This window comes from Salinispora sp. CH2A1_6, assembly GCF_056820975.1.
Window position 1 is genome coordinate 401,581 of the sequence record NZ_JBXEDG010000012.1, and the last position, 55,205, is coordinate 456,785.

Sequence of the window (55,205 nt, forward strand, 5' to 3'; positions counted from 1 at the left end):
CTCGCCGTGGGTGACACCGTGACCGTGACGTCCCGCATGCTCGTCACCGCCCACTCGTAGCCGGGTTCGACACCGGTACGGCGTCGACACTCGCGAACCCGAGCGCCCTGCTCCGGTAACGGTCCAGCGGCGAGGTGAAGCTGGCGGACACCCGACGGCTGTTCGGCACCCCCGGAATGGTCTCCAGCCGCAGGTCGGACAGGTCGACGGTGCAGGATAGGCGAACGGTCACCGCGGCCTGCTGGCCGATCGGGCTCCGGAACGCGGCGGCGAAGCTGGTCGCCTGCCCATTGACGGTGCCACTGAGGTCGACCGTCGGCGTACTCGTGCAGTTCAGACCGCGCCAGTCGAGCTGTCGGACGGCCGCCTCCCGGGCCCGCTCGGCGGCGGTGCCCGCGTCGCGGGAGATGGAGGCGGCGCGGGCGGCGTCGTGCGCCGCCGCCTCGACGGCCTCGGCCGCGACCGCGGTCCGCCCGGCGACCCCGGCGAGGACCATCAGCCCGATGAAGGCCGGTGCGAGGATCGCCGCCTCGACGGAGACCGAACCAAGGTCGCGCTGCGGGCCACGGCGTCGACCACGGTCGCGCTGCCGGTCGCCGCGTCGGCCACGGTCGCGGATCACGGCTCCGTCCACCGTTCCACCGTCCCGTGTGCGCTCTCGCTGATCGGGAAGTCGACGCCGGGTACGACGGAGAGCGAACGGCCGCGGACGGTGCAGGTCACGTCGGCCGCGTCGGTCTGGCAGCTCGGCCCCGGGGAGTCCCAGTCGACCAGCCAGCCGCCGGCCGCGGCGAGGAAGCGTCGCGCCCGGTCCGCGCCCGCGTCCGGCGGGGCGTTGAGCACCCGCTGTGCGTTGACCCCGCTCTGCGCCGCGTGCATCGCCGTGGATCGGGCGATGAAGACGGCGGCCACCTGGATCGCTCCGAACAGCAGCACGAAGATCACCGGCATCACCACCGCCAGCTCCACCGGGTTGGCGCCCCGGTCCGTGCCGCCGAGCCGTCGGCGCAGGGCACGGCAGGACCGTCGCACACACATCGGATCAGGGCGCGGTCGGAATGGCGTTCATCCAGTCCTCCGCCCGGGTGGCGACGAGCGCCGTGACGGTGATCGCGGCGGCCACCAGACCAAAGATGATCACGGCGGTGGGGACGGGGCTGTCCCCTCGCTCGCGGTCGGAACGCAGCTCGGCCAGGCGCGCGGCCAGCGCGACCTGTAGGTGAACGAAGAGGGACATGGCGGGCTCCTTGTCGGACGGTCGTCAGAGACGGGCGAGGAACGGGTAGGTGGCGAAACCAAGCAGTACGAAGACGAGCAGGGCACCCGGGATGTCCAGTCGGCCGGTCACCCCCTCCGCCCGCGCCAGGTTGTCGGTGCGGATCTGGTCGCGCAGCGAGTCGGCCCGGCTGCGCAGGGTCTCGTGCACCTGCGCGCCCTCGCTGCCCGAGGAGCGCATGATCGCTCCCACGTCACCGAGCTCGGGAATGCCGATCCGATCGGCGAGGTCCCGCAGCTCGTCCCAGGGCGAGTGCATCTGGAGCTGGGCGAGGCGCAGCGACTCCCGGATCCGGTCGAAGACCCAGCCGTCGCAGACCTCCGCCGCCCGCTCCAGCGACTGCACCGGCCCGTGCGCGGCGGAGAGCTGCAACGCCACCAGGTCCAGGTAGGTGCAGACGGCGGCCCGGAACTCGCCGCGGGCCGCCTCCGCCTTGGTCAGCACCGCGCGGTGCGCGAGCCACGCGCAGATCAACGCCAGGCCGAGGCTGCCCAGCACCGGTACGGCCACCGGCAGCGCGACGCCCGTGGCGGCGAAGGTGACGCTGAGCAGGGTCGGTGAGGCGAGGCCGATCAACGCGGAGAGCAGCAACGACAGGGCGTACTGCTCGGGGCTGCGGCCGAGCAGGGCAAGCTGTTGGTGCGGCGGACGCAGCCACCGGGCGATCCCGGTCAGCCACTCCAGCCGCTGGCCGGCGGGCCCCGCCGGGTGGGACGCTCCCGGCGGCTGGTGCAGCCGCCGCAGCGCGGGGCCGAGCGCCGGGGTCGCCGGAAGGAGCTCCTGGACCACCAGGAAAACCCCGAGCCCGGCCAGCGCCCCGGCGGTCACCGCGATGGTCAACAGCCAGTCCGTCACGTCAGCACCTCCTGCGGCTCGGGCGCCGGCAGGAAGCGGGCCGGCCGCTGCGGCTGACTCATCGCCCGGACCCAGGCCAGCAGGACGATGAAGGACATCCCGAGCACCGCCATCACGAGCTGCCCGGTCGGGGTGCCGTACGGGCGGATGTAGTCGGTGTTCAACAGCCCGTACGCGAGCACCGCCAGGGTCATACCGGTGAGGAAGCGGACCGCGAACCGGGGCTGGGTACGTTTGGCCTCGATCTCCCGCCGGGTGGCGACCTCGGCGCTGGCGGCTGCGGCGATCGCGCCGAGTACGTCGCCGAGGCGCTCCCCCCGATCGGTCAGGTGCAGAATCAGCGCCGCCACCACCTGGTCGCAGACCGGGTCGGCGATCTCGTCGGCGAAGGCCAACAGGGCGGGCCGGGCCAGCCAGCCGGCCTGGAGGCGGGCGGCGAGCAGCCGCACCTCCTCCTGGATCTCCTCCGGCGCGGTGGCGACGGTGCCGGTGATCGCCGCCTGCAGGCCCTGCCCGGTGGCCGAGATGTCCTTGAGTCGTCGGGTCCACTCACCGACCGCCTCGATTCGGGCGATGGCCCGCTGCTCGGCCCGGCCCACCGCGAAGAGCCACGGCGTGCCGGGAACCGCGACGGCGACCAGCAGGCCGACCACCGGAAGCCCGGTCAGCAGGAAGCCCAGCGCGCCGGCGAACACCGCGCCGACGAGGAGCAGCTGGTGGAAGCGGCGCTCCCGCGCCGTGGTGCCGAGGCCAAGCCGGCTGAGCCCGCGCCGGGCTCCGGGGCCCGGCCCGGGTGGGCGGCGGGTGCCGACGATCGCGACGGCGGCCAGCAGCAGCCCGGCCACGCAGGCGGCACCGGAGAGCACCGCGACGAGTTCGATGTCGACGGCGGCGTTCATCGTTGGGCCAGCCGCGTCTGCCGGGGGCGCCGCCACGCGCCGCTGCCCGCCTCGATCCACCGGCTGAGCAGTCGGGTGTCGTAGCCGACCCGCAGGAGCTGCGCGCGGATCCGCTCCGGTAGGTGCCGGGGCACCGCCCGCCCGTCCGGGCCGGGCCCGAAGACCGTGGTGGTGGTGATCCGATCGCTGTCGCCGACGCCGATCACCTCCTCGATGTGGGAGACGAAGCGGTGTTTGCGACCGCCGATCGCGGTCTCGTCCTCGATGGTGACGTAGACGATCAGGTCGAGGGCGTTGCCGGCCATCCGGCGGGCCTGCTCCACGGTCATCTCCCGGCCGTGCGCCAGGGCCAGCTCGATGATCCGGTCGCCGACGCCGGCCGGGGTGCGGGCGTGGATCGTGCACATCGAGCCACGGCTGGTGGTCATCGCCTGGAGCATCGGCACGATCTCCCGGGAGCGAACCTCGCCGACGATGATCCGCAGGACGCCCATCCGCAGCGACACCGGGATGAGGTCGGCGATGCTGACCTCACCGGCCGGACGGCCGTCCGGCCCGCGTTCGCCGTGCCCCTCGCGGGCTTCGAAGCTCATCACCGCCCGGTGCCGGTCGCCGCGGCGGGCCGGTAGCAGCTCCCGACTCTCCTCCAGCAGCACGTACGGCTCATCTGCCGGGATCTCGTTCATCAGGGCCCGGATGACGGTTGTCTTACCCGCCCCGGCCAGGCCGGCGACCATGATGTTCAGGCCGGCGCGCAGGGCGGCGCGGAGGAAGTCGCGCAGCAACGGGTCGAGCATCTCGTCCAGGTCGTTCCGGCCGCCGGCGAGGTCGTCCAGCCCCACATCGAGCGTGTTGTGCTTACGGATCACCGCGTAGGGGCGGTGGCTGACCAGGAACACCGCGGCGAGCCGGCTGCCGTCGGGCAGTTGCAGGTCGAGGGTGGGCTTGGAGGTGGAGAGCGAGCGTTCGGTGGCGCCCGCCCGCCGGGCCGCCGCCTGCAGGATCTCCACCAACTCCTCGTCGCTGTCGGCAATCGGCTCGATCCAGTCGACCCCACCGCCGCGCCGGGTGACGCGCACCTGGTCGCAGCCGAGGATGTGCACCTCTTCGATGCTCTCGTCCACCAGCAGGGTCTGCAGCCGGCCGAGCCCGGCCAGCTCGGCGGTCACCTGGTCGAGCAGGATCCGTTCCTCGTCGGCGGTGAGCGGGGTGCCGGCCCGACGGACCGCGTCGGCGTACGCGGAGACGACCGCGACCGCCAGCCGGGCGCGCTCGGTGTCTTCGGCGTCGGGGTCGAACTCCCGGCCGCGCTGCCAGTGGGTGAGCCGTTCGCTGAGCTCTCGGCGCAGCTCCCGGACGACCTGGAAGTCGACCCGGGGGCGGGGCGGTGGCTCCGCCCGGGCCGCGGCGGGCCCGGGCTGCCGACCATTCGGCGGGGCCAGCGGGGGCGCGGTCGAGGTGACGGTCGGGGCGGTGGCCGGGGGGTGCCGCCGGGGGTCGGCGGAGACAGGTTCAAATCGCATTCGACGCCTCCTGCGTCACCGCGCCGGCGCCTTCGTGGCCCGCCACCGGCCAGGCCAGGCGGGCCCGCCGCCGGTCGAGCAGCGTCCCGATCGGCACCTCCAGCTCGCTCGCGGCGCGCAGCAGCGGCCGGCCCACCCGCACGGTCCCACCGAGGGTCAACACCTCGGCGGTACGCGGGTCGTGCGGCAGCCGCGCGACGACCGGCACCTGCAACGCCTTGCTGATCTCGCCGCGCCCGTGCCCGTCACCGACCAGCAGCAGCCGCAGCGTGCCCGGGGCGACCCGGTGTTCGGTGAAGTCCCGCTGGATCGTCCGGACCAGCGCGCGGGTGGCCGAGACCTCGGGCAGCCGCGCCCGGGTGACCACCAGCACCACCGAGGCGGCGCGCAGGAGCGGCCAGGGCGGGCCGGGTACGTGCAGGCGGCCACAGTCGACGAGGACGTCGTACGGGGGGTCGCCGCGGTCGAGTTCGGTGAAGAAGTCGGCGAACCGCTGCCAGAGCGGGGTGACGCTGCCGGCCTGGGCAGGGTCGACCACGCCGGGCAGCAGCAGCCGTTCCCGTTTCGGCGCATCCAGGTCGACCAGCTGCGACCAGAACGTCGCCTCCAGGTTGCCGTCCCGCAACTCCCCGACAGCCAGCTCGCCGATGCCCCGGGGCCCGTCGAGCGTGCCACCGAGGTAGCCGGCGAGCAGGGACCCTCCCGCCGGGTCGCACTCGGCGAGCACCAGCCGCCGGTGCCAGGTCAGGGCGCAGGCCAGCGCCGAGGTGGTGACCCCGGGCGAGCCCTTCGCGGCGACCAGCGCGATGATCGCCATACTCAGGCCGCCCCGGTGAGCACGATGGCGACCCGGTCCTGGGCCACCAGCGCCGCCACCGCCGGCACGTCCCGTACGGCGAGCGCCAGGTAGACCACCATCTCGTCGTCGTTTCCGACGATGTTGGCGTCGATCACGGTGGCCTCGAACCGGGTCGCCGTGGTGACGGACCGGTCGTCGTTGCCGGCCGGGGTGCTGACCAGGGACACCTTGTCCCCGGGGTGCAGTTGGCGGGCCGGCGCCTGGGCCAGGTCCAGGCCCACCGAGAGTTGCTGCTGGCCGGGGGCGAGTAGCGGTTTGTCGGTGAGTTGTTCCATGGTGAGCAGCGTTCCGGGGACGAGCGACACCTTCGCCCGTTTCCCGACCACCTCGCCCTGCTGCCCGGCCGGCACCGGGGATAGCCCCGCCCCACCGGCTACCTGCACGGTCACCAGGTCGTCGGCGCTAACCACGCGGCCGACCTCGACCGGTCGGGCCACCGCCAGGTAGCTGCCGGTAGCGCGGACCGCGTTGACGGCGAAGGCCGAACCGAGTCCGCCGAGGGCGATCAGGAGGACGGCGAGGCCGAGCAGGCCGGGGCGCATCCGGCGCTGCCGGAGCACCTTGGGCGGGGTGATCGGGGCGTCGGCCGTCGCCGCTGCGTTGCTGGTCGCGAGGCTCACTGGGTTACCACCTGAAGCTCATCGATCTCGATCGTCACGGTGCCGCTGGTCCGGGTGACCTCGAAGCTGCCGCTCTCGCCGCCGCCGCTCCAGCTCACCGTCCAGTGCGTGGTCGCCTGGATCTGGTAGTTGCCGGGCTCCGGGTAGCCGCTGTGGTAGCCGCAGTCCGGGGAACGCTTTCCGGCCAGCGCGCTATCGGACTCGTACGCTGTTCCGGGGCCCGAGCAGGTCACCTTGGTGCCGTTGCCCATGTCCCAGCTCACCCGGGTGACTTCCGCCGCGATCTGCACGGTCAACCCCCGGTCGCTGGCGGAGGCCTGCTGCGGGCCGAAGTAGTGGCGGGGCTGGCCGGACCCGGCCGTGCTGGCCCACATCCACACCGGCAGGCCGACCAGCCCGGCGCCGATGTGCCGGCGGGGGGCGACGGCCACCCGCGGCGGGAGCAGGTCGATCGAGGCGAGCGCTTCCCGGGCCAGTTCCGCCGGGTCGGGCGGGGTGCCGAAGCTGGGCGGCGGGGCGTCGAGCAGCTCCGTCCGCTGCGAGCCGAGGTCACCCCCGTTGCAGGTCAGCACATACCAGTCGAAGCCCTCCGGGGTGCCCTCGGGCCGCGGCTCGATCAGCTTGTAGTAGCAGCCGTCGCCGTTGTGGAACCAACCGAGCACCTCGTCGTAGCAGGGGATGACCTGGCCGTCCCACTGGCAGGTCGCACCGCCGCCGCCCCCGCCGTCACCGGGGCCACCATCTCCCGGGCCACCGCCATCACCGGGCTCGTCGTCCCAGACCTCGCAGGTGGTCTGCGAGGGCGGGCAGATCACATCCGGCGGATCGGCGGCCGACGCGGCGGCAACGGGCGGCATGGCGACAACGGCCGGCACGGCGGCTGGCATCGCGACAACGCGAGGTGCGACGACAAGGTGCGGTGCGACAGCTGGCAGTGCGACAGCGGGCGGCGCGGCGGCGGCCGGCGCGGCGGCGGCCGGCGCGGCGGCGGCCGGCGCGGCGGCGGCAGCGGCCAGGCCGGTGGTGATCAGCGCTGCCAGCCCGGTGGTGACCAGCGCCGGCAGCGGGGTGCGGCGCGGTCGGGCGGCCCGGGTCAGCATGGCTGGTCCTCATGGGCGGCACCGGTATTGATCAGCCAGCGGCCGTCCGGGTATCGGGCCGCGGTCACGGTGGCCAGATGCCGGGTGCTCTGGCTACCGGGCACGACCCGCTCATCTTCCGCGTAGACCAGCCGCCAGCCGGTCGCGTCGAGGCAATCCTGGATCTCGACGGTGGCCGGGACACTCGCGAGGTCCACGGCCGTCACGACGGGGTCCGAACGGAGGGTGCCGATACGGATGGCGCCGTGCTCTTTGGCGGTGCGGATGGTGAACCGAACCCGGGTCAACAACGGGTCGGCCAGGTAGGTGGTGAGTTCCGGGTGGTGTGGGTCGCTGTCGCCACTCGCTTCCTGCGTCACCGCGAGATATCCGGAATAGGCGGCGAGCGCGGCTTTCCGAGCATTTAGCTCGTCCACTTCCCCCGATGCCGGGGCAGATTGATCCACCATGCCCAGCGCCTCCACCGGCGCTTCCCGGTCGGTGCCGCAGCCGGCCACGGCCGCCAACACCACGCCCACCACCAGGTACGCCGACACGCCCCTGCGCTGCCTTCCTCGCACTGTCCCGACCCTCCTCGTCGACCTCCACCGGGCGGTCGCTACCCGGTGAATCCGGACATGCGGAAGCGCGGCCGGATGCCGCCATCTGGGCCCCATACAAGGCATCCGCATTTACCGTTACCGACTTGTAAGAAAGATGACTCCCACCCCGCCCGCAGTTTCTTGATCGAATGGTTGCAGGGGCACATTGCACTCAATGGGCGAGCATAGGCTGACGACAGCCGATGCAACAGGGGCAATTCAGGTGAACACGCTCAGTAATCGGAGGTGGTGGGGCGTGGAGCCCTCGGGTCAGGTCAGTCGAGACCGAAGCGCCGCCCAACAATTACTTTCCGTATTCAGCCGTTGGAGTTCGACATGACGGTGACCGGTTCCCGCCGTACCGCACCCCGCTCACTACTGGCCGCGCTCACGATCACCCCGGTGCTCCGACTCGCCGCCGTGCGGCACTCCGTACCAGTGGGGGTGCCGGCCCGGCTCGGCTGCGACGCCTGCGGCGCCCCGATCAGCCTGACCCGACCGGGGCCGGCGATCGGGCCGCGCGCCCGGTGCGGCGGGTGCGGCGCGCGGGTCGGCCCCCCACCCGGCACGGTGGAGGTCGCCGCGCTCGCCGCCGGCCTGACGCTGCTGCTGGCTGGCGGGCCCATCATCGAGCTGGTCGCGGCGGCCTGGTGGCTCGGCTGGGCGGTGCCGCTCGCCTTCGTCGATGCCGCGGTGCACCGGCTGCCGGACCGACTCACCGGCCCCGCCACCCTCGGCACCTGGCTGCTGCTCGGACTGGCCGCGACCGTCGAGACCGGGTACGCGCCCTGGCTGCGCGCCACCGCCGCCGGGCTCGGCCTGGGCCTGCTCTTCGCCACCAGCACCCTCCTGCTCGGCCGGCGGGGCTTCGGGCTCGGCGACGCGAAGCTGGCGGTCGGGGTGGGTCTGCTCCTGGGCTGGCACGGCTGGTCGTTCCTGGTGCTCGGGCTGCTGCTCGCCTTCACCCTCGCCGCCGTGACCGCCCTGACACTGCTCGCCACCGGGCGGGCCCGCTGGTCCAGCCACCTGCCCTTCGGCCCGTTCCTCCTGCTCGCCACCCCGGCCACGCTGCTGCTCACCGGGTGACGGCAGAGTGGACGATGAAGCGCCCGTCCCCTGGAAATCTGCCAGGTGGGAACGGGCGCAGGTCGGGTCGACACCCGGATCGGGATGGCGTCGCTGGTGCCGCGTGGGTCAGTCGCGGCCGGGCAGTTGGGCGACGAACGCCCGCCACGCCCCCGGCCCGAACACCAGCGCCGGCCCGGTCGGGTCCTTGGAATCCCGCACCCCGACGATGCCGGGAAGGTTGTCGGCGACCTCGACGCAGTCGCCGCCGCTCGTGCCGCTGCGAGTGGACTTCTTCCAGCGAGCATTACTGAGGTTCATGCAGGTACTCCGCTTCTTTGATCAGCGCGACCGATGAGGCTTGCGGGAGGGCGACGCCTCGCACACTCTCCCACCTGGTCTGAAGGGTAGCTACCCCTTCCTCTGATGTGACGACCTCGCCGGCAAGCTGATCTTCCAGGTGTACGACCCGGCTTCCGTCCGGGAGCATCGCCAGAGCGAGCGGCCCGGAGAGCCCCGCGTGCAGGCCCGCGGCCGTGGGAATCACGTGAATGTGGAGGTACGGCAGCTCCGCCATCCGCAGCAGATGCGCGAGCTGCTCGGCCATGATGGCGTCCCCGAGCCGCAGCGCCCCCTCGTTGATGACCGCCACGACCTGCGGCGGTCGGTCGCGGGTCAGGATCTTCTGCCGCTCCAGCCGAGCCGAGACCTGCTGCTCCACCTCGCACTCGGGCCGGGTGTCGTCAAACCGCAGGACCGTGCGGGCGTAGTTCTCGGTCTGCAGCAGGCCCGGAATCAGATTCGGGTGAAAGTAGCGGAGTTGCCGCGCGACCGCCTCGGCCTCCAGCCAGGGCTTGAACCAGGCGGGCTGCTCGTCCCGGTGCGCCAACCGCAGCAGCGACTCGAAGAGGCCGCCGGTCTCCAGGATCTCGTCCGCCCGACACGCGTACGGCAGGTCAGTCATCCGGGTGCCGGTTTCCACCGCCGACACGGTCGACGCCGAGTAGTTCGTTCGACGCCCGAACTCCTCCTGACTCATGCCGGCGAGCGCCCGCTGTCGACGGAGCTGCACCCGGATGAGATCAGCGGCACGTTCAGATTCCATCGGCCCTCCAGAGATTCTTCTAGATCGCCACACCACGCCAGCCCAACAAGCAAGATCGCCAAGCGCCGCCAGCCAAGCCACCAAGATCGCCAAACGTCGCCAGCCGATTTGCCAAGATCGCCAAGCGCCGCCAGAAAACGAGCAAGATCGCCAGACTTCGCCAGCCCTACCAGCAAGATCGCCAAGCTTCGCCAGGAAAAGAGCACGATCGCCAGACCCTCGCCAGGATCAGCATGAAGCCCTTCCGCCGCCAGGTGGTTAACACAGAGAGTGAATTGAGACGGCGTGAGCCGGTGGAGGACTTTCCCGCCGGAGGCGCCTGTCGGACCGCCCCCACCCCCGCGCTGTCAGTGGGGGCGGTCCTCCACCAACATCAAGGAGGTCCAGATGCGAATTCGCTGGTTTGGTTGGCGTCGGAGAAACACCGCGCCGCCCCGCCCGCACGACCCGAACGCGCCGTACCGCGCAGGCGGGGCGCACCGAGCGGGCGGAGCACACCGGGCAGGCAGATCACCCCGCAGCAACGCGCCGTACCGGGCAAGCGGACCACACCGGGGAAGTAGGCCGTACCGGGGAAGCGGGCCTGACCGCCCAGCGAACCTGCCGGTCAACCTGCCCGCCTGGATGACCCAACCCACCCTCGCCGAACCCCAACCCGGCCGCGTCGGCCGACTCACCCCCGCCCAACAATGGCGCGCCAACGGAGGCCACTGGTGAACCCCCACCACCTCCCCCCACCACGACTCGGCCCCCACCCCCAACACCCACGCCACCGCACCAGAAACCAACCACCCCACACACCCCTACGACCCACCTGGACCTGCCGCGCCTGCGGCCACCCCTGGCCCTGCGCCGAAGCCCGCCTCCTCCTCACCGCCGAATACGACACCCGACAGCCGAGCCTGTCGATCTACCTCGCCGGACTCTGCTACGAAGCCATGCACGACCTCTACCACCTCAACCCCCACGACGCACCACACCCCCGCGAACTATTCGAACGCTTCGTCGCCTGGGGGCCGTTCCGACGGTCGACGCGGAAGCTCCCCGATTGAGGTTTCGATGCCGAGGCGAGGCGAGGCGGGGACGGTGGTCGGCACCGCCAGCAGCAGCGATCAACCGGCCCGGACCAACTGGCGGTACTCCGCCGAGCCCAGGAAACGCCGCACGATCTCCGCGTTAGCCCGCCCGAACTCCAGGGTGAGCACGTCAGCCCGGTCAACGAATCGCATCGCCGCCCCCTCCCCACACACCACATCCGCATCGGTGGCGCTGGTCGACGCGTAGAAGATCGAAAACTCGCCGACCGTGCCGGGGAAGCTCCCCGCCGGAGCCAGGCCCCGCCAGAACAGGCGCAGCTCATCGACTCTGAGACCGGTCTCCTCATAGAGCTCTCGGTGGGCAGCCACCAGCGGCTCCTCGCCCGGATCCAGGTGGCCACCAGGTAGCGACCATCGATGCGGATCCACTTCGGTGTTGCCGTCTCGAAGCTGCAACAACAACCGACCCCCAGGATCGACCAAGATCACACCCGCGATCCATACATTCACTCGCGTCACCATGCGCGCAGCCTAATCCAGCTGGGCTACAGGTATGGATTGAAAGTTCGACTACTGTGATTGGCTCCGGAGGTTCGAAAGTGACATCCGCGTCCCGCACCACGCCTCCCCTTCCGTCCGCCGTGGATGCCGAGTGCCGCACCCTTACCCGCGACCTTCGTCGCCGAGGCGTACTGGTGCTCTCCGTCTTCGGTCTGGTCTGAGCCGTGGCAACGTGGGAATCGTGGGCCTGCACTTCTTCCCACTCGCCCGGCTGTATGACCAGTGGCAGTACCGGTGGACCGCGTCCCTGCTGACCGTCGTCGCGGTCGTCGGCATCTTGCTCGTCGTGGCCGGCTTCGCGAACGAGACCGTACGGATCGTGGTCGGCCTGGGCTGCGCCGTGGTGCTGTGGACCTCGTCGTACCATCTGGCCCTGCGCGGCTGACGGTGGTCGCCAGCGCACGCTGCCTCTATTTACCGATAGCAGTCTCGCCCACCCGACCCTCAGGTGGCATCGGCGCGAACCAAGGTGTCCGAACACGACACAAGCCTTGAGGAGACGCGAAAGACCGCCTACGTTTACACCCGCGCGCCGGCCACGACGGTGACTGTCTCGAATGCGCCCCCGCGCGGCAAGGCCGCCGTCGTCTCCGGGACAGATGGGGAGGCAGGGCACATGTGGAGGTCCATCTGGGCGGTGATGAGGTGAACCGCGTCCTGCCGTTCATCGCGGGCGGCGCTCTCCTCGGTGCCGTCGCCGGGCTCTCCTTCGGGCTGGGTAACTACACGGCCGCATGGATCGTCTGGCTCCTGTACTTCGGCGTGGTCGAAGTGACGGCGGTGCGGAACAGTCGCGACGGGGACACCCTGTCGGAGCACGTGTGGTTGTGGTTCGGCACGCAGCGCCGCAAGCCCGGCGAGCCGGCCCGGAACGTCACGGGCTGGGTGTGGCTGCGCCGGTTCGCGCTGCTGGCGTTCGTGACCTGGCTCGCCCTACACTTCCTCACCGGGGGCCTCGTCTGATCGTCTGCTTCCGCCTGGTCCAGGATCCCGACGGATACACCTTCGCCCCGGAAACAACGACTGGCGGCTAGTCCAAGATCCAAGTCCGAAGGTCCGAGAACACCTCGGTGCCGCCGAGCACAGCGATGACAGCAGACACGCAGAGCGCCACGAAGACACGTGAATGCCTCGTTGAATCCACTCGCACTCGCCGACTCACCGCATAGCCGAGCAGAACCAGGGAGCCAAGCACAACCCCGGTGAAGGGACTCATCACTGCCGCAGCCGTGCCGAGAGCGTGCAGAACCCTCGCAAGCAGGTTGCCGAGACCCACTCCCAAATCCTTCGGATCATTATCCCCGCCGGTTATGAAATCGTGGCTCCCCAGTGTGAGTCGAGCGAAGCCATAGAGAAGGAGCACGGAAAGGTAGCTAATCCCGAATGCCAATTGAAGCCAGGTCGCGCCCCGCACCACCAAAGACCACGGGCGGGGGAATTCGTCCGCGTCAGCGACATTGACCGAACTGCTCATCCCCTCAAACCTCCGGCCGATAGTTGGCTCGGAGCGACAGTACGTCCCGCCGTTCAGAACATCAAGCCTGCCTGACATTCGCGCCAGGAGCGGAAGAGGTCGGCGAACGGATCGCTGTCGTGCCAGGGGTAGTCGTGCCGCCGGAATGCGGCGGCGACCGGCGTCAGGGTGGCGGGGAGCTGCTGGCCGCCCGATCAGCGCGGCGTCTTGTCGATGGGGAACTGTACTTCGGTGAGCAGCTCAGCGGGACTGACCGTTTGGGGGTCGTTGAGGTAGACCTCGCGCGGTGGGCCCGCTGGATGAATACCCTCCTGCTCGATCCACCCGGTGACGACGTGATAAGCGGGGCTGATCTCCTGGTATGGCCCTCGGTGGACGGTGGTGGCGACCGGGCCGCCGGGGAGCTCACGGTAGCGGACCGGGTCGCCGGATAGGACGGTGCCGGCCGGGACCGGGATGCAGATCTCGATGTCGCCGTTGGTCTGTTCGTCGATGACGTCGTGGTAGATGACGAACGGCTTCCCGTTGGACTCGGTGCCGGCGTTGCCGATGGCGTCGACGACCGCGCCGAAGCCGCGGCCCATGTCGGCACCAATCGCATTCAGGCTGGTGTGCAGGGTGAGGCTGGCCACCGGAATGGTGGCGGCTTCCTTCACGATGACGTCGTAGGGCATGACTCGTCCTCCTCGATCGATGAGTGCTTGGAGGAAGCGCAGCATCTGCTCCTGCTCGGCGAGCCGGGCCCGCAACCGCTCCCGGTGCGCGACGAGGCGTTTGCCGGTCAGTTCCGGGTCGTCGTCGGCGAGTAGGTCACGGATGTCCGCGATCGGCATATCGATTGCACGTAGCATCCGGATCGCCTCGGCCCGCTCGGCCTGGGCCCGCCGGTAGTAGCGGTAGCCCGAGGACGGGTCGACCCAAGCGGGTGCGAGCAGGCCCTGCTCGTTGTAGAAGCGCAGGGCCTTGACTGACAGCCGGCTCATCCGGGAGAAACGCCCAATCGGGATCAGGTCGTCCATGCTCGGTTCCTCCGTTCCGCACCGATGCTCGAGTCTCCCCTGGCGGGAGAGTCAAGCCAGGACGGCGGTTCGGCGGGTCGCGGGCCAATTCCAGAACGGCCCGGCTGCACAGATGTCAACGGTCGGCCCGAACTGCTGCGACGGGACCTGGCGCAGGAATTGGTCGACGTTGGCCAGGAGCCGCCCGCACTGGGCGCGGACCGAACATCAGGCCGGCGCCGTTCTAGGCCCCGGCGGGGAGCCCTCTGCCGCGGGGGCCTCAACGTCCCCCGAGTGAACCGTTGATCTAGCTAGCCGAGCGCCTGCATCATCGGGCTGTACCAGCGGCTGCGATCGCCCGGAAGAAACGGCGACCCTGAGATCATTAACGTGGTGCTGCTCCGCAAGGTTGCTCCGGCGTCCTGCACCCATTCGCGTAGCCGGCAGTCGTGGTCGAGCAGGTCGACCCGCACTGACCCGTCGGCACCGCCTGCCAGGTCGCCTATCAACGTTGCGGCGGCGTGGCGATCCGTGGCCAGCACCGGCCCGATCATCAGTTGATCGAGGTTGCGCCACACCGCGCCGTACCCGACGATGTCGTTGTCGAGTTGCAGAACCTGCAGTTGGGTGGCGAACGAAAACAGCCGTTGCAGTAGCGCCTCACGCGGGGCGCCGACAATCGCGGCATCGAGTGCCCTGATTGCCGCGATGTCCTCGGGCAAGGCCGGGCGGGAGCGTGGCTCCGGGTGGCTGGAAATAGTTCCGATATAGGTGTGCAGCGCCTCGACAGCGGTGAAGCCGAGCTTTTCGTACAAGGGACGGCCCGATTCGGTGGCAAACAGCGCCACAGTCCTGGTCCGGGCGCCCGCGAGGGCGTGTGTCACGAGCCGCCGGCCCAGTCCCTGGCCGCCATGGCGCGCCGCGACCAGCACCATGCTGAGCACCGACAGCGAGTTGCCGTAACGGGTCAGAACCGCCGTTCCCACCAGTTCACCCCTCGCATTCCGGGCACCGAACACGGTGCCCAGCTCGAACAGCAGGCGCCACTTGCTGTCCTCGGCAGGCCATCCCCGGTCCTGCGCCAGAGCGAGACACCCGGGAAGGTCGTCCACGGTCAGCACACCGATTCCCCACGTCACGTGCTAACTATCGCAGCGCTGAACCTGGTTGGTCAGACGGCCCACGGACGCTGGCGGAGCGCCAGTTAGGCACGAGGTCCTTGCCGGCCGCGATGCCGTCAAGGCTTTCCGAGGGGCGGAGGGTGTGGGATTCGAACCCACGAAGACATCACTGCCTTACCGGTTTTCAAGACCACGAAGTCCACAGCTCTGACCTGCTCGCATGAGACGTAACCCGGGACAGCCGACACGAACACGACACGTACAGACCTCCGGGGTGCCGGTCCCTCCCGACGGCCATCGGTCTGTCGGCTCCGCCTGAAAACTGGCTCTGGCACACATTTTGTGAGTCGCGCTCATCGGTAGTTCGGGTTGGGTTGCCGGGATGGAGATCATTCCGGCGTTGCTGCCGCACCTGACGGGCTTGCGGTTGGAGGCGGTGGTGGTCCGGGGCGTCGGGGTCAGGATCACCGCGGCGACGCAGACGGTGCGGGCACGGTGTGGCGCCTGCGGCGTTGGTCGACCACTGTGCATGGTCGCTATGTGCGGAGGCTGGTCGATGTCAGGTTGGGTGGTCATGAGGTGCTGGTCGCGTTGACAGTCCGCCGATTCGCCTGCGCCAACGCCGAATGCGGGCGGCGGACGTTCGTCGAGCAGGTGCCCGGGCTGACGCGGCGGCATGCCCGTCACACCGTCGTGGTCGCGGGTGACCTGGAAGCCGTCGCGGTGGGCGGTCGACCGGGCAGCCGGCTGGCGCATCGGTTAGCGGCATCGGTGTCGCGCTCCACATTGATCCGGATGATCCGCCGGATGCCCGACCCGCCGCCGGTGACACCGACGGTGCTCGGCGTGGACGACTTCGCCCGCCGTCGGAGCCACCGATACGCGACCGTGCTGCTCGACATGCACACCCGCCGGCCGATCGACGTGCTGCCCGACCGCACCGCCGACACCCTCGCCGCCTGGCTGCGCGACCATCCCGGCCACCCGGCGTGAGGCCTCTACACCCCACCCCTCACACAGCCCTCACACATGTAGAGGCCTCACGCCCCCGTAGTACCCACTGACCTGCCCGTGAGGGCGTGAGGCCTCTACACCAACAAGGGGGGTCCAGCCCCCAAAACCAGCCTCACCCCCCACCCCCTCACCCCTGCCCTCACAGCCCTCTACACACACCCACGCCAGCCCGCACCCGGCGCGTCCCCGCACACCCACACGCCGTAACACTCCGTAGCCAAAGGAGCGCCATGACCGAAATGGCCGCCCATCGGCAACGAGAAACGCCACCCACCGACCGGTGGCTCGGCGCAAGCAAAATCCTCGGTCGCCCGGTTGCCAGCGACGACCCGTATCCGCACATCTGCGGCCGGCTACTTCCCGCCGAGCACGCAGTCAACGGGCGGCCCGCGCTGCTGCAACGCCGTGACTGTGCCGCATGCGCCCAGGGCCGGCACGAACGCCGCCATCCCCGCTCGACCCCCGACACCCTGCCCGCTCCATTGGAGAGGACCCGCACCATGTCGGACAACCCGCTGTTGACCGCCGCCCTTGGCCACGCCGCACGTGGCTGGCATGTCTTCCCGCTACGCCCCGATGACAAGCGGCCCGCTTTTCCCGACCATCCGGCCGACAACTGCACCGGACGTGACCCACGCTGCCGCAACGCCGGACGGCACCTCGGGTGGGAGCCGCGCGCCACCACCGACCCCGACCGCATCCGCCGGGCCTGGACCGCCCGCCCCTACGGCATCGGCCTGGCGTGCGGCCCGTCCCACCTCGTGGTGGTCGACCTCGACGTACCGAAAGACGACAGCACCGCCGACCCATCGGGGACGGACACGCTCGCTGCCTTGGCCGCCCAGCACGGGGCCAGCATCGACGCCACCTACACCGTGACCACCGGACGGGGCGGCACCCATCTCTACTACCGGCACCCCGACGGCGGGCCGGACCTGCGCAACACTGCCGGCACCATCGGCCCGCTGGTCGATACCCGCGCTCACGGCGGCTACGTCGTTGCCGCCGGCTCCACCGTCGCCGGCCGGCCCTACACCGTCGACCTGGACACCGGCCCCGCCCCGCTACCGGACTGGCTCGCAACGCTGCTCGCCCCGGCCCCGCTGCCGCCGCAGCGGCCGGTGGTCGTGGAACTGCCCGGCGGACGGGAACGCTCCTACGTCCGGACCGCCGTCGAGCGGGAGTGCGCGAGCGTGACCGGTGCCCCGGATCACCACAACGACGCCCTGTACTTCGCCTCGATAGCCCTCGGTCAGCTTGTCGCGGGCGGTTCCCTGTCCACCGACGAGGCGTCTACCGCGCTGGAACACGCGGGGCTCTCCGTCGGGCTGCGACACCGGGCGGTGCTGGCCACCATCGCCTCAGGGTTCCGGGCCGGTGCCCGCCGACCCCGAACGGTGGCCGCGTGACCCGACCTGACGACAACCGCAGTTGTCACCGCGCCCCGCAGCTCCACACGGCAACCGATCACGTCGGCGACTACGCCACCACCCTGGCCAACGCACGCACCCCATCGGAAGCGCTGACCGCGCTGGCCGAGCTGGAAACGGCGTGCCGGGAAGCGCGGGAGTGGCTTGCGGTTGATCTGGTGCTCATCGACGGATGGTCGTATGCCGACGTGGGCCGGGCGATCGGTACTACCCGGCAGGCCGCCTGCAAGGCATACGCCGACCCGGTCAACGCCCGGATGCGCCGCACCATCACCGGCCGCGACGACACGGTGGTGATCGTGCCCTGCGGCAGCGCGAAGCTCGACCAGCCCGCGCCCGCCGGACGCATGTACACCGGCAGCTACCACCGGGCGTGCCGCCGGGCCGCAGACCGGCTCGGCGGGCGGCTGTTCATCCTCTCCGCCCGCTACGGGCTCCTCACCCCGGACACCATGATCGAGCCGTACGAACTGCGCATGGGCCAACCCGACGCGGTCACCGTGCCGACGCTGCGGGCACAGTCCCGCCGGCTCGGCATCGACACGGCGGCACCGTGACCGTGCTCGCCGGCCGCGACTACGCCGACCCGCTGTCAGCGGTGTGGCCCCACGCGGTCCGGCCGCTGGACGGCACGAGCGGGATGCCCGAGCAAATGGCCGTGCTGGCCGAGCTGGCGCGCACACCGACAACCCCGGTTGACACCGGGACCGCCTCACCACACTCACGCAAGGACGCACCGCATGACACCCGCCCGACTCCAACTCGTGCCCACCGACGACCCGCACACCACCGACACGCCACCGCCCACCGGCCCCCTCTGGGATGTTCCAGTGCCCCTAACCGGGCCGAGCACCGCGCCGCCGCCGTTCCCGGCCGACGTGTTTCCCCGCTGGCTCGGCGACATGGTGACCGGCGTCGCCCGCTTTACCCAAACCGACCCGGCCATGGCCGGAACCCTCGCCATCGCCGTGCTCTCCGCCTGCGCTGGCGGCCGGTTGGAGGTCGAACCGGTACCCGGATGGCGGGAGCCGGTCAACATCTTCGCTGCCGTCATCGCCGGACCCGGTGAACGGAAGTCCCCGGTACACCGCACCATGACCGCACCCCTGTTCAGCGCCCAATCCGCGCTCGCAGAAGCGATACGCCCGAGGATCGCCGAAGCCACCGCGCTGCGCGACATCGCCGACCGGCAAGCCGAACAAGCCAAAGCCCAAGCGGCCAAGGCCAGCGACCCGGGCAAGCGCGATGAGGCCGCCGCCGAGGCCGTAGCCGCCGCTATCTCCGCCGAGGCCATCACCGTTCCCGGCCTGCCCCGGCTGATCGTGGACGACGCCACCCCCGAAGCGCTCATCGGACTCATGGCCGCCAACGGCGGACGCATGGCGATCATCTCCGATGAGGGCGGCATCTTCGACACCCTCGCCGGCCGCTACTCCGGTGCACCCAACCTGGACCCCTACCTCAAGGGCCATGCGGGACAACCGATGAGCAACGAACGGCAGACCCGCGAGGGAGCCTCGGTCGACAAACCCGCGCTCACCGTGTGCGTCATGGCGCAGCCCTCGGTGCTGCGCAAGTTCGGTGGTAACGCCGACCTCGCCGGACGCGGCCTACCGGCCCGGTTCCTGTTCGCCCTGCCCCGCTCACTGGCCGGGTATCGGTCGGTGGACACACCGCCGATCCCCGAGTCAATCACCGCCGGCTACCGGGACCGGATACACGACCTGGCCGCCACCCTCGCCGGCTGGGAAGACCCCGCCGTCATCACGCTCACCGAGGAAGCCGGCACGGTGCGGCGAACCGCCGCCGAGCAGGTCGAGGCCGAGCTGCGGCCCGGCGGCAGCCTCTACGACATGCGCGAATGGGGCAACAAACTCTCCGGTGCCACGCTGCGCCTAGCCGGGCTGCTGCACGTCGCCCACCACCCCGCCGACGCCTGGCAACAACCCATCAACGCCGACCGCATGACCGACGCCGTACGCCTCGCCGAATTCTTCGCCGCCCACTACCGGGCCGCCATCACCACCATCGGCACCGACACCGCAATCGAACACGCCCGCTACGTACTCGGCGTACTCACCACCAAGAGCATGACCACCTTCACCCGCCGCGAACTACACCGACGCGTCTCCCGCCGGCTCCCGAAATCCGACGAGGTGTCGGCGGTGCTCGCCGAGCTGGCCGCCCTCGGATGGGTCCGCAACGGCCCGGACGGCCGCTACGAGCTACACCCCCGCGCCATCGCGGAGGACCCAGAAAGCGTTGACACGCTGACACCCACCCCAACCCGCGATGTTTCCGCAGCTCACAACACACCTGAGGCTGTCAACACCCCCCGTTGACAGCCGTTGACAGGCGTTGACAACCCCACCGCCGACCCGACCGGTGTCAACGGGTGTCAACGCCTGTCAACGCCCCCCGTTGACAGCAACACACCCGCCCCTACCTGCGGAAACGCGCACCCGACGGCGGGTTGTCAACGTGTCAACGCCTCCCGGCCCATCCCCGGCGGCACCGCCACGCCGACCCTGCCGCCGACACCCGGAGACGGGCCCGCTGAGAGCCACTGAGAGCACCACGCCCTACGCCTTTACACCGGGAAGCCTCGGATCTTGGCTCTACGGCGCTCTCAGTGGGCCGCCCTACGCCCTTCTGCCGCACCGCCCAACTGACCCTCCACACGCGACCCGCATCGACCGAAAGGCGCTCACCGTGCGAATCAGGCTGCACGGCACACCCGCTGAAACAGCCGCAGCGCTCGCCGCTATCACTCAAGCGCTGCACGTTCAGCAGATCAGCCGGCCCTACCCCGACCCCCGACCCCCGATGTTCCAGCGCATCTACCTCCACGCGACCCCGAGGGAGGACATTCGCCGATGACCATCCGACCGCAGCGAGCCACCCCCGCCCGAAACCTACTCACTCTTACCGAAGTCCTCGACGAACTCGATGTAAAGCGCTCGACCTTCTTCCGCTGGAAGGCCACCGGCCGCGCACCTAAGACAATCAAATACCCCAACGGCAGCCTCCGCATCCGCCGCCGCGACCTGGACAACTGGCTCAACGACCACGAAGAGGCAGCATGAGCACATACGATGTACGAATCTGGACCATCCGCGAATACCAGGGACGCGACCGGAAGACCGGCAAGGATCGCAAGACCTACCGCGTCCGGTGGGAGGTAGCCGGCCGCGAGTTCGGCAAGACTTTCCAGACTCGGGCAATGGCAGAAAGCTTCCGATCTCGCCTTGTCGTGGCGCAACGCGAGGGAATCGCGTTCGACAAGCCGAGCGGCCTTCCCGAACCGATGGCTCGGGAGCTGAACAGCCGGACGTGGTACGAACTCGCCGTGGCGTTCGTGGACATGAAATGGGCGCGGGCCGCCGCGACCCAGCGAAAGAGCATCGCGGACGCACTTACCACCGTCACGCCGGCATTTCTCGGCAGCTCTCGCGGAGCACCTTCTGAGGAAGACATTCGGCGAGCCCTGTACTCGTGGGCCTTCAACAAGTCGCAGCGCGAGGCCGACCCGCCGGCCGATCTCGCGCCGGCCGTCAAATGGCTCAAGACCAACACGCTGCCACTGGCCGAGGTAGCGAACGCCGCCACAATCCGGAAAGCGCTCGACCTGCTGGCAACCCGCCTCGGCGGTAGCCCGGCAGCCGCCAACACAGTTGCTCGAAAGCGGGCCGTTCTGTACAGCGCACTCAAGTACGCCGTAGAGCTGCGATACCTCGACGCGCACCCAATGGACTTCGTCCAGTGGCGCGCCCCTAAGAATGGGGAGAAGGTGGACCGTAAGGTCGTACCTAATCCGCAGCAAGCGCGTTCACTCTTGGCCGCCGTGCGCGACAAGGACCCTGCCCTAGAAGGCTTCTACGCGTGCATGTACTTCGCGGCGCTGCGCCCCTCCGAGGTGATGCACCTCAGGGACGACGAATGCGAGCTACCCGAAGAGGGTTGGGGATGGCTTCACCTCAGCGGTTCAACCCAGCACGTCGGTGAAGAATGGAGCGACAGCGGGGAAATGCGCGAGGATCGAGAGTTGAAGCACCGCGCAAAGAAGACAACGCGCGATGTACCGGCCTGTCCGGAACTCGTCCGCATTCTGCGGCACCATCGAAAGGAGCACGGCAAGCCGGGCGGCCGAATGTTCAACGCGCCGGGGGTGCGACCCGGCCCTGTGTCGAAAAGTACCTATCTGAGAGCGTGGCGACAGGCACGCGCTAAGGCGCTTACGCCCGCTCAACAGCGGTCCGTACTGGCCCGCGTGCCGTACCACCTGCGGCACGCCGCCGTGTCGCTCTGGCTGAATGCCGGCGTGCCGGCGACCCAGGTCGCCGAGTGGGCCGGACACAGCGTGCACGTACTGCTCAAGGTCTACGCCTCATGCATCGACGGGCAGGACGAAGCTGCTCGAAAGCGCATTGAGGACGCGCTCGGCCCGTCCGAGCCGGGCGAAGCTTCCGAGGCTGGCGGGTGACGCAAGCCGCCAGACGGGAAGTGTCACGAAGCCCGCCCGGCAAACTTTGCCGCCCATTTGCCGCAACCAGTGAGCCCGAGCGGCTTCAGGCGAGACGAAGTGAGACTTACTCGCATAACGTAGGAACACCCCCTGATCAGCGTTCGCGCTGGTCAGGGGGCGTTTTTGCTGCCCAGGTGGGCGGAGGGTGTGGGATTCGAACCCACGAAGACATCACTGCCTTACCGGTTTTCAAGACCAGCGCCATCGGCCACTAGGCGAACCCTCCCGGCGCGCCGCCCCAGGGGGCGACGACCGTGCCCAGTCTGCCACGCCGGCCCCACCGATGGGCAGGCACGCCCACCCACACGCCGTCCACAGTGCGTGTTAGCAGTACGGGCTCCCAGGCGAGTACCGACGTCGGGTAGACAGGAACCATGCAGGCGATCACGATCCAGGAGTTCGGTGGGCCCGAGACGTTGGTCTGGTCCGAGGTGCCCGATCCGGTGCCGGGCCCTGGCGAGGTGATCGTTGACGTACGGGCCAGCGCGGTCAACCGGGCCGACGTGCTGCAACGGCAGGGCTTCTATCCGCCGCCCCCGGGTGCGCCCCCGTACCCGGGTCTGGAGTGCTCCGGGGTGATCAGCGCGGTCGCCGACGACGTCTCCGGTTGGGCGGTGGGTGAGCCGGTCTGTGCGCTGCTGGCCGGCGGCGGGTACGCGGAGCGGGTGGCGGTCCCGGCCGGTCAGCTGCTGCCGGTGCCCGACGGCATGGACCTGGTGGAGGCGGCAGCGCTGCCAGAGGTGGCCTGCACGGTCTGGTCAAACGTGGTGCAGCGGGCGAAACTGGCCGCCGGGGAGACGCTGCTGGTGCACGGCGGCGGCAGTGGGATCGGCACCTTCGCGATCCAGCTCGGCGCAGCCCTCGGGGCAACGGTGCTGGTGACCGCGCGGTTGGCCAAGCACGACCGGCTGCGGGCACTCGGCGCCGCCCACACGATCGACTATCGGGAGCAGGACTTCGCCGCGGAGGTTCGCCAGCTCACTGGTGGCCGGGGCGCGGACGTGATCCTCGACATCATGGGCGCGGCCTACCTGAGGCAGAACGTGGCCGCGCTCGCCACCGACGGCCGGCTGATGGTGATCGGCCTGCTGGGCGGCCGGAAGGGGGAGCTGGATCTCGGTGCGCTGCTGGTGAAGCGGGCGACGGTGACCGCGACCGCCCTGCGTTCCCTCCCGCTGGGCCAGAAAGCGGAGATCGTCGAGGGGGTACGCGAGCAGGTGTGGCCGCTGATCGTGGCCGGCCAGGTCCACCCGGTCGTGGACCGCCGGCTGCCGATAACCGACGTGGCCGAGGCCCACCGCCTCGTCGAGTCGAACCAGCACCTCGGCAAGGTGCTGCTGACCGTCGGCTAGCGCGGCGGACACCGGAACGACCGTCGGCTAGCGCGGCGGACACCGGAACGACCGTCGGCTAGCGCGGCATCGCCAGGCGTGCACCGGGCCCTTCGTCGGCGACCTGGTCGCCCGGGTTGCTGAGGGTGCAGCGGCGCAACGACAGGCAGCCGCAGCCGATGCACCCGTCGAGGTCGTCCCGGAGCCGGGTCAGCAGGGTGATCTTCTCGTCCAGCCGGTTCCGCCACAGTTGGGAGAGCTGGGTCCAGTCCTCCGGGGTCGGGGTCCGGGCGGCCGGCAGGGACTCGAGCGCCTCGCGGATCTCCTCCAGCGAGATGCCGACCTGTTGGGAGATCCGGATGAACGCCACCCGGCGTAGTTCGCTGCGCGCGTACCGGCGCTGGTTGCCGCCGGTGCGGTCGGCGCGGAGCAGCCCCATCCGCTCGTAGTAGCGCAGCGCGGACGTTGCCACCCCGCTGCGCGCGGAGAGCTGGCCGATGGTCAATGACTCCTGCATCACGTCACCTTGAGCTGAAGTTGGCTTCAAGTTGCAGGCTAGCCGCATGACAGCCACCACGACCACCGCAGCGATCGCCGAGGCCGCCGCGCCGCTCGACGGTCGACAGTCGGTCGCTCCTCTGCTGGAACGAGTCCGCGCCGGCCGGGATTTCGGCACGAACGTCTACTCCACCATCGACGTGCTTCAGGTGCTCTACCACCGCGTCCTGCGGGTCCACCCGGAAGCCGTTGACGACCCAGACCGGGACCGGTTCCTGCTCTCCAAGGGGCACGCGGTCGCCGGCTACTACGCGGTGCTCGCCGCCGCGCAGTTCTTCCCCGCCGACTGGCTCGACGACCAGGGTGGGCCGGCGAGCCGACTCGGCGACCACCCCGACCGGATGCTCGTGCCCGGGGTGGAGATCGGCTCCGGATCGCTCGGTCACGGCCTCGGCCTCGGCGTCGGCACCGCGCTCGGACTACGGGCCCAGGGCCGGCTCGAACCCCGGGTGTACGTGCTGCTCGGCGACGCCGAACTGGACGAGGGTGCCAACCACGAGGCGATCACCTACGCCGGGACGACCGGCCTGGCCAACCTCACCGCGATCGTGATCGACAACTCCTCCGCCACCCACGGCTGGCCAGGCGGACCGGCAGCCCGGTTCACCGTGGACGGCTGGACCGCGGCGACCGTTGACGGACACGACCACGACGCCCTGCACACCGCCCTGACCGGGCATGACGGCAACCGGCCCCACGTTGTCGTGGCGGTCGTCGACCCCAAGGAGGACTAGTGCGCGACACCTTCGTCAACACCACCACCGCGCTGCTCGCCGACGACCCGCGTACCGCGCTGGTGCTGGCCGACATCTCCGCCGCCCTCTTCGCCCCGGCGGCGGACCGGCACCCGGACCGGGTCCTGAACGTCGGAATCCGGGAACAGTTGATGGTCGGGGTGGCCGGCGGGCTGGCGTTGACCGGCCTGCGGCCGATCGTGCACACCTACGCGCCGTTCCTGGTCGAGCGGGCGTACGAGCAGCTCAAGCTCGACCTGGACCACCAGGACGCGAGCGCGGTGCTGGTCAGCGTGGGCGCCTCGTACGACCGGCCGGAGGCGGGCCGGACCCACCTGTCGCCGGCGGATGTATCGCTGATCGACACCCTGCACGGCTGGACGGTGCACGTGCCCGGCCACCCCGGCGAGGTGGCGCCGCTGCTGCGGACGGCGGTAGCGGCGGAGACCTCGGCGTACCTGCGGCTGTCGGTGCTGTGCAACGACCGGCCGCTGGGCATCGACGGTGCGTTACAGGTGGTGCGGGATGCCGGGCCGGGAGCACCCCTGGTGGTGGCCGTCGGACCGACCCTGGACTCGGCCACCGCGGCGCTGGCCGACCTGCCCGTCACGGTGGCGTACACCAACCGACCGCGGCCGTTCGATGTCGCCGGGCTCCGCGATCGGGCCGGGGCCGACGTGATCCTGGTCGAGCCCTACCTCGCCGGGACCTCCAGCCGGGTGGTCTCGGCGGCGCTGGCGGACCGTCCGCACCGGCTGCTGGCACTCGGCGTCGGGCGCAAAGAACTCCGACGGTACGGGTCGGCCGACGACCACGCCCACTGGCACGGCCTGGACGCGTCGGGGCTGCGGCGCTCAGTCGTGGACTTCCTCTCCCCGGCGCTGCACTGACCTCCCCGGCACTGCACTGGCCTTCCGGCGCAGCGGTCAACGGGGGCGCTCGGCGGGCAGCGGGGCAGCGGGCCCGGCGGAGGGTGGTCCCGGAGGATCAGCGGGGGGCGGTGTCCGAAGGGCGCCGTCGGGCCCGCTCCCGGCCGAGAATCCAGACCGCCTCGACCCCGTCCTTCCAGGTGATCTTCTTGCCCTCCTCGCGGCCACGGGCCCGATAGCTGATCGGCACCTCGTACGGCCGGATCCGACGGCGCAGCAGCTTGCCGGTCACCTCCGCCTCCATGCCGAAGCCGCGAGAGTGAATATCCAGGGAGCGGTACAACTCGATCGGCATCAGCTTGAAGCAGGTCTCCAGATCGCCGATGTAGGAGTTGAACAGCACGTTGGCCACCATCGTGACGCCCCGGTTACCCATCACATACCAGAAGCTGTAGGCGCTGTGGCTGCCGAAGGTGCGATTACCGTAGACGACCGTGGCCCGCCCATCGAGGACCGGCGCGAGCAGCTTGGCGATGTCCTGCGGGTCGTACTCCAGGTCGGCGTCGAGGATCACCATGTACTCACCCTCGGCGTTGTCGACCGCCGTCCGGATGGCCGCGCCCTTACCCGAGTTACGCGGATGGGTGATCACGCGGACCCGGGCGTCATCGGCCCGGTCCAGGATCTCGCCGGTGCCGTCCCGACTCCCGTCGTCCACCACGACGAGCTCGATCTCGCACGGATAGTCCACCGCGAGAGCCTGCTTCAAGGCGTCCGCGATGCGTTCTTCCTCGTTGTAGACCGGCATGAGGATCGAGAGCTTCACGGACGTTTCCCCCGGTGGGCGCACCATTGGACGCCATAGCGTACCTCGTCCGGCCGTGATCTTGACGTAGCAGCGGCGGTCCGGCGACCATCGTGCCGAACCGCCGCCAGGAGCGAACTACTCGCTCTTGGGCAGCACGATCAATCGGGCCTCGCCGTTCTCCCCGTCCTTCGCGCCGGCAACGCCGAGCACCCGGCCAACCTCGACCGCCTCCGGCTGGACCGTCTGGCGGCGCTCACCACCCGAAGCTCCGGCGCGAAGGTCCAGGTCAGCTCAAAGCCGTCCGACGATCGGACGGTCATCTGCTGATCATCGATCGCGGTTACCTCACCGCGTTGGACGGCCACCGTCCTCGGACCGTCCTCTTTTGTCTGCACCACGAGCTCGCCGTGCATGCTGTTCTTCCGCAGCAGCACCCGGGCCGGCCGCCGCTTGCGCCACTGTTCCGCCCGTTCCTTCCGGCCCGCCTCCGCGTCGGGGGCCGGTGAATCCGACGCGGCGACGGGCACCAGGTCCATGTCAACCGGATCCAGACCCAGCGCGGCCAGCGCCTGGCCCTCCACACCCAACGCCGCGGCGACCTCAACGGCCTGCTCTCCGGCCGGCCCGGCCACCTGGGCCGCGCCGCAACCGCTGAGCCCAAGCGCAACCGCCGCGAACAGCGTGGTGGCGGCGACTCCCCAACGTGCCATGACTCTCCCTCTCATCCCGGTGGTGGGAGTCCAGCCTGGTCGACCTGGGCGAGCAGGGCGTCAGGCCGAGGTTCGGGTCTGGTAAGGATCCGGCGGCAGCGAGACGACGAACGCGGCCCCGCCCTCAGCCGCGTGGCCCGCGCTGATCTCCCCACCGAGCCGCCGGACCAGGCCCGCGGCGAGGGCCAGGCCCAGCCCACTACCGACCTTGCGCACCCCCCGGTACCGCTGGTGCAGAGCGCCCCGCTCGAAGACCACCGCCAGGTCGCCGTCGGTCAGACCAGGGCCGCCGTCCCGGACCTCGATCACCCCGCCGGCGGCCGGGTCCGCGCCGGCCCCCCGGGTCGCCAGGACCACCGGCGCCCCCGGCGGCACCACCCGCAACGCGTTCTCCAGCAGCCCATCCACCACCTGCCGAATCCGCCCCGGATCGGTGTGCACCAGCACTGCGGGATCCGGCGCCTCGACCTGGAACGCCACCGAGACGGCCGCGCACCGCGCCGCCCACGTCCGCTCCGCCTCCGCGGCCAGCCGAACCAGGTCGACCCGTACCGGCTCCAGCGGAAAGTCCACAGCCTCCAGCCGGGCCAGGGCCAGCAGGTCGCGTACCAGCCGATCCAGGTGCTCCGCCTCGACCAGCACGGTGCGCCCGGTGCCGGCCACCTCCGCCGAGTCAATCACCCCGTCCGCCAGCGCCTCCGCGTACCCGCGGATCGCCGTCAGCGGGGTCCGCAGCTCATGCGAGACGGAGAGCAGGAACTCCCGCTGCCGCCCCTCACTGGTGGCGAGCGCGGCAGCCAGGCCGTTGAGGGCCTCCGCCAGGTCCGCCACCTCGTGCAGGGGCTCCACCGGGACGCGGACCGCACGCTCGCCCGCCCGCAGCCGCGCGGCAGCGTCCGCCGCCCGTCGGATCGGCCGGGCCAGGCGACGGGCGAGCAGCAGACCGGCGACCACCCCGGCCGCCAGCCCGGCCAGCAGGGGCAGCCAGAGGCTCTGGGCGACCTGCCGCCACATGCCGCCGAGCGAGCCGGCCCGCGCGAGCACCACCCCGTCGCCGCCGGGCAGCGCTCGCCCCTGCACCAACGCCGGTCGTCCGGCGACCAGACGCCGGTCGGCGACGTGCCGCCCCCCGGCGATCCGCTCCACCACCTGGGCCGGCAGTCCCGGCCGGTCCACCACCCCGTCTCGCACCAGGTACGCCTCGATGCCCTGCGCCCGCAGTTGGCGCAGCAACCGGTCCTCATCCACGGTGCGGGGGGTGTCCAACCGACTGCGTAACGCCTCGGCGGCGAGTCGGGACTGGGCGGCCAGCGCCTGCTGCTCGCGGTGTTCCACTCCGCGGACCGCGAGCGGCACCGCGACAATCGCGGTAACCAGGACCGAGACCAGGGCGACCGCGCAGGTGACCAGCACCGCCCGGACGGTCAGGGTCGACCCGCGCCGGGTGCGTGTGGGCCGCCGGGCGCCGGCCGTCGCCCCGTTCAACGGGTCGATCCGGTGCTCACGCATCGACGGCGTACCCCACCCCCCGATGGGTACGGATCACACTCGCCAAGCCGAGCTTCGCGCGGACCTGGGCCACGTGCACGTCAACGGTTCGGGTGCCCGCGGGCACCGCGTACCCCCACACCCCGGCGAGCAACTCCTCGCGGGTGAACACCCGCCCCGGGCGGGCCATCAGGTGGGCAAGCAGGTCAAACTCGGTGGAGGTCAACTGCACCGGATCCCCCGCGGCGGTCACCGTACGGCGGTCGGGGTCCAGCGTGACCGCGCCGACGATCCGCGGCTGGTCCGACGGCGGCCCGGCGACCCGGCGCAGCACCGCCCGCACCCGGGCCACCAGTTCACGTGGGCTGAACGGCTTGGTCACGTAGTCGTCGGCGCCGAGTTCGAGCCCGACGATGCGGTCCACCTCGTCATCGCGCGCGGTGAGGAAGATGACCGGTGTCCAGTCTCCTGACTCGCGTAACCGGCGACAGAGCTCGGTGCCGGGGAGACCGGGTAGCGCGATGTCGAGAACGCAGGCCACCGGCCGGAGCCGGCGGGCGGCGGCGAGGCCGGCGTCGCCGTCGCGCTCCAGATGCACGCCGAACCCGTCCCGGGCCAGATAGAGCCGGACCAGATCGGCGATGGCCGGTTCGTCCTCGACGAGGAGAACGAGCCCGCGATGTGGCGCGTCAACGGTCACCGGCTCATGATGTCCGATCGGGACCGCGCGACATCGCTGGGGCCGTGTTCGGGTTCGGTAAGGAAACGGTCAGCGGGCGGTGGCCGGGCGGAAGGCAACCGGCCGGACCGGGGTCGAGCCGGGGTCGCCGATCGTGGCGACAAGCCGCTCACGCGCGATCCGTACGCGGGCGCGGAAAGCGTGGTTGAGCAGCTCGTCGAGCTGCCACACCTGCTTCGGGTGCCGAGTCCGGATGACGAACCGCTCCCGCACGCCGTCGATGGCGGTAGCGGCCAGCTCCAGGCAGTGCAGCCGCGGGTCCGGGCCCCAGGTGACGTTGCTCAGCTCGCGCAGCTCGGTGTTGAGGTGTAGGCGGAGCCGGTGCAGCACCCGGGTCTGCCGCGTGACGACCAGTCGGCGGTGGGTCAGCAGCAGGAGGTACTCGCCGGCGGTGGACCGGTTCGGGTGGCTGCACCGGGTGACCAGGATGGGGGCGTCACCCGAGCCAACGCAGCGCCGGAAGACGGGCATGTGCCGGCTGGCGGTCTGGGTCGCGATACCAGCCTCGGCCGCAGCGGGAAGGAACGTTCGGGAGAAGACGTCCATGCCCTGCCCAACGACGCCCGGGCACGGGGTGATATGGGCGAGACGGTCGAACCTTGCATCTTCCATGCCCGCCGGGGGTCACGCCCACCGGGACGAGTCATACCCGTCAGGACGAGTCATGGCCGTCAGGGCGGTTCAGAGCAGCTCGACGATGGTCGCGTTGGCCATGCCGCCGCCCTCACACATGGTTTGCAGGCCGTACCGGAGGTTCTCGTCCCGCATGTGCGCCAACATGGTGGTCATGATGCGGGCCCCGGATCCGCCGAGCGGATGCCCGAGGGCGATGGCGCCGCCGCGCGGGTTCAGCCGTTGCGGGTCGGCCTCGGTCTCCGCGAGCCAGGCCAGCGGCACCGGGGCGAACGCCTCGTTGACCTCGTACACCCCGATCTCCTCGATGCCCAGCCCCGCCCGGCGCAGCGCCTTGGCGGTGGCCGGGATGGGCGCGGTCAGCATCGCGACCGGGTCGTCGGCGCAGACCACAGCGGTGTGGATGCGGGCGAGCGGGCGCAGGCCGTGCCGGCCCGCCCACTCGGCGGTGGTGACCGCGAGCGCCGCCGCGCCGTCGGAGATCTGGGACGCGGAGCCGGCGGTCACCACGCCGTCGGCCCGAAACGGGGTGGCGAGCTCGGCCAGCTTCGCCAGCGACGTGTCCCGACGGATCCCCTCGTCGGCGGAGACCGTGCCCCCGTCGGCGAGGGGGACCGGTGCCAGCTCGGCGTCGAACGCGCCGGCGTCCTGCGCCGCACCCGCCTTCTCATGGCTGGCGAGGGCGAACTCGTCGAGCTGGGTGCGGGTCAGTCGCCACCGGCGGGCGATCAGCTCCGCGCCGACGCCCTGGCTGAACGGCAGGGGGTCGTCCTCGGCAACCCCCTCCACCCCCTGGTAACGGTCCAGGATGGCCGCGCTGAACGGCGCTCCCCCGACCACGCTGGAGCCCATCGGCACCCGGGTCATTGACTCCACCCCGCCCGCCACCACCAGGTCGGCCTGTCCGGAGAGCACGGTCGCGGCGGCGAAGTGCAGCGCCTGCTGGCTGGACCCGCACTGCCGGTCGAGGGTGGTGCCGGGAACGGTCTCGGGCCAACCGGCCGCGAGGACGGCGTTGCGGGCGACGTTCCACGACTGCTCGCCAACCTGGGAGACGCAGCCCCAGAACACGTCATCGACCTGGCCGGGATCAATGCCGGTCCGTTCGGTGAGAGCGCGGAGCACGTGCGCCGACAAGTCGACCGGGTGCACGTCGGCGAGACTTCCCTTGCGCCGCCCAACGGGGGTGCGTACGGCACCGACGATGACTGCGTCACTCATGACTACTCCCCGGTAACTTGGCTTGGCATCGATGGTACGCGGTCCGCCCGGCTGCCCGCTGCACTGGCATGCTGGCGATATGGACACGACATCGCCCGAGACCCGGCAGTGGCGGGTCTCGGCCGCCCTGCCGGCGATCAAGATCATCGGGGCCGGGGCGCTGGTCGCGCTCGGCCTCCTGCTCGCCGACGGTGACCCGGTCCGGCTCACGCTGACCGGGCTGGCCGCCGCCGCGCTCCTGGTCTGGGCCGCCCGGGACCTGCTGGCACCGGTCCGCCTCGCGGTCGACCCGGAAGGGCTGACGGTGGTCAGCGGTTTCGCCGGCCGTCAACGGCTGCCGTGGTCGCAGGTGGCGGAGATCCGGGTGGACCAGCGAGCCCGGCTCGGCCGGTCGAACGCCGCCCTGGAGGTGGATGCCGGGGAGACACTGCACCTGTTCGGCCGGTTCGACCTGGACGCCGACCCGGTTGAGGTCGCGGCGCAGCTACGGGCGGCCCGCCCGGCCTGATCGTCAGGCGAGCAGGCTCGCGGTCCGGAACAGGGCCAGAACGAGCAGCACCACTACGAGCACCGACCCGCCGCCCACCTGCACCAACGTGCGCCGCGACCGCGGAGCGTGGGCGAGGACGAAGGCCATCAGGCCACCGACCACGAGACCGCCCAGGTGACCCGGGATCGAGATCCCCGGCACAGTTATCGTGAAGACCAGGTTGATCACCAGGATCGGGACCACCTGGGAGACGTCCCGCCCCAACCGCCGGCCGACGACGAACAGGGCCGCGAAGAGCCCGAATACGGCCGTTGACGCGCCCGCTGTGGCGGCGTTCGGCGCGCTGAACAGGTAGGCCGCCACGTTCCCGCCGAGGCCGGCGATCAGATAGAGGGCCAAAAACCGGGCCGGGCCGAGACTCGCCTCCAGGGTGCGGCCGAGAATCCACAACGCGTACATGTTCAGCAGCAGGTGGATCACGCCGTAGTGCAGGAACATCGCGGTGACCAGGCGGTACCACTCGCCATCGGCGACGCCACCCACGGTGCCGTTGGGAAAGACCGCGAGCCCGATCACGGCTCCCCACTCGGTCAACGGGGTGCTGCCGCCGAGCAGGCCACCGAAGCCGGAGCCCCCCACCACCGCGTCGCCACCCCGGTCGGTGCCGATGGAGAGCAGCATCACCAGGGCGTTGAACGCGATCAACGCCTTGGTGACGTAGCCGTGCTGGCCGGCGAGACCACCACCGAAGGCGGTCCGCGCCGGCCGCACACTGCGGCGCCCTTCGTTGACGCACTCCGGGCACTGGAAGCCCACCGAGGCCTCGCGCATGCAGTCCGGGCAGATGACCCGGTCGCAGCGGTTGCACCGGATATAGGCCTCCCGACCGGGGTGGCGGTAGCAGACCGGGGTGGTCGGTGGTGATTCACTCACCGGACAGCCCAGGTGCCCGAGCGCTCAGTCATGCGAGCAAAGGTACCCTGTCCGCGCCTTCAGGAGCCGGTGCGCTCGATCTCGACCCGCTCGATGACGACGTCGCGCAGCGGGCGGTCGGCGGGGTTCGTCGGGGTGTTGGCGATGGCGTCGACGACCTTCACCGACTCCTCGTCGGCGACCTGCCCGAAGATGGTGTGCCGGTTGTTCAGGTGCGGGGTCGGCGCCACCGTGATGAAGAACTGCGAACCGTTGGTGCCCGGCCCGGCGTTCGCCATCGCCAGCAGGTACGGCCGGTCGAACCGCAGCTCGGGGTGGAACTCGTCGGCGAAGGTGTAACCCGGGCCGCCCCGGCCGGTGCCGGTCGGGTCACCCATCTGGATCATGAAACCGCTGATCACGCGGTGCGAGATCGTGCCGTCGAAGTACGGGCCGCTGCCCGGCTGGCCGGTCCGCGGGTCGGTGTACTGCTTGGTGCCGTCGGCCAACTCCACGAAGTTGCGAACGGTCTTCGGCGCGTGATTCGGAAAAAGCTGCAGCCGAATCGGGCCGGCGTTGGTGTGCAGGGTGGCGTAGAGATCCTCGGCCACGGGTACTCCTCACTCGTTGTTCAGTTCCAAGCGGATCCTCCCATGTGCCCGATCTGGCCATGCGGAGGCATCCAAAGGTGGAGGATGACGAAGGGACAACTCTGAGGAGGTGGGACCGTGTTTGGAAACGGGCGGCGCAAGACCCAGAGCCAGCTTGCCAAGATCGAGCTTGGTCGAAGCTTGGGTCACCTGAAGCGGGCGGCGGGGCACGCAACGAACGGCACCGGCGCCACGGTCGGCCCACGGGTGCGGGCGGCCCGCAGCGCGGTTACCCCGACCGCGCTGGTCATGCGGGACCGGGCGGCGAGCGGTTACGTGTCGACCATGGCGGCCCTCGCGCCACTGGCCATCGCCGTCCGCGAGGCCCAGGCGGAGGCGGCCGGCCGGGCCGCCGCCGAACGGCGGGCCGATGCGGGCAGGTCGACCACCGCCAGTAAGAAGGTGCGGGCGAAGAAGATGCGGGCGACACGCGCGAAGCAGCGGTCCGGTCGGAGCAGGACGGCCAGCCTGCTGGCGGCCAGCGCCGTGGTGGGCCTGATCGGCGCGATGGCGTTGCGACGCCGCTACGAACGGCGAGAGTGGGTCGAGTACGACCCGGTCCCCAGCCTGGAGCCGATGCAGGACGAGACGGACATGATCGAGGTCACCACCCGGACCCCGGCCGAGCAGACTGCGCCGACCGCGACCGGAGGTGCCGCCACAGCGGCGGGCCCGGCGACCGGTGGCGCAAACGGCAGGGCGGGGGGCGGTGGCACGGCGACGGGCGGCACCAGCGGTGCAGCGGCCGGCAACACCGCCAAGGCCAGCTCGGGCCGGCGGTCCACCGCGACGCCGACCGAGAAGGTCCGCGCACCGGGCGAGAAGGTCCCCGCGACGCCGGCCGACAAGGTCCCCGCGACGCCAGCCGAGAAGGTCCCCGCGACGACCGAGGGCAAGAGCGCCACCGGCCGGCCCAGCAACGACCTCTCCAAGGCCATGAAAAACGGCCGCCACTGACCAGGTCAGAGCCAGCCGTGCCGGCGGAACCAGCGGTACAGCGCCAAGCTGATCCCGAGCATCAGGGCCAGCACCGTGGGGTAGCCGTAGGTCCACCCCAGCTCCGGCATGAACGCGAAGTTCATCCCGTAGATCCCCGCGATGGCGGTCCAGACCGCCGCGACGGCCGCCCAGGCGGCGATCTTGCGCATGTCGTTGTTCTGGTCAACGGTGACCTGGGCCAGCCGCGTCTGGAGGATTGAGTTGAGCAGGTCGTCGTAGGAGTTGACCTGCTCAACGGCACGGCTGAGGTGGTCCTGCACGTCCCCGAAGTACCGACAGATCTCCATCGGCACCTCGCGGCTGCGCTCAGCGGTGATCCGCAGCAGCGGACGTTGGAGCGGCATCACCGCCCGCTTGAACTCGACCAGTTCCCGCTTCACCTGGTAGATCCGCTGGATCCGATCGCCGCCCTGCCGACGGTCGAAGACATCGGCCTCGAGCGTGTCCAGGTCGTCCTCCAGCCGGTCGGCGACCTCCAGGTACTGGTCAACCACGCGGTCGGTCACCGCGTACGCCACCGCCCACGGGCCGTGCGACAGCAGCTCCCCCTTCGACTCCAGGTCGGCGCGCACCGGCGCCAGCCGGCAGACGTCCCCGTGCCGGACACTGACCAGGAAATTCGGGCCGATGAAGAGCAGCACCTGGCCGGTCTCGACGACCTCGGAGTGCTCGGTCAACTCGGCCTGGTCGCGGTAGTGGGCGGTTCGTAGCACCAGGAAGCTCACCGCACCGAACTGCTCCAGCTTGGGCCGCTGCTGGGCTTTGACCGCATCCTCGACGGCCAGTTCGTGCAGGCCGTAGGTGACTGCGATCTCGGTCATCTGGGCCAGGTCGGGCTCGTGCAGGCCGAGCCAGACGAAGCCGTTGCCGGCCCGGCGAGCCGCCGCCAGCGCCTCGGCGTGGTGCTGGTGGCCGGGTTGCCGCTCGCCGTCCAGATAGAGCGCGCAGTCAACGACCGCATCGTGGGGCATGGCCGGCACCGGCGGCCCGGCGGCGCTGTCGGAGCTGAGCCGGCGGGTCATCGCCCGCACCGGGGCAGCCCAGTCGCGCGGTCGGATCACCCGGCCACCCGCCCGGGTACCCCTGGGCCCGCGCCGCGACCGGTCCGCCATCGCACCCTCCCCGCTCGGCGATGCGTTGCAGCGTACGCCGTCAACCGGTCAACGCCGATGCCGCAGGGGCGGGGCTAACACCGACCGGCCACCTCGCACCAACCCACGCCCGCCACCGGACCGGCCACAGTCGAACCAGCCCGGCGCGGGTAGGAGGTCAGCCGCGTACGGCCGCCATCGCCGCCGCGAGTCGACGGGCACCCTCGTCGATCTGGTCCGCGGTCACCGCCGAGTAGGCCAGCCGCAGCGCGTGCTGCCCACCGTCGAGCACGAAGTCACTGCCCTTCACCACGGCGACCCCGCGCTCCGTCGCGGCCGGAGCCAGCCGGTCCACCTCGACGTCCTCCGGCAACTCCACCCAGAGGAAGTAGCCGCCGTCCGGCTCGACGAACCGGGCCTCCGGGAGGTGCCGCCGCAGCGCCTCGGCCAGCACCTGGGCCCGCTCGCCGAGGGCCCGACGCACCGTCGCGATCGAGCGGTCGATGTCCCCGGAGACGCAGAACTGGTGCACGGTCGCCTCCGAGACCATGCCCGGCGAGATGTAGAGGTTGGTCGCCTTCTTCGCGATGTCGGCGATCAGGTCCGCCGGCCCCACCAGGTAGCCGACCCGCACGCCCGGGCAGACCGTCTTGGTGAAGCTGGAGGCGTGCACCACCCGGTTCTGGGTGTCCAACGAAAGCATCGAGGGCAGCGCCTCGCCGCGGAACCGGATGTCGGCGTACGGGTCGTCCTCAAAGATCGTGAACTCGAACTCGACCGCGAGGTCGAGTAGTTCCCGCCGCTTGTCCAGGCTCAGCGTCACCCCGGCCGGGTTCTGGTAGTTCGGGATGACGTGCGCCAGCCGTGGACGCACCCCGGACTCCAACAGCTTACGCAGCTCGGAGGTGTCCAGACCGTCCGGCTGGATGGTGATCCCGTGCAGCTCACTGCCCATCCGCCGCAGGTTCAGCAGGGTCCGGTCATAGGTCGGCCGCTCCACCACCACCGCGTCACCGGGTCGGATCAGGTGGTCGAAGAGGAACGCGTCGGCCTGCAACGAACCGTTGGTCACCAGGACCTGGTCCGTCCCGACTCCGTGCTTCCTCGCGATCCACTCGCGCAACGGAAGGTAACCGGCGGAGGGACCGTACGCCGTCACACCGGTGGGATCGGCGTCGAACGCACGGACGGCGGCGGCCTTCAGCCCCTCGACATCGACGATGTCCAACGAGGGAGCGCCACGGGCGAAGGAGATCAACTGCTCGGCGGTCATGGCTGTTCAGCGTACGGAAGGCGAGGGAGGATGCGCCGACGGCACGACGAGTCACCTCGCGGTGCCACCGGACGGGTGACCGATCTCACCCGGGGACGACCCGTTCGGTCGCCCAGACCCGGACGACGTCACGGAGCGAGATCACCCCGGCCACCTCCCGACCGTCGAGCACCACCAGGTGCCGGAACCCGCCCCGGGCCATCGCCGTCGCCGCCTCCTCGACCGTCCACTCCGGCCCCGCGTACACCACGTCCCAGGTCAGGTGGGCTCCAGTCCGCTCGTTGTCACAGTCCAGCCCGCGTCCGATCGCGTTGAGCAGGTCCCGCTCGGTCATGATCCCGACCCCTTCGGAATCCGGATCGATCACCACCGCCGACCCAATGCCCCGTTCCGACATCATTCGCGCCGCCTGCCGGAGCGTGTGCTCCGGGCCGACCACCAAAACCTGGCTGGACATCACTTCCCGAACCTGCATCACACCTCAACCCCTGCGGGACGTTGCACTCAGTAAAAACATGGTGCACCCAGTGTGTTGCCGGGACAAGGCTGCCGCATGCGATCCGACCAGCCCACTCCGGTCGAGCGGCACCGGCAGCCCCGCGCTCCCCACCCACCAGCCGGTCCGGTTGCTCCCAGGAGCCCCATTCGACGGCGCTATTCTCCTCCGGTGACAGCCGAACGAACGCAGAACGAGGCCGGAATGGTCGGGATGGTGCTGGCCGCTGGCGCCGGACGCCGCCTGCGCCCACACACCGACACGCTGCCGAAGGCGCTGGTGCCGGTTGATGGCGCGACCACCATCCTCGACATCGCGCTGCGCAATCTGGCCGAGGTCGGACTCACCGAGATCGTCGTCGTGGTCGGCTACGCCGCCGACGCGGTTCGGGAACGCCAGGCGGACCTGGAGCAGAAGTACGGCGTCACGCTCACCCTGGTATCCAACGACCGGGCCGAGGAGTGGAACAACGCGTACTCGCTCTGGCTGGCCCGCAGCTGGTTCGCCCGCGGGGTCCTACTGGTCAACGGAGACACCGTCCATCCGGTGAGCGTGGAGAAGACGCTGCTCGCCGAGCGCGGGCCGGGGATCCTGCTGGCGATCGACACGATCAAGACGCTGGCCGAGGAGGAGATGAAGACCACCTTCGACGTCGACGGCCAGCTCACCCGGATCACCAAGCTGATGGACCCGCACGAGGCCCGCGGGGAGTACATCGGGGCGACGCTGATCGAGCCGCACGTCGCCGAGGCGCTCGCCGACGCGCTGGAGGCCACCTGGCGACACGACCCGAACCGCTACTACGAGGACGGCTACCAGGAGTTCGCCGACCGAGGTGGCGAAGTACGCGGGGCGCCGATCGGCGATGTCGCCTGGGTTGAGGTCGACAACCACGACGACCTCGCGCGGGCCCGGGAGATCGCGTGCCGCTACTAGCCCGGACCGTCGCCACTCCGCTGACCATCGAGGTCCGCCGGGGTGCGGTCGCCAACCTCGGCGAGCTCCTCGCCGACCGGCGGATCTCCGCCGGCGGCGACGTGGCCGTGGTGGTGGGGCCCGGGCAGGGGGAGAAGATCGTCGAGCTGTGCCGGCCGACGTTGGGCTCGGCCGACGTCTTCACGGTGGCCGGCGGCAGCGTTGACGCCGCCAACGAGTTGGGCGACCGGCTCCGCCGCCGGCACTACGACGCGGTGGTCGGGATCGGCGGCGGCCGGACGATCGACACCGCGAAGTACGCCGCCACCCGCTACGGCATCCCGATGGTCACGGTCGCCACCAGCCTCGCCAACGACGGCATCGCCTCCCCCGTGGCCTCACTGACCCACGACGGCGGCAAAGGCTCGTACGGGGTCCACATCCCGATCGCCGTCCTGGTGGACCTCGACTTCGTCGAGCACGGCCCGGACCGGCAGACCCAGGCCGGAATCGGTGACGCGGTGAGCAACCTCAACGCCTGCGCCGACTGGGAGCTCGCCCACGAGCTGCGCGGCGAGCCGGTCGACGGGCTCGCCGTGACGCTGGCCCGGACCGGCGCCGAGGCGCTGCTGAACCACCCCGGCAAGATCACCGACGACGCCTTCCTCACCACGCTGGCGGAGGCGTTGATCCTCGGCGGCATCGCCATGTCGATCTCCGGCTCGAGTCGGCCGGCCAGCGGCGGCGACCACGAGATCTCGCACGCCATCGACCACCTCTGGCCCGGCACCAGCGCCCACGGCGAGCAGGTCGGGCTCGGGGCCCTCTTCTGCACCTGGCTGCACGGTGACCGGGACCGGTTCGGCCAGCTCGCCCGCTGCCTGCACCGGCACGGCCTGGCCACCCGCCCGACCGACCTGGGACTCACCGACGAGCAGTTCGTCGAGGCGGTGCACTTCGCGCCCCGGACCCGGCCGGACCGCTACACGATCCTCGAACACCTCGCCCTGTCCACCGACGAACTCCGGGCTCGGTTGGGAGACTGTCTTGACGCCCTCGGTGAGCACCTTGACTGAACCGTCCCGGCCGACCCGGGCCGACTTCTACCGGACCAACCGGGGCGGCGGACTGTTCAGCGAGTCGGTCAGCCAGTGGATCGGGGCCGCCTTCGCCGGCGGCGCACACCGGCTCGGGCTGCGGCCCACCACGCTGAGCATCACCAACCTGGTTCTCGGGCTGCTCACCTCGGTGACCGTGGCGGCGCTGGCCGAGCCGGTCGCCGCGGGCCACCTACCGGCCTGGTTGGTCGGGCTGGTGGCGTTGGTCGGCTGGCAGGTGGCGTACGCGCTGGACTGCGCGGACGGGCAACTCGCCCGGGTCACCGGTCAGGGCAGCGCGGCCGGGGCGCGGGTGGATGTGCTCAGCGACGTGGCGGCCCAGATCGCCCTGGTCGCCGCACTCAGTGCGACCGCGGTCGCGCAGTCACCGTCGATCCCCGCCTGGCTGATCGCGGCCTTCGCCGGCACCTGGATGGTGAACCTGGTCACCTCGGTGATGCAGGCCGGGCCGAACGCGAGCAGCATGGTCACCTCGACCTCGCTGCTGGTACGGCTGGTGAAGCTGATCCGCGACTACGGCGCGGTGATCTTCGTTGCCGCACTGGTGCTGCTCTTCGCGCCTGGCCTGACCAGTTGGGTGATCGTCGCCTTCACCGCGATCAACGGCGGTTTCCTACTCGCCAGCATCGCCTTCGCCGCTCGGGCCTCACTGCGCTGACCGGCGGCCCGACTCGGCCGTACGGACGGTTTCGGCGTAGATGGCGAGCAGCTGCCGGGTGACCACGTCCGGGTGGAAGGTGCGCTCGTAGCGGGCCCGAGCAGCCGGTGCCCGGCTGACGGCTTCGGCGGCTGCCCTTGGCAGCGCGGCGGCCAGCGCGGTCGGGTCCGGCGGCACCACCCAACCGGCGGGTTCCGCGGTGTCGGCGCCGACCAGGAACGGGATACCGCCGAGGGCGGTGCCGAGCACCGGCCGACCGGCGGCCAACGCCTCGATGATCACCGTCGGCAGCACGTCGTGCCAGGTGGAGGTGGCCAGCACCACCGCGCTCGCCACCAGGGCGGCGTGCACCCCGTCCCGGTCCAGCGGACCGAGGAAGGTCACATCTGCCCGCTGGGCCGCCGCCGCCTCCACCAGGGGTCGCAACTCACCGTCCCCGGCGACCCGGAGCGGGCCGAGCGCACCGTCCGGATGCCGACGCCAGGCCTCCAGCAGCAGGTCCAACCCCTTCTCCGGGCTGAGCCGGCCGAGGAAGAGGAAGCCGGCGCCCAGCGGCGCCGGGGCACCCGGGTCGGGGATCGCGTTCGGCTTCACCACGATCCGTTGCTCCGGGATGCCGTAGTCCCGCAGGTGCTCCGCGATCGAGGTGGTCAGCGCGATGAACCGGTCCACCGAGCGCCAGGTGCCCCGGTGCACGGCGAGCGTCGTCGCCATCAACGCGCTCTGCGCCCGCGACCCCCGGTAGCAGCGGTGCACGATCGCCGGTACGCCCAGCACCCGCCCCCGGCAGTCCTGGCAGATCGCCCCGTCCCGGAAGTACAGCCCGGACGAGCAGACCTGCCGGTAGTTGTGCACCGTCTGCACCACCGGCACCCCGTGGTGGTGCGCGGTCCGCACCACCCAGGGCGAGAGCAGGGGGTACGGGTTGTGCAGGTGCAACACGTCCGGCCGGTGCTCGTCGAGCAGGCGACCCAGCTCCCGCTGGGCTCGCGGGGCGTAGATCGGTGAGATCGGCAGCAACGCCTTCGCGGACCGCGACATCGACGCGATCTCGTCGGAGCTACGCAGGAACGGCAGCACCTCGACCCCGGCCGCGGTCAGCTGGGCGATTTCCGCGTCGACGATGGTGTTCTCGCCAGACGGCTGAGCCTCCCGGTACCGGTTGTGCGCCACCACGATTTTCATGGAATTGGAGGCTACCGTTGGTGGGTGCCCGAACTACCAGAGGTGGAGGCGCTCGCCGACTACCTGCGCCAACGCGCCGTCGGCCGACGGGTTGACCGGCTGGAGATCTCCGCGATCAACGCCCTGAAGACGTACGACCCGCCGATCACGGCCGCGGCCGGCCACCTGGTCACCGATGCCCGGCGCCACGGCAAGTTCCTCGACCTGGTGCTCGGCGCCGACCTGCACCTGGTCGTTCACCTGGCCCGCGCCGGCTGGCTGCACTTCCGGGAGGAGTTCTCGTCCCGCGCCCCGCTGCGCCCTGGCAAGGGCCCGGTGGCGCTGCGGGCCCGTCTCGATGACGGCTCCGGGTTCGACCTGACCGAGGCGGGCACGCAGAAGAGTCTCGCCGTCTATCTGGTGACCGACCCGACGGCGGTGCCGGGACTGGCCCGGCTTGGCCCGGACGCGCTGGCCGTGGACCCGGCCACCTTCGCCGAACGGCTCCGTAGCCGAAAGGGCCAGGTCAAGGGAGTACTAACCGACCAGACGGTGCTCGCCGGGGTGGGAAACGCGTACTCCGATGAGATCCTGCACACGGCACGGCTGTCACCGTTCGCGCTGACCACCCGGCTGACCGACGAACAGCTCGCCACCCTGCACGGGGCGACCCGGGACGTGCTCGGCGACGCGGTGTCCCGGTCAGTGGGACAACGGGCTGCCGAACTCAAGGGTGAGAAGCGCTCTGGCCTGCGGGTACATGCCCGCACCGGATTGCCCTGCCCGGTCTGCGGCGACACCGTACGGGAGGTCTCGTTCGCTGACTCCAGCCTCCAGTACTGCCCCGGTTGCCAGACCGGCGGGAAGCCGCTCGCAGACCGACGGTTGTCGCGGATTGTACGGTGAGTGAGGGCACTCGCTTCCGGCCGTGAATATTCTGCCCGGGCGCGACGAACGTCGGGATTGGGGTTCTACGTGAACGGCCATCCATCGGTATAGTGGCCCGGTCCCGGCTTCTGTAAAGGTCCGGAGCCGGCCAGCTGCCAACCGGCACAGCCCTGAAGCGAGGTCCTACCGGTCCGCGCTCGGGTCCGGGTGACGCATGGGAGACTGAAGCGGTGGGCGACACGGACCCTCACTCCGAGTGAGCGGTCCGCGTCCTGCGGGAGGACATGGATGAGGTGACGACAAGCCTCCAGCGCCCGGTAACCAATGGAGGCCGGAGCAGAACCGTGCGGCAGGTCGACAGCTTCGAGATCCAGCCGCCGACGCCGCCGTCTCACAACGGCGTGCCTCGGTCGGCCTGGGCCCGTAGCCACCGTCGGGTGTCCCGCTGGCACCGCCCCTACACCGCGGCGCTGGTGCTGCTGGACTTCGCCGCCGCCGCCTTCGCGAGCTTCACCGCCATCCGCGCCTTCGACCAGGCGCGGGCCGGGTTCTACAACGACCCGGCCTGGTTCTACACCGTCGCCTGCCTGCTGCTACCGCTCGGCTGGGTGGCCATCCTCTGGTTCAACGGCTCCTACGACCGGCGTTACCTGGGCCTTGGCCCGGATGAGTTCAAGCGGGTGCTCCGCGCCGGCGTGGCGGTCTGCGCGACGGTCTCCTTCCTGGCGTTCGCCACCAAGACGCATCTGTCCCGATATTCGGTCGGCACCGCGCTGCTCCTCGCCCTGCTGCTGATCCTGCTGGTCCGGATCCTGGTCCGATTTGTGCTGCACGTGATCCGGCGCAACGCTGGCCGGGCCGGCCACCGGATGGTCCTGGTGGGCACCCTGCCCGAGTGTCTGGAGGTCCACCGCCAGGTCACCCGCAGTCCCGCTGCCGGCCTGGTGCCGGTCGCCATCCACCTCACCGACGGCTACGCGGCTGCCCGGGGGGTGGAGACCCCGGTCCCGGTCTTCGCGGGGCGGGACCTCCTCGCCCTGGTTCGCGAGGTCGGCGGCGACACCATTGCGGTCTGCGGGTCGGCCAGCGCCGAGCCCGGCGAACTGCGCCGCATGGCCTGGCAGCTCGAAGGTTCCGGGGTCGACCTCGCGGTGGTCCCGCAGTTGACCGACATCGCCGGGCCCCGCGTGCACATCCGGCCGATCGAGGGTCTGCCGCTGCTGCACGTGGAGGAGCCGACTCTCTCCGGTCCGGCGCTGCTGGCGAAGAACATGCTCGACCGGGTGGCTGCCGGGCTCGGCCTGTTGATCCTGCTACCGGTCTTTCTCGCGATCGCGATCTCGATCCGAATCTCCGACCCGGGTCCGGTGTTCTTCCGGCAACCCCGGGTGGGCCACGAGGGGCGGACCTTCCGGGTCTGGAAGTTCCGCACCATGTACGTGGATGCCGAGGAGCGGCTGGCCAGCCTGGTTGACCAGAACGAGACCGACGGCATGTTGTTCAAGATGAAGCGGGACCCGAGGGTCTTCCCGGTGGGCCGCTTCCTGCGCGCCTCGTCCCTGGACGAGCTACCCCAGCTGATCAACGTGCTGAAGGGGGAGATGTCGTTGGTCGGGCCCCGCCCGCTGCCCGCCGACGACGGTGACTTCCTCGGCGACGTACGCCGCCGGCTGCTGGTCAAGCCTGGCATTACCGGCCTCTGGCAGGTCTCCGGCCGCTCCGACCTCTCCTGGGACGAGGCGGTCCGCCTCGACCTCTACTACGTCGACAACTGGTCGCTGGCGTACGACCTGAGCATCCTGTGGCGCACGGTCGGAGTGGTGCTCGCCCGGAAGGGCGCGTACTAGCCCGACGAGTAGTGTCCGGAGGTGGTCAGCTCGGATAGCAGGCGGCCCCCAGGTGCGCTGCACGAGCAGCATTCGCGAAGCAGAGGGGCAGCATGGAGCAGGTACTTGTCACGGGAGCGACCGGCACCGTGGGTAGCCTTCTGGTTCGGGACCTCGCCGACCGCGGCGTGCGAGTGCGGGCGCTGGTCCGTTCGCCGCAACGAGCAACGGCAGCCCTACCTCAGGGCGTGGAGGCGGTCCGGGGGGATGTCACCGACCTGGCGTCGGTCCGGTCCGCGGTCAGCGGGTGTGACACCGTCTTTCACGCTGCCGGGCTCCCCGAGCAGTGGTTGGCCGACCCCGACGTCTTCGAGCGGGTCAACGTCGGCGGCACTCGGCACCTGGTCGAGTCCGCTCTCGCCGAAGGTGTGGCGACGTTCGTCTACACCAGCACCATCGACGTTTTCGACCAGGCCCCGGGCCGACCGTTCGACGAGTCAAGGATCGCGGAACGGCCGCTCGGCACGGCCTACGAGCGTTCCAAGCAGCACGCCGACGTTCTCGTGACCGAGGCGGTCGAGCGGGGCCTGCCAGCGCGGTTCCTGCATCCGTCCGGGGTCTACGGGCCCGGGCCGGCGACCGCCACCGCGCTGAACCTGCTGCTGCTCAGACTGGTCCGTAATCAGATTCCCGCGCTGCCCCCGGGCGGCATGCCCGTCGTCTTCACCGAAGACGTCGCCCGGGGACACCTCCTCGCGGCCGAGGCGCCGATCGGCAGCCGATTCATCCTCTCCGACCGCTACCTGACCCTGACCGCGATGGCCGAGCTGGTCCACACGTTGGTGCCGACGGCCAAGGTCCCCCGCACCATCCCCACGGCCCTCGCGAAAGCCATGGCCACCACCGGGGAGGCCGTCTCCCGCATCACCCGCCGGCCGCCCCTGCTCGCCGCGGGCGAGCTGCACTTCCTCCGCTCTCACCCGCTACCGGACGCCGCCCGGGCCCGCAGTCAGCTGGGCTGGCACACCACCGAGGTACCGGAAGGCTTTGCCCGCGCCCTGCGGCACTTCGGCGTACTGTCCTAGCCAGCAGCCGGGAGCACGGCCTCCCATCCGGTCGGACCGGACGCCCTTGACATCGGCACACCGAGGCCGGCTCCACCCCCTTGGCAGCAGCGGCGGCAGCGGCCACGATGCACTCCGTGAGTGGCAACCTCTCCGCCGTCGTGGGTGTCGTCGCTCTGGCGACCGCGCTGGCGGCAACCCTCGTCGCGGTGCTGCGCCCGCGCGGCCACCGCACCATCGCCACCGCCACCCAGCGGGCCACCTACGAGGTGCTGCACACCGCCGGACTCGCCGCCGTGCCGCTCCGCGCCGGGCTGACCGCCGCGAACGCCGCCAAGGCCGTACGCCACCTCCGGGCCCTGGTCGGGGCGGTCGGGTTGGCGCTGACCGACACCGCGGCGTTACTCGCCCTCGACGGGCACGGCGCACACCACCAAGCCCAACTCGTCGCGGCGGCCCGCCGGGTCGCGGCGACCGGCCGGTCGACCGTGCTCGGGGAGGCGGAGCTGCCCTGTGACCGGGTGGACTGCCCGATCCGGGGTGCGGTCGTCGCACCGTTGACCGGCGCGGACCGGCGGGTTGTCGGCGCACTGCTGGCCCTCGCGGACGGGGCACCCGCGCCCGGCCTGGTTCAGGCGACGCTGGAGACCGCGCACTGGGCCGGTAACCAACTCGCTCTCGCGGAGCTGGACTCCTCCCGAGAGCGGTTGGCCCGCGCCGAGGTCCGCGCGCTGCGGGCACAGATCAGCCCACACTTCATCTACAACGCGCTGACGGCGATCGGATCCTTCGTCCGCACCGACCCGGACCGGGCCCGGGAGTTGATCCTCGAATTCGCCGAGTTCACCCGCTACTCGTTTCGGGCGCACGGCGAGTTCACCACCCTCGCCGAGGAGCTCCGATCGATCGATCACTACCTGACCATCGAGCGGGCCCGGTTCGGCGACCGGCTCCAGGTGCGGCTCCAGGTCGCCCCCGAGGTGCTGCCGGTGACCCTGCCCTTCCTCTGCCTGCAACCACTGGTCGAGAACGCGGTGCGCCACGGGTTGTCCGGTAAGCCCGGCACGGGCATGGTGAGCATCGAGGCCCGGGACGCGGGCACCGAGTGTCACATCACGGTGGAGGACGACGGGGTGGGGATGGATCCGGCCACGCTGACCGCCGGCATCGCCGAACTGGCCACCGCCGGAAGCGCCCCGGTGGGTGCGCCGGGCGGACAGGTGGGTCTGTCCAACGTTGACGAACGACTTCGGGCGGTTTTTGGGGACGATTTCGGCCTGGTGGTGGAGACCGGCCTCGGCTTGGGCACGCGGGTGAGCATGCGGGTGCCGAAGTTCCATCCCGGCGTACGGGCCGGCTCGTGACCGGGTTCCTCCGGGTCCTGGCGGTTGACGATGAGCCACCGGCCCTCGACGAGCTGGCCTACCACCTGCGGGTCGATCCACGGGTCGCCCGCCTACACACCGCCGGTGACGCCACCGAGGCGTTGCGGGTACTCCGCGACGACGACGTGGACGTGGTCTTCCTGGACATCCGGATGCCGGGGCTGGACGGTGTGGAGCTGGCCCGGGTGCTCCGCCGCTTCGCCCGGCCGCCGGCCATTGTCTTCGTCACCGCCTACGACGACGGCGCGGTGGACGCGTTCGACCTGGGCGCGACGGACTACGTTCGCAAACCGGTCCGGGCGCAACGGTTGGCCGAGTCGCTGCGCCGGGTGATCGGAGCGCGGCGGGTGTCCCCGCAGCCGGCGACGCCGGCACGGGAGGAGGACCCGACGATCCCGGTCGAGCTGGCCGGGACGACCCGGATGCTGCCCCGGTCGGCGGTGCGCTGGGTAGAGGCGCAGGGTGACTACGTACGACTGCACACCACCAAGGGTTCCCACCTGGTCCGGGTCTCCTTGGCGACCCTCGCCGAGCGGTGGGCCGACGCCGGTTTCGTGCGAATCCACCGCTCCTACCTGGTCCAGTTGCGGCTCATCGCCGAACTGCGGCTGGTGAACTCCGGCTACGTGGTGGTGGTCGACTCGACCGAGCTGCCGGTCAGTCGGCGGCATACCCGCGAGCTGAAGGAAAAGCTGATTCGGACGGCCAAGCAGGACTGGGCCCGCCGACCCGGCTAGAGCACCATGGCGGTGATCGCCGCCCCGAGCAGTGCCGGCCCGTATGGGATGGGGGTTCGCCAGCCGGCCCGACCGGTCACCAGCAGGACGCCGACCAGCGGAAGGTTGACCAGCGGAGCGAGCAGAACCCCGGTGACCACGGTCGGCCACCCCAGCCAGCCGAGGTAGAGCCCGAGCGCCGCACCGAGCTTCACGTCGCCGACACCGAGTTGGGACCGGGGCAGCAGCGTGAGCGTCAGGTATCCGACCCCGCAGAGCGCGGCGGCGAGCAGGGCCCGGCCCAGCGCCGGGAAGGCCGGGTCGGCCACCGCGGCGAGCAGCAGTAACGCCAGCCCCCCGCCGGCGGCGACCCCCACCAACGGGTCGGGCAGCCGCAGCACCCGCAGGTCGACCACGGCCAGTGGCACCGCGAGGGCAGCGAGCAGCAGAAACGCCGGCAACGCCCAGCTGGCTCCGACGCCGGGCCCCACGATGCCGGTGACGGCGGCGGTGAGAGGCACGGTGACCGCCCATCCCGGGGTCAGTGGGCGACGACAGTCTGGGCACCGCCGGGGTGCCCGCCACCAGGGTGGCCGCGCGCCGGCGCAGTCCGGGCAGGCGCTCCGCCAGGCCGGCCGGGGCCGACCGGTCGGCCAGTCGATGGCGTATCGGTCAATCAACCCGGGCAGCAAAAGCCCCCAGCCAGCACCGGCGACGGCGGCGACGAGGGGAAGCAGCACGGCGGGAGCGTAGCGCCCGCCTGCCCCGTCCCGGCGTCTTCGCCCGCACCGGTCCACAGCTCCCGCCGCAGGTCAGAGCGGTTGTGGCCGTAGTTATCCACAGCAAGGACCACTTCTCCACAAGTTATCCACAGGGCGGTGCGATGCTTCACCGGCCAGCAGGGCAGCGCTTGACTTTCCCCGGAATCGAGCGAGACTGCCGGAGTGGTCGCCGCCGATGACCGCGTTTCCGCGCGGACCCGCATCGTGCTGGCCGATGTGGTCCGGCGCGAGTCCGATAGCGAGCACTCCCGCACCGAGCACCCTCGCACCGAGCTCGCCGAGCAGACCCGGGTCGGCGAGGCGCTGGTCCGCGGCCTGGTCCGGGCGCAGCTCTCCCTGGCGTTGCGGCTCTGGCTGGTGGTGGCCGTCGGGCTCGGCGGCCTGCCGTGGCTGTTCGCCATCGCGCCGTCGGTCAGCCGGATCACCGTGCTCGGGGTACACCTGCCGTGGGTGCTTCTCGGCGGGCTCGCCTTCCCGTTCCTGGTCCTGGTCGGCTGGGCGTACGTGCGCCTGGCCGAACGCAACGAGCAGGACTTCACCGACCTGATCCAGCGGCCGGAGCGCTGAGTGTGGGCAACGGCTACGTCGCTCCGGCGATCGTCGCGGTCACCCTGATCACCGTCGGCATTGGCTTCTACGGCCTGCGCCTCGCCCGCACCACCTCGGATTTCCTGGTGGCGTCCCGGGCGGTCAGCCCGACCTGGAACGCCGCCGCGATCGGCGGGGAGTACCTGTCAGCGGCGAGCTTCCTCGGCATCGCCGGTCTGATCCTCACGCACGGCGTGGACGTGCTCTGGTACCCGGTCGGCTTCGCGGCCGGCTACCTGGCGCTGCTGCTCTTCGTCGCCGCACCGCTGCGCCGCTCCGGGGCGTTCACCCTGCCTGACTTCTGTGAGCTCCGGCTGGACTCCCGGCGGCTGCGCACCCTCGCCACCGCGTTCGTGATCTTCATTGGTTGGCTCTACCTCGTCCCCCAGCTGCAGGGCGCCGGGCTGACCATGGCCACGTTGACCGGCGCGCCGTACCCGCTGGGAGCCCTCCTGGTCGCGGCGGTGGTCACCGCGAACGTGGCGCTCGGCGGCATGCGCGCGATCACCTTCGTCCAGGCGTTCCAGTACTGGCTCAAGCTGACCGCACTCGCCGTACCGACGATCTTCCTGGTGTTGCAGTGGCAGGCCGACGCCCGCCCGGCGGTGACCCCACCGGAGGGTCCGACCTTCCGCACCGCGACCACCGTCGTGGTCGAACATCCCGCCACCCTCACCCTCCCCGACGGCCAGCTGCGGCAGGTACGCCCCGGCGACGAGCTGACCTTCGCCGCCGGGCAACCGGTGCCCGAGGTGACCGGAGTCGCCACCGACCCGGCCGACTGGTTGCTGCCCAGCACCGAAGCCGACGACCAGGGCCTCTTCACCACCTACTCGCTGATCCTCGCCACCTTCCTCGGCACCATGGGCCTACCGCACGTGCTGGCACGCTTCTACACCAACCCGGACGGCGCCGCCGCCCGCCGCACCACCCTGGTGGTCCTGGCCCTGGTCGGCGCCTTCTACCTGCTGCCGACCGTCTACGGGGCACTCGGCCGGATCTACACCCCACACCTGCTGCTCACCGGGGAGACCGACGCGGTGGTGCTGCTCCTGCCCGGCGCGGCCCTGGGTACGGGGACCACCGGTCGACTCCTCACCGCGCTGGTCGCCGCCGGCGCGTTCGCGGCGTTCCTCTCCACCTCCTCCGGCCTGCTCACCAGCGTCGCCGGAGTGATCTCCACGGATGTGCTGGGCCGTGGCTCGCTACGCGGGTTCCGGCTCGCCACCGTGCTCGCCGGCAGCGTGCCCACGGTGTTCGCACTCACCGTCTCCGGGTTGGAGGTGTCACAGGTGGTGGGGTTGGCGTTCGCGGTGGCAGCGTCGAGCTTCTGCCCGCTGCTGGTGCTGGGCATCTGGTGGCGGGGGCTGACCGCCCGCGGCGCCGCGGTCGGGGTGCTCGTCGGTGGGGGCGCTGCGGCCGGGGCGGTACTGGCGACCATCCTCGGCCCCCCGCTGACCGGATGGCCGGCCACGCTCCTCGCGCAGCCAGCCGCCTGGACGGTCCCGCTCGCCTTCACCGTCATGATTGCGGTGTCTGGTGCCACCCGCCGCCGCGTCCCGACCGATGTCGGCGCCACCATGCTCCGCCTGCACGCCCCCGAAGCCCTGCGACCGTAACCAGGGCCCTCCCTTTCGGAAGGGCCCTGACCGGAACGTCATCTCAACAGGCGTCGGTACCGGCGCAGAGCCGTGCGGCTACGCGCTCCGCAATACGCTGGTCCTCGGCCGGATCAACGCCCTTGAACCACACCTGGGCCACCAGTTCGCCCTGTCGCACGAAGAGCCACCGCCATGCCGCCTTTTCCCCGATCCGACCAACCACCAACGACTCGTCACCCGCAAGGCCGGAGGCGAAGACCTCCATCCCTTCGCTGTCGTCCGGGTTCAGGGGCTTACAGCCGTCCACCTCTCGCCGAACATTTCCCATCGTCGACTTCGCCGCCTCCTCCGAATGCCTTTCCACACGCTGAATCACCGAGCTCTCGGTCCCGTTGTAGAAAACAGTGCCACGGAACGCTCTCTCTCCTGGCCAGCTCTGTCCGTCTTCCTCGCAGGTGTAGCTGGTCCCCGCGTGGAAAGACCAGTCGCCGTCCAGATCGTCACCCGCCGCCCGGAAGCCGGTCGGGAGATCCTCGGTCCGGAGCATGGCCGCGGCCGGAACATCCGGTGCCGGCGGACTGACGGTTGGTGGATCGGTGGTCTCCGGCGACTCGCTCGGCGGCACCGTGGTCGGCGAGGATGACGGGGTGGGTGGCGCCGTTGGCGTCGGAATGCCGCTGGGGCTTGGCGAAGGGCTGTTCGTCGCGGGTAGCGACGGCGGCACGGGGTCCGGGCCCCCGGCTAGGGCCACAGCACCGGTGGCGACCACGGCGATGGCGACCATGCTCGCCAAACCGGTGGCAAGGCGGGTCTGCCGGGTCCGCCGGCGGGCACGCGCACGCACCTGGTCTGCCGGGTCCCAGGTCAGGGTCTCGGTGTCGTCGTACAACTCGGCGAAAAGCGGATCAGGCATGAGTGACCTCCTCCGGAAACGAGGTGTCGAGAAGGGCAGCTAGGGCGTTCCGTCCACGAGCGAGGCGAGCCTTGACGGTGCCCGTCGGCGTACCCGTCTCGATCGCGATGTCAGCAACGGACAGATCCATCAGGTGGTGCAGGACGATCGCCTCCCGCTGCTCGCTTGGCAACTGTCGCAGTGCGGTGACCAGCGCCACGGTGTTCTCTGATGGCGGTTCGGTGGCTGCGTCGGCACCGTGCCGGCGGTAGGCGACGACGCCATTACGAATCTTGCGCCAGCGGTTCACCAGCTGCCGGTGCCCGACAGTCCGCACCCACGCCTCCGGGTTGCCGTATGTGCTGATCTTTGACCAGCGCTGCCAGGCCCGCACGTATGCCTCCTGGGCCGCGTCCTGCGCCTCAGCCAGGTCACCACCGAGTGCGTAAAGCACCGTGACAACCCGATGCCGCGTGCTGCGGTAGAACTCCGCAAAACTATCTTCCGCATTCACTGCGTTGTTCCTCCCCTCTCGACTTCCCCGGTATCACCCACGACGAAGTAGGACGGTTGCAGGACACCCGAAAGTCTTTTCGCCCGTAGAAGGTTGGCTGGTCCTGGCTACGGTCTTACGTATGACAGCAGAGCACTCCGCCCTTGCGCTGCGCGGTCTCGTGAAGCGCTTCGACGCGAAGACGGCCGTGGCCGGCGTTGACCTGACCGTGCCGGCCGGCTCGTTCTACGGGCTCCTCGGGCCCAACGGCGCCGGCAAGACGACCACGCTGTCGATGGCCGTGGGGCTGCTCCGGCCAGATGGCGGCGGGGCCTGGGTGCTCGGCCACAATGTCTGGGCCGACCCGGTACGGGCGAAGCAACTCCTCGGCGTCATGCCCGACGGCGTACGCCTCTTCGACCGGCTCAGCGGCGCCGAGCTGCTCGCGTACCACGGCCTGCTGCGCGGCATGGACCCTGCCGTGGTTGACCAGCGCGCGGCGGAGCTGCTGGATGTGCTCGCGCTCGCCGACGCCGGGCGGACGCTGGTGGTGGACTACTCGGCCGGGATGAAGAAGAAGATCGGCCTGGCCTGTGCGCTGCTGCACGGACCCCGGCTGCTGGTGCTGGACGAGCCGTTCGAGGCGGTTGACCCGGTGTCGGCGGCACTGATCCGAGACATCCTCGCCCGGTACGTCACCGGCGGTGGCACGGTCGTCTTCTCCAGTCACGTGATGGAGGTCGTGGAACGGCTCTGCTCGCACGTGGCGATCCTCGCCGACGGCGCCATCAAGCGGGTCGGCACCCTGGACGAGGTCCGCGGAGAGCAGACGCTGGAGCAGGTCTTCGTGACGGTCGTGGGCGGGCGCACCGCGACCGGTGCGGAGCTGGCGTGGCTGTCGCGGTGACCGACGTGGGGGCCGGTCGGCAGGTCTCGGCCCGGCACTTCGTCCGGCTCAAGCTGCGGGTGCTGGGCAACAACTTCCGGGGCCAGGGTCGACGGGTCGGCCTCTTCGCGCTCGGCGCGTTCGTTGGGCTCTGGTTCGCTGCCTTCGGCTTCTTCCTCTTCGCCGCTCCGGGCCTCGCCGGCAACGACCGGTACGCAACGCTGCTGGCGGCCTTGGGTGGCGGACTGGTGGTGCTGGGGTGGCTCCTGCTGCCGCTGATCTTCTTCGGGGTCGACGAGACGCTGGACCCGGCCCGCTTCGCGCTGCTTCCGCTGCCCCGTCGGACCCTGGTCACGGGTCTCTTCGCGGCGGCACTGGTCAGTGTTCCGGCGGTCGCCGTGCTGCTGGCCTCCACCGGTGTGATCCTCACCGCAGGCATCTTCGGCGGATGGCCGGCCGCCCTCACGCAGGCGGTCGGGGTGCTGGCCGGCCTGCTGCTCTGTGTCGCCGCTGCCCGCGCCGTCACCAGTGCCTTCGCCACGATGCTGCGTTCTCGTCGGGTCCGCGACCTGGCCGCGGTCCTACTCGCGGGGGCCGCCGCCCTGATCGCCCCGGTGCAGCTGGCCGCCACCGCCGCGCTGCGGGACGCGGACTGGGACCGGCTCGCCGCGGTGGCCACCGTGGTCGGCTGGACGCCGTTCGGTGCACCGTGGACGGTCGGCATCGATGTCGCGCAGGGACGGGTCTGGGCCGCACCGGTGAAGCTGCTGATCACGGCGATGACCGTGGTGGTGTTGCTAGCCTGGTGGTCTCGCTCACTGGAGTCGGCGATGGTCGGCACCGCGAGCAGCGGCCGGGCGTTGACCCGGTCAACGGCTACCGGCACCGCGGTCACGCAGCTCTTCCCCCGGCTGCTGGGCTGGCTTCCCCGGAGCCACTTCGGCGCGTTGGTGGCGCGGGAGGCCCGCTACTGGTGGCGGGACGCCCGCCGTCGGGCAAGCCTGATCACACTGGCCGTGATCGTCCTCTTTGTCCCGGTCATGCTCAACCTGGGCGGCGCCGGACTCACCGGGGACACCGGCGGCAGCGCCCTGGATACCTCTTCCCCGGTCCTGGTCACTCTCTCCATGGTCTTCGTCGGGGTACTCGCCGCGGCAACCCTGGCCAACCAATTCGGCTTCGATGGCAGCGCGTACGCGGCGCACGTGATCGTGGGGGTGCCGGGCGCGGTGGAGCTGCGGTCCCGGATGGCGGCGTTCTCGCTCTACCTGCTGCCGCTGGTTCTGCTCATCTCCGGGGTGCTCGCCCTCCTGGTGCTGGGGCAGCCGGGATGGATCGGCCTGACGGCGGGGAGCCTGCTCGCCACCTTCGGCGCCGGGCTCGCGGTAAACACCCTGCTATCGGTACTCGGGGCGTACTCGTTACCGGAGACGAGCAACCCGTTCGCGCTGAACAGCGGCGCCGGGGTGGCCCGCAGCTTCCTGGCCATTCTGTCCATGCTCGCCTCGGCGGTCGCGGTGATCCCGATGGTGGTGGCCGCCGCGCTGCTCGGCGATGTCTGGCTCTGGCTGGCCCTTCCGGTCGGCGCGGCGTACGGGCTGGGGGCGGCGCTGCTCGGCGCCTACCTGGCCGGCGATGTGCTGGACCGGCGCCAGCCCGAACTGCTGGCGACCATCACCCCCCGCCGGTGAAAGAGCCGGCCCGTTTACCGCAACCATCTACAGGGGCATGGAGTCTGCTGAGTAGAGCCGCGCGATCAGCGGTCAGCCAGCAGGGGAGGCACCAACGTGATGGTAAGAACGCACGGCCCATGGGATACCCGGGAGGAACCGCCACCCACGGTCGCGGAGGGCGTGGGTGGCGTGGACAACGTGGGTGACAGCTTCGAGGAATTCTACGCCGCCACTTTCCAGCCGTTGATGCTCCAGTTGTACGCATACACCGCCGACATCGACCAAGCCCGCGACGCAGTCCAGGAGGCATTCAGCCGGGCCTGGCCCCGCTGGAACAAACTGGTCCACTACGACCACCCGGCAGCCTGGATCCGCACCGTCGCGATGAATGTCGCCCGCAGCCGCTGGCGTCGGCTCCGCGCCGCCCGGGCCCACGCCCGCTTCCGCCATGAGGACGTCACCGAAGGACCAAGCCCAGACCGGGTAGCCCTGGCCCGCGCCCTCGCCACCCTGCCCGAAAATCAGCGGCGAGCAGTCGTGCTCTTCCACATAGCCGACCTCAGCATCACCGAGATCGCCGAGCAAGAAGGAGCCGCTACCGGCACCGTCAAGTCCTGGCTACACCGAGGCCGCGCCGCACTAGCCACCGCACTCTCCGACTCGGGGACGGAGGAAACCAATGCCTGAGAACGACAACACCCCAAACTTCGACGAACTTTTCACCGCATACACCTCCGGGGGACCACTGGCAGCCCCAGTCGGCGCCGCCGCCGCACAACACGTCGCCCGCCGCCGCCGTACCACCCGGCTGGTCGCCACCGGTGTCCTGGCCGTGGCAGTACTCGCCGCGACCCCAGCAATCGCATCGACCTGGACCGACCAGAACCCACCCGCACTACCGGCGAACACGCCTACGCCGACCCTGACGACTCCGGCGCCGTCCACCTCCCCCACCCCGTCGGCTACGCCCAGCGCCCCAGCACCGGACGGCCAGATCGGGAAGGCAGAGCTCGGCAACGCCACGCTGGAGCTCCCCGCCTGGCCCGATTACCTGACGGAACACTGCCCAGCAGGACGGGTGACGTTTTCCGACGGCACTGCCCAGCTCGCGCCCAACTCGGAGCTCCGGATCGCTATCTCCGAGGTCATCCACGCCGATGTCGATCGAGACGGAGCAAAGGAGACGGCCGCACTGATCGACTGCGGTGGGGTGGAGATGGGGGAATCGCGGGTCCTCGCCTTTGACCGGGACGCCTCCGACACCATCGTGACGATGGGTTTGGTGACCGGGCATACCGGCGACATCGCCTGGATTAACGGGATTCGCGCGAAGGGCACCGCGGTCGACGTGGAGGTCGTGGACACGGCTGGGGAAGGAATCGTGGAGGGGTTCGCGCAGTCGCAGTGGCGCACCTACTCCTGGTCGGGCAAGGGCTTCGTCCAGTCGGGCGGACCGAGCACGTTTCCGCCGAACCCGCGCGTCACCGACCTCTCCATCAGCGGGGATGACG

61 protein-coding genes, 1 tRNA gene and 2 pseudogenes (2 of these 64 only partly in view) are annotated in these 55,205 nt (G+C 70.6%); 31 read left to right on the forward strand and 33 right to left on the reverse strand.

The features are described from left to right. Nucleotides 1-60, forward strand: partial view of an MOSC domain-containing protein gene (locus AC1UKG_RS17375; protein WP_018745821.1) — the final stretch only. 657 nt of this gene lie to the left of the window's left edge; 60 of the gene's 717 nt are visible here — the last part of the coding sequence; the start codon falls outside the window, past its left edge; it ends in the stop codon at nt 58-60. Here AC1UKG_RS17375 and AC1UKG_RS17380 read toward each other — a convergent pair. From AC1UKG_RS17380 to AC1UKG_RS17425, 10 genes are read right to left on the reverse strand one after another with little or no spacing between them, the layout of a single operon-like run. Next, on the reverse strand, nt 44-634 hold the full coding sequence (locus AC1UKG_RS17380) for a TadE/TadG family type IV pilus assembly protein (RefSeq protein WP_482642844.1): 591 nt from the start codon (nt 632-634) through the stop codon (nt 44-46). The two genes, AC1UKG_RS17375 and AC1UKG_RS17380, sit on opposite strands and share 17 nt — an antisense overlap. Further along, nucleotides 619-1,038: a TadE family protein gene (locus AC1UKG_RS17385; RefSeq protein WP_018745819.1), complete on the reverse strand. Its 420-nt coding sequence runs from the start codon at nt 1,036-1,038 to the stop codon at nt 619-621. The genes AC1UKG_RS17380 and AC1UKG_RS17385 overlap by 16 nt, the downstream gene beginning before the upstream one ends. Nucleotides 1,039-1,042: 4 nt before the next feature. Further along, nucleotides 1,043-1,237, reverse strand: coding sequence for a hypothetical protein (locus AC1UKG_RS17390; protein WP_018732099.1), 195 nt, complete (start codon nt 1,235-1,237; stop codon nt 1,043-1,045). A 24-nt stretch (nt 1,238-1,261) separates the two neighbouring features. Continuing rightward, nucleotides 1,262-2,131, reverse strand: a complete 870-nt coding sequence (locus AC1UKG_RS17395) for a type II secretion system F family protein (protein ID WP_018745818.1) — start codon at nt 2,129-2,131, stop codon at nt 1,262-1,264. Further along, nucleotides 2,128-3,030 (reverse strand): type II secretion system F family protein, encoded by a 903-nt coding sequence (locus tag AC1UKG_RS17400; RefSeq protein WP_050564293.1) that lies wholly within the window; start codon nt 3,028-3,030, stop codon nt 2,128-2,130. Before AC1UKG_RS17400 ends, AC1UKG_RS17395 begins: the two co-directional genes overlap by 4 nt. Beyond that, nucleotides 3,027-4,553 (reverse strand): ATPase, T2SS/T4P/T4SS family, encoded by a 1,527-nt coding sequence (locus AC1UKG_RS17405; RefSeq protein ID WP_018745816.1) that lies wholly within the window; start codon nt 4,551-4,553, stop codon nt 3,027-3,029. Before AC1UKG_RS17405 ends, AC1UKG_RS17400 begins: the two co-directional genes overlap by 4 nt. Next, complete coding sequence (locus AC1UKG_RS17410; protein ID WP_018815504.1) at nt 4,543-5,370, reverse strand: hypothetical protein; 828 nt, start codon at nt 5,368-5,370, stop codon at nt 4,543-4,545. The genes AC1UKG_RS17405 and AC1UKG_RS17410 overlap by 11 nt, the downstream gene beginning before the upstream one ends. A gap of 2 nt (nt 5,371-5,372) precedes the next feature. Further along, nucleotides 5,373-6,032: an SAF domain-containing protein gene (locus AC1UKG_RS17415; protein ID WP_482642843.1), complete on the reverse strand. Its 660-nt coding sequence runs from the start codon at nt 6,030-6,032 to the stop codon at nt 5,373-5,375. Further along, complete coding sequence (locus AC1UKG_RS17420) at nt 6,029-7,132, reverse strand: hypothetical protein (RefSeq protein ID WP_482642842.1); 1,104 nt, start codon at nt 7,130-7,132, stop codon at nt 6,029-6,031. Before AC1UKG_RS17420 ends, AC1UKG_RS17415 begins: the two co-directional genes overlap by 4 nt. Continuing rightward, nucleotides 7,126-7,668 (reverse strand): hypothetical protein, encoded by a 543-nt coding sequence (locus tag AC1UKG_RS17425; RefSeq protein ID WP_029124001.1) that lies wholly within the window; start codon nt 7,666-7,668, stop codon nt 7,126-7,128. Before AC1UKG_RS17425 ends, AC1UKG_RS17420 begins: the two co-directional genes overlap by 7 nt. 369 nt (nt 7,669-8,037) lie before the next feature. Between AC1UKG_RS17425 and AC1UKG_RS17430 the strand changes: the two genes are divergently transcribed. Further along, nucleotides 8,038-8,799 carry a prepilin peptidase gene (locus AC1UKG_RS17430; RefSeq protein ID WP_482642841.1) on the forward strand — a complete coding sequence of 254 codons (762 nt, stop codon included), beginning with the start codon at nt 8,038-8,040 and terminating at the stop codon, nt 8,797-8,799. Nucleotides 8,800-8,907: 108 nt separating this feature from the next. On the opposite strand, the gene AC1UKG_RS17435 is transcribed toward AC1UKG_RS17430, so the two are convergent. Beyond that, a complete protein-coding gene (locus AC1UKG_RS17435) occupies nt 8,908-9,099 on the reverse strand; it encodes a DUF397 domain-containing protein (protein WP_018745810.1) in 192 nt (63 codons plus the stop codon). After that, the gene (locus tag AC1UKG_RS17440; protein WP_018815500.1) at nt 9,086-9,883 is read right to left on the reverse strand and encodes a Scr1 family TA system antitoxin-like transcriptional regulator; all 798 of its coding nucleotides are present in this window, start codon (nt 9,881-9,883) and stop codon (nt 9,086-9,088) included. Before AC1UKG_RS17440 ends, AC1UKG_RS17435 begins: the two co-directional genes overlap by 14 nt. A gap of 713 nt (nt 9,884-10,596) precedes the next feature. On the opposite strand from AC1UKG_RS17440, the gene AC1UKG_RS17445 reads away from it, so the two are divergent. Continuing rightward, entirely contained in the window at nt 10,597-10,935 is a 339-nt protein-coding gene (locus AC1UKG_RS17445) for a hypothetical protein (RefSeq protein WP_482643209.1), read from the forward strand. Between the two features lie 60 nt (nt 10,936-10,995). Here AC1UKG_RS17445 and AC1UKG_RS17450 read toward each other — a convergent pair whose 3' ends face one another. Then, complete coding sequence (locus AC1UKG_RS17450) at nt 10,996-11,442, reverse strand: NUDIX hydrolase (protein ID WP_033662951.1); 447 nt, start codon at nt 11,440-11,442, stop codon at nt 10,996-10,998. Between the two features lie 77 nt (nt 11,443-11,519). Between AC1UKG_RS17450 and AC1UKG_RS17455 the strand changes: the two genes are divergently transcribed. From AC1UKG_RS17455 to AC1UKG_RS17465, 3 genes are all read left to right on the forward strand, one after another. Next, complete coding sequence (locus AC1UKG_RS17455) at nt 11,520-11,642, forward strand: hypothetical protein (protein ID WP_482642840.1); 123 nt, start codon at nt 11,520-11,522, stop codon at nt 11,640-11,642. A 20-nt stretch (nt 11,643-11,662) separates the two neighbouring features. After that, a complete protein-coding gene (locus tag AC1UKG_RS17460; protein ID WP_018814635.1) occupies nt 11,663-11,866 on the forward strand; it encodes a hypothetical protein in 204 nt (67 codons plus the stop codon). Between the two features lie 260 nt (nt 11,867-12,126). Beyond that, a complete protein-coding gene (locus AC1UKG_RS17465) occupies nt 12,127-12,444 on the forward strand; it encodes a hypothetical protein (RefSeq protein ID WP_026271537.1) in 318 nt (105 codons plus the stop codon). A 67-nt stretch (nt 12,445-12,511) separates the two neighbouring features. Here AC1UKG_RS17465 and AC1UKG_RS17470 read toward each other — a convergent pair whose 3' ends face one another. The 3 genes from AC1UKG_RS17470 to AC1UKG_RS17480 all read right to left on the reverse strand — a co-directional run bounded on the left by AC1UKG_RS17470 (nt 12,512) and on the right by AC1UKG_RS17480 (nt 15,092). Then, complete coding sequence (locus tag AC1UKG_RS17470) at nt 12,512-12,955, reverse strand: hypothetical protein (RefSeq protein WP_018746140.1); 444 nt, start codon at nt 12,953-12,955, stop codon at nt 12,512-12,514. 194 nt (nt 12,956-13,149) lie between these two features. Continuing rightward, on the reverse strand, nt 13,150-13,974 hold the full coding sequence (locus AC1UKG_RS17475; RefSeq protein ID WP_018746139.1) for a MerR family transcriptional regulator: 825 nt from the start codon (nt 13,972-13,974) through the stop codon (nt 13,150-13,152). Between the two features lie 290 nt (nt 13,975-14,264). After that, complete coding sequence (locus AC1UKG_RS17480) at nt 14,265-15,092, reverse strand: GNAT family N-acetyltransferase (protein ID WP_018746138.1); 828 nt, start codon at nt 15,090-15,092, stop codon at nt 14,265-14,267. A 364-nt stretch (nt 15,093-15,456) separates the two neighbouring features. Between AC1UKG_RS17480 and AC1UKG_RS17485 the strand changes: the two are divergent. The 6 genes and pseudogenes from AC1UKG_RS17485 to AC1UKG_RS17510 all read left to right on the forward strand — a co-directional run. Continuing rightward, nucleotides 15,457-16,055: pseudogene (locus AC1UKG_RS17485) on the forward strand (transposase family protein); the annotation flags it as partial. A 263-nt stretch (nt 16,056-16,318) separates the two neighbouring features. Next, nucleotides 16,319-17,497, forward strand: coding sequence for a bifunctional DNA primase/polymerase (locus AC1UKG_RS17490; protein ID WP_482642839.1), 1,179 nt, complete (start codon nt 16,319-16,321; stop codon nt 17,495-17,497). Continuing rightward, on the forward strand, nt 17,494-18,075 hold the full coding sequence (locus AC1UKG_RS17495) for a DUF6884 domain-containing protein (protein ID WP_482642838.1): 582 nt from the start codon (nt 17,494-17,496) through the stop codon (nt 18,073-18,075). The genes AC1UKG_RS17490 and AC1UKG_RS17495 overlap by 4 nt, the downstream gene beginning before the upstream one ends. A 183-nt stretch (nt 18,076-18,258) precedes the next feature. After that, nucleotides 18,259-19,860, forward strand: coding sequence for a YfjI family protein (locus AC1UKG_RS17500; protein WP_482642837.1), 1,602 nt, complete (start codon nt 18,259-18,261; stop codon nt 19,858-19,860). 534 nt (nt 19,861-20,394) lie between these two features. Beyond that, nucleotides 20,395-20,604 carry a helix-turn-helix domain-containing protein gene (locus AC1UKG_RS17505; RefSeq protein ID WP_018825512.1) on the forward strand — a complete coding sequence of 70 codons (210 nt, stop codon included), beginning with the start codon at nt 20,395-20,397 and terminating at the stop codon, nt 20,602-20,604. After that, a complete protein-coding gene (locus tag AC1UKG_RS17510) occupies nt 20,601-22,001 on the forward strand; it encodes a tyrosine-type recombinase/integrase (RefSeq protein ID WP_482642836.1) in 1,401 nt (466 codons plus the stop codon). Before AC1UKG_RS17505 ends, AC1UKG_RS17510 begins: the two co-directional genes overlap by 4 nt. 181 nt (nt 22,002-22,182) lie before the next feature. Here the strand turns inward: AC1UKG_RS17510 and AC1UKG_RS17515 are convergent. After that, nucleotides 22,183-22,269, reverse strand: a tRNA-Ser gene (locus AC1UKG_RS17515). Nucleotides 22,270-22,417: 148 nt separating this feature from the next. On the opposite strand from AC1UKG_RS17515, the gene AC1UKG_RS17520 reads away from it, so the two are divergent. Further along, nucleotides 22,418-23,395, forward strand: a complete 978-nt coding sequence (locus AC1UKG_RS17520; protein ID WP_018745510.1) for an NAD(P)H-quinone oxidoreductase — start codon at nt 22,418-22,420, stop codon at nt 23,393-23,395. A 58-nt stretch (nt 23,396-23,453) separates the two neighbouring features. On the opposite strand, the gene soxR is transcribed toward AC1UKG_RS17520, so the two are convergent. Beyond that, the gene (soxR, locus tag AC1UKG_RS17525) at nt 23,454-23,891 is read right to left on the reverse strand and encodes a redox-sensitive transcriptional activator SoxR (protein ID WP_018745511.1); all 438 of its coding nucleotides are present in this window, start codon (nt 23,889-23,891) and stop codon (nt 23,454-23,456) included. Between the two features lie 46 nt (nt 23,892-23,937). Here soxR and AC1UKG_RS17530 point away from each other — a divergent pair, with 46 nt between their 5' ends. Then, a complete protein-coding gene (locus tag AC1UKG_RS17530; protein WP_482642835.1) occupies nt 23,938-24,666 on the forward strand; it encodes a transketolase in 729 nt (242 codons plus the stop codon). Then, complete coding sequence (locus AC1UKG_RS17535) at nt 24,666-25,556, forward strand: transketolase family protein (RefSeq protein ID WP_482642834.1); 891 nt, start codon at nt 24,666-24,668, stop codon at nt 25,554-25,556. The genes AC1UKG_RS17530 and AC1UKG_RS17535 overlap by 1 nt, the downstream gene beginning before the upstream one ends. Nucleotides 25,557-25,653: 97 nt before the next feature. On the opposite strand, the gene AC1UKG_RS17540 is transcribed toward AC1UKG_RS17535, so the two are convergent. The 6 genes and pseudogenes from AC1UKG_RS17540 to AC1UKG_RS17565 all read right to left on the reverse strand — a co-directional run bounded on the left by AC1UKG_RS17540 (nt 25,654) and on the right by AC1UKG_RS17565 (nt 31,134). Next, nucleotides 25,654-26,361 (reverse strand): glycosyltransferase family 2 protein, encoded by a 708-nt coding sequence (locus tag AC1UKG_RS17540; protein WP_018732995.1) that lies wholly within the window; start codon nt 26,359-26,361, stop codon nt 25,654-25,656. Nucleotides 26,362-26,478: 117 nt separating this feature from the next. Further along, nucleotides 26,479-27,053: pseudogene (locus AC1UKG_RS17545) on the reverse strand (hypothetical protein). Nucleotides 27,054-27,113: 60 nt separating this feature from the next. After that, entirely contained in the window at nt 27,114-28,562 is a 1,449-nt protein-coding gene (locus AC1UKG_RS17550; protein ID WP_482642833.1) for a sensor histidine kinase, read from the reverse strand. Next, the gene (locus AC1UKG_RS17555; RefSeq protein WP_018732998.1) at nt 28,555-29,241 is read right to left on the reverse strand and encodes a response regulator transcription factor; all 687 of its coding nucleotides are present in this window, start codon (nt 29,239-29,241) and stop codon (nt 28,555-28,557) included. Before AC1UKG_RS17555 ends, AC1UKG_RS17550 begins: the two co-directional genes overlap by 8 nt. 69 nt (nt 29,242-29,310) lie before the next feature. Beyond that, nucleotides 29,311-29,826: a hypothetical protein gene (locus tag AC1UKG_RS17560; RefSeq protein WP_018745516.1), complete on the reverse strand. Its 516-nt coding sequence runs from the start codon at nt 29,824-29,826 to the stop codon at nt 29,311-29,313. A 135-nt stretch (nt 29,827-29,961) separates the two neighbouring features. Beyond that, entirely contained in the window at nt 29,962-31,134 is a 1,173-nt protein-coding gene (locus AC1UKG_RS17565; protein WP_018745517.1) for an acetyl-CoA C-acyltransferase, read from the reverse strand. 79 nt (nt 31,135-31,213) lie between these two features. Here AC1UKG_RS17565 and AC1UKG_RS17570 point away from each other — a divergent pair, with 79 nt between their 5' ends. Continuing rightward, the gene (locus AC1UKG_RS17570; protein ID WP_018745518.1) at nt 31,214-31,642 is read left to right on the forward strand and encodes a PH domain-containing protein; all 429 of its coding nucleotides are present in this window, start codon (nt 31,214-31,216) and stop codon (nt 31,640-31,642) included. A 3-nt stretch (nt 31,643-31,645) separates the two neighbouring features. On the opposite strand, the gene AC1UKG_RS17575 is transcribed toward AC1UKG_RS17570, so the two are convergent. Both AC1UKG_RS17575 and AC1UKG_RS17580 read right to left on the reverse strand, forming a co-directional pair. After that, nucleotides 31,646-32,557, reverse strand: a complete 912-nt coding sequence (locus AC1UKG_RS17575) for a rhomboid family intramembrane serine protease (protein ID WP_018745519.1) — start codon at nt 32,555-32,557, stop codon at nt 31,646-31,648. A 59-nt stretch (nt 32,558-32,616) separates the two neighbouring features. After that, the gene (locus tag AC1UKG_RS17580) at nt 32,617-33,147 is read right to left on the reverse strand and encodes a peptidylprolyl isomerase (RefSeq protein ID WP_018221995.1); all 531 of its coding nucleotides are present in this window, start codon (nt 33,145-33,147) and stop codon (nt 32,617-32,619) included. Between the two features lie 117 nt (nt 33,148-33,264). Between AC1UKG_RS17580 and AC1UKG_RS17585 the strand changes: the two genes are divergently transcribed. Then, entirely contained in the window at nt 33,265-34,143 is an 879-nt protein-coding gene (locus tag AC1UKG_RS17585; RefSeq protein ID WP_018814624.1) for a hypothetical protein, read from the forward strand. 5 nt (nt 34,144-34,148) lie between these two features. Here AC1UKG_RS17585 and AC1UKG_RS17590 read toward each other — a convergent pair whose 3' ends face one another. The 3 genes from AC1UKG_RS17590 to AC1UKG_RS17600 form a co-directional block, all read right to left on the reverse strand. Next, the gene (locus AC1UKG_RS17590) at nt 34,149-35,297 is read right to left on the reverse strand and encodes a magnesium and cobalt transport protein CorA (protein ID WP_018814623.1); all 1,149 of its coding nucleotides are present in this window, start codon (nt 35,295-35,297) and stop codon (nt 34,149-34,151) included. Between the two features lie 157 nt (nt 35,298-35,454). Beyond that, nucleotides 35,455-36,549 carry an aminotransferase-like domain-containing protein gene (locus AC1UKG_RS17595; protein WP_018745522.1) on the reverse strand — a complete coding sequence of 365 codons (1,095 nt, stop codon included), beginning with the start codon at nt 36,547-36,549 and terminating at the stop codon, nt 35,455-35,457. Between the two features lie 85 nt (nt 36,550-36,634). Then, on the reverse strand, nt 36,635-37,024 hold the full coding sequence (locus tag AC1UKG_RS17600; protein ID WP_018733007.1) for a CBS domain-containing protein: 390 nt from the start codon (nt 37,022-37,024) through the stop codon (nt 36,635-36,637). Nucleotides 37,025-37,249: 225 nt separating this feature from the next. Here AC1UKG_RS17600 and AC1UKG_RS17605 point away from each other — a divergent pair, with 225 nt between their 5' ends. From AC1UKG_RS17605 to AC1UKG_RS17615, 3 genes are read left to right on the forward strand one after another with little or no spacing between them, the layout of a single operon-like run. Further along, on the forward strand, nt 37,250-37,981 hold the full coding sequence (locus tag AC1UKG_RS17605; protein ID WP_026325481.1) for a phosphocholine cytidylyltransferase family protein: 732 nt from the start codon (nt 37,250-37,252) through the stop codon (nt 37,979-37,981). Continuing rightward, entirely contained in the window at nt 37,969-39,036 is a 1,068-nt protein-coding gene (locus AC1UKG_RS17610) for an iron-containing alcohol dehydrogenase family protein (RefSeq protein WP_018745524.1), read from the forward strand. Before AC1UKG_RS17605 ends, AC1UKG_RS17610 begins: the two co-directional genes overlap by 13 nt. Further along, nucleotides 39,020-39,736, forward strand: coding sequence for a CDP-alcohol phosphatidyltransferase family protein (locus tag AC1UKG_RS17615; protein WP_018745525.1), 717 nt, complete (start codon nt 39,020-39,022; stop codon nt 39,734-39,736). The genes AC1UKG_RS17610 and AC1UKG_RS17615 overlap by 17 nt, the downstream gene beginning before the upstream one ends. Here the strand turns inward: AC1UKG_RS17615 and AC1UKG_RS17620 are convergent. Further along, the gene (locus AC1UKG_RS17620) at nt 39,725-40,921 is read right to left on the reverse strand and encodes a glycosyltransferase family 4 protein (RefSeq protein ID WP_018745526.1); all 1,197 of its coding nucleotides are present in this window, start codon (nt 40,919-40,921) and stop codon (nt 39,725-39,727) included. The two genes, AC1UKG_RS17615 and AC1UKG_RS17620, sit on opposite strands and share 12 nt — an antisense overlap. Nucleotides 40,922-40,945: 24 nt before the next feature. Here AC1UKG_RS17620 and AC1UKG_RS17625 point away from each other — a divergent pair, with 24 nt between their 5' ends. The 5 genes from AC1UKG_RS17625 (at nt 40,946) to AC1UKG_RS17645 (ending at nt 46,800) form a co-directional block, all read left to right on the forward strand. Continuing rightward, nucleotides 40,946-41,806 carry a DNA-formamidopyrimidine glycosylase family protein gene (locus tag AC1UKG_RS17625; protein ID WP_018814620.1) on the forward strand — a complete coding sequence of 287 codons (861 nt, stop codon included), beginning with the start codon at nt 40,946-40,948 and terminating at the stop codon, nt 41,804-41,806. Between the two features lie 266 nt (nt 41,807-42,072). Beyond that, a complete protein-coding gene (locus AC1UKG_RS17630) occupies nt 42,073-43,635 on the forward strand; it encodes a sugar transferase (RefSeq protein WP_026271533.1) in 1,563 nt (520 codons plus the stop codon). Between the two features lie 92 nt (nt 43,636-43,727). Further along, on the forward strand, nt 43,728-44,699 hold the full coding sequence (locus AC1UKG_RS17635; RefSeq protein WP_018814619.1) for an NAD-dependent epimerase/dehydratase family protein: 972 nt from the start codon (nt 43,728-43,730) through the stop codon (nt 44,697-44,699). 116 nt (nt 44,700-44,815) lie between these two features. Then, complete coding sequence (locus AC1UKG_RS17640) at nt 44,816-46,042, forward strand: histidine kinase (RefSeq protein ID WP_018814618.1); 1,227 nt, start codon at nt 44,816-44,818, stop codon at nt 46,040-46,042. Beyond that, the gene (locus AC1UKG_RS17645; RefSeq protein WP_018814617.1) at nt 46,039-46,800 is read left to right on the forward strand and encodes a LytR/AlgR family response regulator transcription factor; all 762 of its coding nucleotides are present in this window, start codon (nt 46,039-46,041) and stop codon (nt 46,798-46,800) included. Before AC1UKG_RS17640 ends, AC1UKG_RS17645 begins: the two co-directional genes overlap by 4 nt. Here AC1UKG_RS17645 and AC1UKG_RS17650 read toward each other — a convergent pair. Next, complete coding sequence (locus tag AC1UKG_RS17650; RefSeq protein WP_018814616.1) at nt 46,797-47,519, reverse strand: prepilin peptidase; 723 nt, start codon at nt 47,517-47,519, stop codon at nt 46,797-46,799. The genes AC1UKG_RS17645 and AC1UKG_RS17650 overlap by 4 nt on opposite strands. Nucleotides 47,520-47,723: 204 nt before the next feature. Here AC1UKG_RS17650 and AC1UKG_RS17655 point away from each other — a divergent pair, with 204 nt between their 5' ends. Further along, a complete protein-coding gene (locus tag AC1UKG_RS17655; RefSeq protein ID WP_018745533.1) occupies nt 47,724-48,128 on the forward strand; it encodes a hypothetical protein in 405 nt (134 codons plus the stop codon). 2 nt (nt 48,129-48,130) lie between these two features. Further along, nucleotides 48,131-49,768: a sodium/solute symporter gene (locus AC1UKG_RS17660; RefSeq protein WP_482642832.1), complete on the forward strand. Its 1,638-nt coding sequence runs from the start codon at nt 48,131-48,133 to the stop codon at nt 49,766-49,768. A gap of 43 nt (nt 49,769-49,811) precedes the next feature. Here the strand turns inward: AC1UKG_RS17660 and AC1UKG_RS17665 are convergent, their stop codons facing one another. Together AC1UKG_RS17665 and AC1UKG_RS17670 are read right to left on the reverse strand one after the other, a co-directional pair. After that, on the reverse strand, nt 49,812-50,663 hold the full coding sequence (locus AC1UKG_RS17665; RefSeq protein WP_018814614.1) for a hypothetical protein: 852 nt from the start codon (nt 50,661-50,663) through the stop codon (nt 49,812-49,814). After that, nucleotides 50,656-51,156 (reverse strand): SigE family RNA polymerase sigma factor, encoded by a 501-nt coding sequence (locus AC1UKG_RS17670; protein ID WP_018745536.1) that lies wholly within the window; start codon nt 51,154-51,156, stop codon nt 50,656-50,658. Before AC1UKG_RS17670 ends, AC1UKG_RS17665 begins: the two co-directional genes overlap by 8 nt. Nucleotides 51,157-51,277: 121 nt before the next feature. On the opposite strand from AC1UKG_RS17670, the gene AC1UKG_RS17675 reads away from it, so the two are divergent. The 4 genes from AC1UKG_RS17675 to AC1UKG_RS17690 form a co-directional block, all read left to right on the forward strand. After that, nucleotides 51,278-52,042 carry an ABC transporter ATP-binding protein gene (locus AC1UKG_RS17675; protein ID WP_018814613.1) on the forward strand — a complete coding sequence of 255 codons (765 nt, stop codon included), beginning with the start codon at nt 51,278-51,280 and terminating at the stop codon, nt 52,040-52,042. Continuing rightward, nucleotides 52,027-53,712: an ABC transporter permease gene (locus tag AC1UKG_RS17680; protein WP_482642831.1), complete on the forward strand. Its 1,686-nt coding sequence runs from the start codon at nt 52,027-52,029 to the stop codon at nt 53,710-53,712. Before AC1UKG_RS17675 ends, AC1UKG_RS17680 begins: the two co-directional genes overlap by 16 nt. Before the next feature lie 96 nt (nt 53,713-53,808). Next, nucleotides 53,809-54,381: a SigE family RNA polymerase sigma factor gene (locus AC1UKG_RS17685; protein WP_026271532.1), complete on the forward strand. Its 573-nt coding sequence runs from the start codon at nt 53,809-53,811 to the stop codon at nt 54,379-54,381. Next, nucleotides 54,374-55,205 carry the 5' portion of a hypothetical protein gene (locus AC1UKG_RS17690; RefSeq protein ID WP_018745540.1) on the forward strand. The gene runs 407 nt beyond the window's last position, so the window shows 832 of its 1,239 coding nt (coding positions 1-832); the start codon lies at nt 54,374-54,376; its stop codon lies beyond the right edge, outside the window. The genes AC1UKG_RS17685 and AC1UKG_RS17690 overlap by 8 nt, the downstream gene beginning before the upstream one ends.

Bases quoted from the DNA above. Each gene is read 5' to 3' on its own strand.
- AC1UKG_RS17385 (WP_018745819.1), bottom strand. From the start codon at position 1,038: ATGTGTGTGCGACGGTCCTGCCGTGCCCTGCGCCGACGGCTCGGCGGC.
- AC1UKG_RS17390 (WP_018732099.1), bottom strand. From the start codon at position 1,237: ATGTCCCTCTTCGTTCACCTACAGGTCGCGCTGGCCGCGCGCCTGGCC.
- AC1UKG_RS17400 (WP_050564293.1), bottom strand. From the start codon at position 3,030: ATGAACGCCGCCGTCGACATCGAACTCGTCGCGGTGCTCTCCGGTGCC.
- AC1UKG_RS17405 (WP_018745816.1), bottom strand. From the start codon at position 4,553: ATGCGATTTGAACCTGTCTCCGCCGACCCCCGGCGGCACCCCCCGGCC.
- AC1UKG_RS17410 (WP_018815504.1), bottom strand. From the start codon at position 5,370: ATGGCGATCATCGCGCTGGTCGCCGCGAAGGGCTCGCCCGGGGTCACC.
- AC1UKG_RS17420 (WP_482642842.1), bottom strand. From the start codon at position 7,132: ATGCTGACCCGGGCCGCCCGACCGCGCCGCACCCCGCTGCCGGCGCTG.
- AC1UKG_RS17435 (WP_018745810.1), bottom strand. From the start codon at position 9,099: ATGAACCTCAGTAATGCTCGCTGGAAGAAGTCCACTCGCAGCGGCACG.
- AC1UKG_RS17440 (WP_018815500.1), bottom strand. From the start codon at position 9,883: ATGGAATCTGAACGTGCCGCTGATCTCATCCGGGTGCAGCTCCGTCGA.
- AC1UKG_RS17450 (WP_033662951.1), bottom strand. From the start codon at position 11,442: ATGGTGACGCGAGTGAATGTATGGATCGCGGGTGTGATCTTGGTCGAT.
- AC1UKG_RS17470 (WP_018746140.1), bottom strand. From the start codon at position 12,955: ATGAGCAGTTCGGTCAATGTCGCTGACGCGGACGAATTCCCCCGCCCG.
- AC1UKG_RS17475 (WP_018746139.1), bottom strand. From the start codon at position 13,974: ATGGACGACCTGATCCCGATTGGGCGTTTCTCCCGGATGAGCCGGCTG.
- AC1UKG_RS17490 (WP_482642839.1), top strand. From the start codon at position 16,319: ATGACCGAAATGGCCGCCCATCGGCAACGAGAAACGCCACCCACCGAC.
- AC1UKG_RS17500 (WP_482642837.1), top strand. From the start codon at position 18,259: ATGACACCCGCCCGACTCCAACTCGTGCCCACCGACGACCCGCACACC.
- AC1UKG_RS17505 (WP_018825512.1), top strand. From the start codon at position 20,395: ATGACCATCCGACCGCAGCGAGCCACCCCCGCCCGAAACCTACTCACT.
- AC1UKG_RS17510 (WP_482642836.1), top strand. From the start codon at position 20,601: ATGAGCACATACGATGTACGAATCTGGACCATCCGCGAATACCAGGGA.
- AC1UKG_RS17520 (WP_018745510.1), top strand. From the start codon at position 22,418: ATGCAGGCGATCACGATCCAGGAGTTCGGTGGGCCCGAGACGTTGGTC.
- soxR (WP_018745511.1), bottom strand. From the start codon at position 23,891: ATGCAGGAGTCATTGACCATCGGCCAGCTCTCCGCGCGCAGCGGGGTG.
- AC1UKG_RS17530 (WP_482642835.1), top strand. From the start codon at position 23,938: ATGACAGCCACCACGACCACCGCAGCGATCGCCGAGGCCGCCGCGCCG.
- AC1UKG_RS17550 (WP_482642833.1), bottom strand. From the start codon at position 28,562: ATGCGTGAGCACCGGATCGACCCGTTGAACGGGGCGACGGCCGGCGCC.
- AC1UKG_RS17560 (WP_018745516.1), bottom strand. From the start codon at position 29,826: ATGGACGTCTTCTCCCGAACGTTCCTTCCCGCTGCGGCCGAGGCTGGT.
- AC1UKG_RS17565 (WP_018745517.1), bottom strand. From the start codon at position 31,134: ATGAGTGACGCAGTCATCGTCGGTGCCGTACGCACCCCCGTTGGGCGG.
- AC1UKG_RS17570 (WP_018745518.1), top strand. From the start codon at position 31,214: ATGGACACGACATCGCCCGAGACCCGGCAGTGGCGGGTCTCGGCCGCC.
- AC1UKG_RS17590 (WP_018814623.1), bottom strand. From the start codon at position 35,297: ATGGCGGACCGGTCGCGGCGCGGGCCCAGGGGTACCCGGGCGGGTGGC.
- AC1UKG_RS17595 (WP_018745522.1), bottom strand. From the start codon at position 36,549: ATGACCGCCGAGCAGTTGATCTCCTTCGCCCGTGGCGCTCCCTCGTTG.
- AC1UKG_RS17600 (WP_018733007.1), bottom strand. From the start codon at position 37,024: ATGCAGGTTCGGGAAGTGATGTCCAGCCAGGTTTTGGTGGTCGGCCCG.
- AC1UKG_RS17605 (WP_026325481.1), top strand. From the start codon at position 37,250: ATGGTCGGGATGGTGCTGGCCGCTGGCGCCGGACGCCGCCTGCGCCCA.
- AC1UKG_RS17620 (WP_018745526.1), bottom strand. From the start codon at position 40,921: ATGAAAATCGTGGTGGCGCACAACCGGTACCGGGAGGCTCAGCCGTCT.
- AC1UKG_RS17630 (WP_026271533.1), top strand. From the start codon at position 42,073: ATGGATGAGGTGACGACAAGCCTCCAGCGCCCGGTAACCAATGGAGGC.
- AC1UKG_RS17635 (WP_018814619.1), top strand. From the start codon at position 43,728: ATGGAGCAGGTACTTGTCACGGGAGCGACCGGCACCGTGGGTAGCCTT.
- AC1UKG_RS17665 (WP_018814614.1), bottom strand. From the start codon at position 50,663: ATGCCTGATCCGCTTTTCGCCGAGTTGTACGACGACACCGAGACCCTG.
- AC1UKG_RS17675 (WP_018814613.1), top strand. From the start codon at position 51,278: ATGACAGCAGAGCACTCCGCCCTTGCGCTGCGCGGTCTCGTGAAGCGC.